The 42,350-nt window shown below is 42.7% G+C and carries 40 protein-coding genes and 2 pseudogenes; 12 read left to right on the top strand and 30 right to left on the bottom strand.

What is annotated here, in order from left to right; genetic code table 11:
* Positions 1-247 precede the first annotated feature (247 nt).
* Both JMW94_RS13315 and JMW94_RS13320 read left to right on the top strand, forming a co-directional pair.
* Positions 248-1,129, top strand: a pseudogene (locus JMW94_RS13315) (IS982 family transposase).
* 259 nt (positions 1,130-1,388) lie between these two features.
* Positions 1,389-2,153 (top strand): sulfite exporter TauE/SafE family protein, encoded by a 765-nt coding sequence (locus tag JMW94_RS13320; protein ID WP_227522957.1) that lies wholly within the window; start codon positions 1,389-1,391, stop codon positions 2,151-2,153.
* A 465-nt stretch (positions 2,154-2,618) separates the two neighbouring features.
* Here the strand turns inward: JMW94_RS13320 and ccmI are convergent, their stop codons facing one another.
* From ccmI to JMW94_RS13420, 21 genes and pseudogenes are all read right to left on the bottom strand, one after another.
* Complete coding sequence (ccmI, locus tag JMW94_RS13325) at positions 2,619-3,899, bottom strand: c-type cytochrome biogenesis protein CcmI (protein WP_201604732.1); 1,281 nt, start codon at positions 3,897-3,899, stop codon at positions 2,619-2,621.
* Positions 3,896-4,459, bottom strand: a complete 564-nt coding sequence (locus tag JMW94_RS13330) for a cytochrome c-type biogenesis protein (protein ID WP_201573832.1) — start codon at positions 4,457-4,459, stop codon at positions 3,896-3,898. Before JMW94_RS13330 ends, ccmI begins: the two co-directional genes overlap by 4 nt.
* The gene (locus tag JMW94_RS13335) at positions 4,456-5,106 is read right to left on the bottom strand and encodes a DsbE family thiol:disulfide interchange protein (RefSeq protein WP_102091629.1); all 651 of its coding nucleotides are present in this window, start codon (positions 5,104-5,106) and stop codon (positions 4,456-4,458) included. Before JMW94_RS13335 ends, JMW94_RS13330 begins: the two co-directional genes overlap by 4 nt.
* The gene (locus JMW94_RS13340; RefSeq protein WP_201573833.1) at positions 5,099-7,153 is read right to left on the bottom strand and encodes a heme lyase CcmF/NrfE family subunit; all 2,055 of its coding nucleotides are present in this window, start codon (positions 7,151-7,153) and stop codon (positions 5,099-5,101) included. The genes JMW94_RS13335 and JMW94_RS13340 overlap by 8 nt, the downstream gene beginning before the upstream one ends.
* A 244-nt stretch (positions 7,154-7,397) precedes the next feature.
* Positions 7,398-8,687, bottom strand: coding sequence for a hypothetical protein (locus JMW94_RS13345; RefSeq protein ID WP_036599449.1), 1,290 nt, complete (start codon positions 8,685-8,687; stop codon positions 7,398-7,400).
* 90 nt (positions 8,688-8,777) lie between these two features.
* Positions 8,778-9,647, bottom strand: a complete 870-nt coding sequence (tatC, locus tag JMW94_RS13350; RefSeq protein ID WP_011959994.1) for a twin-arginine translocase subunit TatC — start codon at positions 9,645-9,647, stop codon at positions 8,778-8,780.
* Positions 9,644-10,030: a Sec-independent protein translocase protein TatB gene (gene tatB, locus JMW94_RS13355; RefSeq protein WP_036599454.1), complete on the bottom strand. Its 387-nt coding sequence runs from the start codon at positions 10,028-10,030 to the stop codon at positions 9,644-9,646. Before tatB ends, tatC begins: the two co-directional genes overlap by 4 nt.
* Positions 10,031-10,085: 55 nt before the next feature.
* A complete protein-coding gene (tatA, locus tag JMW94_RS13360; RefSeq protein ID WP_201604733.1) occupies positions 10,086-10,370 on the bottom strand; it encodes a Sec-independent protein translocase subunit TatA in 285 nt (94 codons plus the stop codon).
* An 80-nt stretch (positions 10,371-10,450) separates the two neighbouring features.
* Positions 10,451-13,060, bottom strand: coding sequence for a copper-transporting P-type ATPase (locus JMW94_RS13365; protein WP_201604734.1), 2,610 nt, complete (start codon positions 13,058-13,060; stop codon positions 10,451-10,453).
* Positions 13,061-13,175: 115 nt separating this feature from the next.
* Positions 13,176-13,331, bottom strand: coding sequence for a hypothetical protein (locus JMW94_RS13370; protein WP_201555241.1), 156 nt, complete (start codon positions 13,329-13,331; stop codon positions 13,176-13,178).
* Between the two features lie 150 nt (positions 13,332-13,481).
* Positions 13,482-13,652 (bottom strand): annotated as a pseudogene (locus JMW94_RS13375) (DUF305 domain-containing protein); the annotation flags it as partial.
* A gap of 78 nt (positions 13,653-13,730) precedes the next feature.
* Positions 13,731-14,003: a DUF5676 family membrane protein gene (locus JMW94_RS15070; protein ID WP_227685533.1), complete on the bottom strand. Its 273-nt coding sequence runs from the start codon at positions 14,001-14,003 to the stop codon at positions 13,731-13,733.
* 112 nt (positions 14,004-14,115) lie between these two features.
* The gene (locus tag JMW94_RS13380) at positions 14,116-14,769 is read right to left on the bottom strand and encodes a methyltransferase family protein (protein ID WP_068037334.1); all 654 of its coding nucleotides are present in this window, start codon (positions 14,767-14,769) and stop codon (positions 14,116-14,118) included.
* 129 nt (positions 14,770-14,898) lie between these two features.
* Complete coding sequence (locus JMW94_RS13385) at positions 14,899-16,242, bottom strand: APC family permease (protein WP_240991030.1); 1,344 nt, start codon at positions 16,240-16,242, stop codon at positions 14,899-14,901.
* Positions 16,243-16,387: 145 nt separating this feature from the next.
* Positions 16,388-16,864: a DUF305 domain-containing protein gene (locus tag JMW94_RS13390; protein ID WP_201604735.1), complete on the bottom strand. Its 477-nt coding sequence runs from the start codon at positions 16,862-16,864 to the stop codon at positions 16,388-16,390.
* A gap of 95 nt (positions 16,865-16,959) precedes the next feature.
* On the bottom strand, positions 16,960-18,087 hold the full coding sequence (locus JMW94_RS13395) for a copper resistance protein B (RefSeq protein WP_201604736.1): 1,128 nt from the start codon (positions 18,085-18,087) through the stop codon (positions 16,960-16,962).
* Positions 18,088-18,112: 25 nt separating this feature from the next.
* Positions 18,113-19,819, bottom strand: a complete 1,707-nt coding sequence (locus tag JMW94_RS13400) for a copper resistance system multicopper oxidase (RefSeq protein WP_201604737.1) — start codon at positions 19,817-19,819, stop codon at positions 18,113-18,115.
* Between the two features lie 94 nt (positions 19,820-19,913).
* A complete protein-coding gene (locus tag JMW94_RS13405) occupies positions 19,914-20,552 on the bottom strand; it encodes a DUF411 domain-containing protein (RefSeq protein ID WP_201604738.1) in 639 nt (212 codons plus the stop codon).
* Between the two features lie 165 nt (positions 20,553-20,717).
* Positions 20,718-21,308: a c-type cytochrome gene (locus JMW94_RS13410; protein WP_201604739.1), complete on the bottom strand. Its 591-nt coding sequence runs from the start codon at positions 21,306-21,308 to the stop codon at positions 20,718-20,720.
* A gap of 61 nt (positions 21,309-21,369) precedes the next feature.
* The gene (locus JMW94_RS13415; protein ID WP_201564644.1) at positions 21,370-21,642 is read right to left on the bottom strand and encodes a hypothetical protein; all 273 of its coding nucleotides are present in this window, start codon (positions 21,640-21,642) and stop codon (positions 21,370-21,372) included.
* 133 nt (positions 21,643-21,775) lie between these two features.
* The gene (locus tag JMW94_RS13420) at positions 21,776-22,102 is read right to left on the bottom strand and encodes a hypothetical protein (protein WP_011959984.1); all 327 of its coding nucleotides are present in this window, start codon (positions 22,100-22,102) and stop codon (positions 21,776-21,778) included.
* Positions 22,103-22,427: 325 nt separating this feature from the next.
* On the opposite strand from JMW94_RS13420, the gene JMW94_RS13425 reads away from it, so the two are divergent.
* The 4 genes from JMW94_RS13425 to JMW94_RS13440 all read left to right on the top strand — a co-directional run bounded on the left by JMW94_RS13425 (position 22,428) and on the right by JMW94_RS13440 (position 27,239).
* Positions 22,428-23,174 (top strand): heavy metal response regulator transcription factor, encoded by a 747-nt coding sequence (locus JMW94_RS13425; RefSeq protein ID WP_201604740.1) that lies wholly within the window; start codon positions 22,428-22,430, stop codon positions 23,172-23,174.
* Positions 23,164-24,636 carry an ATP-binding protein gene (locus JMW94_RS13430; RefSeq protein ID WP_201604741.1) on the top strand — a complete coding sequence of 491 codons (1,473 nt, stop codon included), beginning with the start codon at positions 23,164-23,166 and terminating at the stop codon, positions 24,634-24,636. Before JMW94_RS13425 ends, JMW94_RS13430 begins: the two co-directional genes overlap by 11 nt.
* 183 nt (positions 24,637-24,819) lie before the next feature.
* A complete protein-coding gene (gene lgt / locus JMW94_RS13435) occupies positions 24,820-25,704 on the top strand; it encodes a prolipoprotein diacylglyceryl transferase (protein WP_011959981.1) in 885 nt (294 codons plus the stop codon).
* 812 nt (positions 25,705-26,516) lie between these two features.
* Entirely contained in the window at positions 26,517-27,239 is a 723-nt protein-coding gene (locus JMW94_RS13440; protein ID WP_201604742.1) for a CHAP domain-containing protein, read from the top strand.
* Positions 27,240-28,612: 1,373 nt separating this feature from the next.
* On the opposite strand, the gene JMW94_RS13445 is transcribed toward JMW94_RS13440, so the two are convergent.
* Positions 28,613-29,581, bottom strand: coding sequence for a DNA-binding protein (locus tag JMW94_RS13445; protein WP_025652670.1), 969 nt, complete (start codon positions 29,579-29,581; stop codon positions 28,613-28,615).
* Positions 29,582-30,104: 523 nt separating this feature from the next.
* Between JMW94_RS13445 and JMW94_RS13450 the strand changes: the two genes are divergently transcribed.
* Positions 30,105-31,181 carry an RNA-guided endonuclease InsQ/TnpB family protein gene (locus tag JMW94_RS13450; RefSeq protein WP_101211256.1) on the top strand — a complete coding sequence of 359 codons (1,077 nt, stop codon included), beginning with the start codon at positions 30,105-30,107 and terminating at the stop codon, positions 31,179-31,181.
* A 260-nt stretch (positions 31,182-31,441) separates the two neighbouring features.
* On the opposite strand, the gene JMW94_RS13455 is transcribed toward JMW94_RS13450, so the two are convergent.
* The 6 genes from JMW94_RS13455 to JMW94_RS13480 form a co-directional block, all read right to left on the bottom strand.
* The gene (locus tag JMW94_RS13455) at positions 31,442-31,696 is read right to left on the bottom strand and encodes a Txe/YoeB family addiction module toxin (RefSeq protein ID WP_201604743.1); all 255 of its coding nucleotides are present in this window, start codon (positions 31,694-31,696) and stop codon (positions 31,442-31,444) included.
* Positions 31,693-31,983, bottom strand: a complete 291-nt coding sequence (locus JMW94_RS13460; protein ID WP_025652647.1) for a type II toxin-antitoxin system Phd/YefM family antitoxin — start codon at positions 31,981-31,983, stop codon at positions 31,693-31,695. Before JMW94_RS13460 ends, JMW94_RS13455 begins: the two co-directional genes overlap by 4 nt.
* A gap of 92 nt (positions 31,984-32,075) precedes the next feature.
* Positions 32,076-32,309, bottom strand: coding sequence for a type II toxin-antitoxin system RelB/DinJ family antitoxin (locus JMW94_RS13465; RefSeq protein ID WP_025652648.1), 234 nt, complete (start codon positions 32,307-32,309; stop codon positions 32,076-32,078).
* Between the two features lie 80 nt (positions 32,310-32,389).
* A complete protein-coding gene (locus JMW94_RS13470) occupies positions 32,390-33,346 on the bottom strand; it encodes a replication initiation protein (RefSeq protein WP_025652649.1) in 957 nt (318 codons plus the stop codon).
* 326 nt (positions 33,347-33,672) lie between these two features.
* Positions 33,673-33,843 (bottom strand): hypothetical protein, encoded by a 171-nt coding sequence (locus tag JMW94_RS13475; protein WP_156410067.1) that lies wholly within the window; start codon positions 33,841-33,843, stop codon positions 33,673-33,675.
* A 198-nt stretch (positions 33,844-34,041) separates the two neighbouring features.
* Positions 34,042-34,383, bottom strand: a complete 342-nt coding sequence (locus JMW94_RS13480; protein WP_025652650.1) for a hypothetical protein — start codon at positions 34,381-34,383, stop codon at positions 34,042-34,044.
* A 261-nt stretch (positions 34,384-34,644) separates the two neighbouring features.
* Here JMW94_RS13480 and JMW94_RS13485 point away from each other — a divergent pair, with 261 nt between their 5' ends.
* Together JMW94_RS13485 and JMW94_RS13490 are read left to right on the top strand one after the other, a co-directional pair.
* Positions 34,645-37,293, top strand: coding sequence for a MobA/MobL family protein (locus JMW94_RS13485; protein WP_201604744.1), 2,649 nt, complete (start codon positions 34,645-34,647; stop codon positions 37,291-37,293).
* 25 nt (positions 37,294-37,318) lie between these two features.
* Positions 37,319-38,275: a hypothetical protein gene (locus JMW94_RS13490; protein ID WP_201604745.1), complete on the top strand. Its 957-nt coding sequence runs from the start codon at positions 37,319-37,321 to the stop codon at positions 38,273-38,275.
* A 188-nt stretch (positions 38,276-38,463) separates the two neighbouring features.
* On the opposite strand, the gene JMW94_RS13495 is transcribed toward JMW94_RS13490, so the two are convergent.
* A complete protein-coding gene (locus tag JMW94_RS13495; RefSeq protein ID WP_201604746.1) occupies positions 38,464-38,739 on the bottom strand; it encodes a hypothetical protein in 276 nt (91 codons plus the stop codon).
* A 156-nt stretch (positions 38,740-38,895) separates the two neighbouring features.
* Entirely contained in the window at positions 38,896-39,120 is a 225-nt protein-coding gene (locus tag JMW94_RS13500) for a helix-turn-helix domain-containing protein (protein ID WP_192520660.1), read from the bottom strand.
* Between the two features lie 317 nt (positions 39,121-39,437).
* Between JMW94_RS13500 and parA the strand changes: the two genes are divergently transcribed.
* The 3 genes from parA (at position 39,438) to JMW94_RS13515 (ending at position 42,197) form a co-directional block, all read left to right on the top strand.
* A complete protein-coding gene (gene parA / locus JMW94_RS13505; RefSeq protein ID WP_201604747.1) occupies positions 39,438-40,076 on the top strand; it encodes a ParA family partition ATPase in 639 nt (212 codons plus the stop codon).
* Positions 40,077-40,079: 3 nt separating this feature from the next.
* Positions 40,080-40,289, top strand: a complete 210-nt coding sequence (locus JMW94_RS13510) for a plasmid partition protein ParG (protein WP_144297959.1) — start codon at positions 40,080-40,082, stop codon at positions 40,287-40,289.
* A 318-nt stretch (positions 40,290-40,607) separates the two neighbouring features.
* On the top strand, positions 40,608-42,197 hold the full coding sequence (locus JMW94_RS13515) for a type I restriction-modification system subunit M (RefSeq protein WP_201604748.1): 1,590 nt from the start codon (positions 40,608-40,610) through the stop codon (positions 42,195-42,197).
* Positions 42,198-42,350 lie beyond the last annotated feature (153 nt).

Below are 42,350 nucleotides of genomic sequence, written 5' to 3' on the forward strand. Positions count from 1 at the left end.
TATTTGAGTATTTGAGTATTTGAGTATTTGAGTATTTGAGTATTTGAGTATTTGAGTATTTGAGTATTTGAGTATTTGAGTATTTGAGTATTTGAGTATTTGAGTATTTGAGTATTTGAGTATTACTTCGCTTCTTTAGTTATGATAACCCCAGTTCGGGATAAGCGCTCAAAAAAAAGATAAAAAAGAAGTCCAAAGTTGCTAAAGTAAGTTTACCAAGACCACTTAAGCAAAAAGGACTTCTTACATGGACAACCTAACCGAACTATACTGCCATATTGACGACTTTTATTAGCAATTCAAACCTGAGTTTGACGCTCACTTAATCGCAACGGGCCGTCAACGGCTAAGAGCATGCCAGATAAGTGTAGCAGAGATTATGACCATCTTGGTACTGTTTCATCAACTGCGGTATCGACAGTTTAAGGCGTTTTACTACCATCACATGCTTGGCATGATGAAACGGGAGTTTCCAAATCTGCCGAGCTACTCGCGATTTATAGAGCTTGTGCCGCGCAGTATCATACCACTGTGCAGCTACTTGCAAAGCATGATGGGCGACTGTACAGGTATCAGCTATATTGATTCAACCAAGATAGCAGTTTGTCATAACAAGCGTATCTACCGTCATAAAGTCTTTGAAGGACTTGCAACCCGAGGCAAAAGCAGCATGGGCTGGTTCTATGGCTTTAAGCTACACGCCATTATCAATCATAAGGGCGAGCTTGTATCTGTTAAAGTCACTGCGGGTAATACGGATGACAGAGTGCCTGTTAAGGATATGGCAACACCTGTGTTTGGCAAGGTGTTTGGGGATAGAGGCTATATCAGTAAAGCCCTAAACGAGTGGCTCACAAAACACAGTGATACTAGGCTGATAACGAAACTTAGGCGTAATATGAAACCGCAAGTACTCAAGCCGATAGATGAGGCACTACTCAATCATCGCTCTTTGGTTGAAACGGTGTTTGGAGAGCTTAAAAACTTGTGCCAAATCGAACACTCACGCCATCGTAGTGTCACGGGGTTTATCACAAACTTGCTGTCAGGTTTGATTGCTTATCGCTGGTTTCCCTATAAACCCACCATCAAAAATATGCCTCAGCAGGGACAGGTAGCCACATTGTAAATAGTATCAATGAGTTACAATGTGGCTTATCCCGAACTGGGGTTATGATAGCTATCAGCTTTGGATGTACTAGCTTTGCCCCTGACCCATTCTCTACGTAGAACGCAGCAAGTTTATGACCATGATCAGTAGCAAACTGTATGAGCTCATTTTTGGCACGCTTGGCATCTTGCTCTTCAGGTAACGTTTTATGGTGACTTTAGATAGGATATAGCTCTAAAACAATCTCGTTCCCTTCTGTTAATGTTGGAGCTTAACCGTGCTCGATATTTTACAAGCAATTCCTAATTGGCATCTTGCAGGGCTGTTTTTGGCGGGTATGATTGCTTTTGTGATTTCCACCATATCAGGAGGTGGCGGTGCACTTTTACTTATACCTGTCACCTCTGCGCTGATAGGGATCTCGGCTGCGCCACCCGTGATTAATTTAGGTAATTTCATTAGTCGCCCTTCACGTCTTTATTTATTTTGGCATCATATCGACTGGTCGCTAATAAAGTATTATGCGCCAAGCGCTATCGTTGGTGCGTGGTTAGCTGCATTATTATTTAGCCGTCTTGATGGGAGCTGGATTCAGTTATTAGTGGGTGCATTTTTGATATCTACCGTCTTGCAGTATCGTTTTGGCAAAGTAGAAAAATCTTTTAATATGCCTAAACTGGGGTTTGTGCCTTTAGGTTTTATTACGGCGTTCATTAGCACACTCGTCGGCGGTTTGGGTCCTGTGCTCAATCCTTTCTATATGAATACGGGATTACAAAAAGAAGATTTAATCGCTACTAAAACAGCTAATTCATTCTTTGTAGGATTGGCTCAGATTGGTAGTTATACTTTTTTTGGCGTATTGACTGCCAATCTTTGGATTTATGGCTTTGCTTTAGGGCTTGGTGCTGTGGTTGGCAACATCATTGGTAAGCGCTTTTTAGCAGGTATGAATATCAAGCAGTTTAGAGTGATGCTGATCCTATTAATGGTCATTAGTGGCGTAGTGATGATTGTCCAAAACGTCATGATTCTGTTTTAAATTAAACCAAAGTTATCTGACAGTGAATATATTCATTATCACTGCTAGAGCTAACAATACTGATGTAAAAACAAGCTACGCGGACCATAGCTGAAACGCGGGATACTCAGATAGGGATAGATAACTAAGAATTCATTCGAGGCATGGTTGCCTGTGCGGTACTAATTCTAAATAGTGAGCAGCAAGCAAACCTTTGCCACCGTATTTACTCATGGTCCCACTGTTAAAAAGTCTTTAGTAGAGTTATTAAGCCATATACCTCTTCTGCGGGAAGCTGAAAATGAGCTGTCTGTTATGTTTAATCAAGACTTTCTATAGTCATCCGTCCAATTATTTCACTAGCAAAACACCATAGCCGTTTTTTACTTCTTTACTAATAGGTTATACAGCTATTGATAGCACCACTTTCAAAAGCTGTCCTACATACGGTTCTAGTATTATGAAACTTACTGTAATAATCATTTGTTAAGGGATCTGTTGATTGATTTCAATATTAACTTGAGTCTGTTCAGCGCTAATCACTACTGGGTTACCTGATAGATCACCCGACTCTGCGGACGCAGTCCCACTATGGCTAACACGAGCAACGACTGCTAACTGAGTTTTGTCGCTACGGGCAGATTGTAACGTGCGTTCTGGCATCATCGCATCAAGATCGCTTAAACGGATACTGGCTTTACCTTGCTTGATGATACTAATAGGTAAACGTTTGGCGGCAAACGGAGGGCCCCCTTTCACATCACGTATCGCTACAAACAACACATCATTGGCTTTAACCAATGGTAATAGACTCGCATCAATAGAGACGGTAACTTCGATACCTTGCGCGGCTTGCTGCTCTTGCTCGATGACATTAGCACTTAGCTCATCAAGGCTCGCTAGCGCTTTACTATGGTCACCTGGTTTGGCAGCGATGCTCTCACGTAAACGCTTAATCCAACCTTGTGCCTCCTCAAAGTTATTACTACGCGCCTCGCCCATGGCCATCAGCATTTGCGCGCCTTCGTGGCGTGGGTTTTTGGCCAGCACGTCCTGCAAGACGCGGCGACTGGTGGCGTCTAGTTGGCCTTTATTGGCAAAGAAGCTGATCTGTGCATAGGTCGTCGCAATCTCCTCGTTATCAGGCGATAAGCGATAAGCACGTGACAATGCCTCTAGCGCCGAGTCTGTCGCTTCTAATGACAAAAACAGCTCAGATAAACGCATCCAGCGATTGGGGTCATCAGCATGACGATAGACATTGGTCTGCATCGCGCTGATAAGCTGCTGGCCGTTTTCGATTGCCCATACAGGTGGCTGATCGATTTTGCCAGTCAACAAGTCATCAGCGACTTTTCCGACCTTGTCTTCGGCCGTCCACAGATCAAACACAGGCGTTCGGTCACCCACCATCAGATACGCCAGCGCAGCCAATACAGGCACCCAAACCATGAGGATCAAGCGGCTTTTGATACCAGGGGTGACCATCGGCGTGACTTCACGCTGGGCATCCAATAGTTGCCGCTCAAGCTCAAGCTTTTGGTTTTGGTAGTGAGCATCATCGATGGTGCCACTGTCTTTGTCTGTTTTTAGCTCTGCCAGACGCTCGCGAAACACCGCCACGTTGATATCTAGTAGCTGGTTGTCCACAGAAGTGCCTGATGTACGCGTGGCGCGCAGCCATGGCATGATGGTAATAACAGCAAGGAGTAAGGCAATCAGTAAGCTTAGAGCAATAAATAAGCCAGCAGTAGAGAATATGGTCATTTTTTGTCCTCGGGGCTTGTGGTGTCATGAGCGTCATTATCGGTGCTATTGGCACGCGATAGCAGACGATCAAGTTCGGCTTTTTCGGCGGCAGTCAGCTCCGAGGCGGTATTATCTACCGTCACTCTACTCTGACCGCTCGCTACCAGCTGGCGGCGACGGCTTTGCCAAAACCACCCTATCAATAATACGATCAGTAGCAATGGCGGAAAAAACCATAAAATCCATGTCGATGGACGTACAGGCGGCTTGTAGCTGATAAAGTCGCCATAACGATCCTGCATATAATCCCGGATTTCCGCATCACTACGTCTGTCTTTAATCAAATCATAGACTTTTTGCTTTAAGTCTTGGGCAATCGGCGCATCAGAACCTGCCAAGTTTTGGTTTTGGCATTTCGGGCAACGTAGCTCTTCGATCAATCCTCGGTATTGTGCTTCTTGTTGGACAGAATCAAAATCATAGACGTCAATCGCCGCATAGCTGGTCACACTTAGGAGACAGGCAAGTATTAAGCTCGCTACTTTTATCGTAACGGCCTTTATTGAAAGGGCTATCATTTGCACACCTCTTCAACCTGAATCGCATCTGGACTGACGTTATTATCATTGGCATCATTGAGTACCGTTAAGCAAGGCTCAATACGATCTTGCCAGTTACTCTCGTTAATCTCACCAACAATGTGCTGGCGAATAACGCCTTCACCATCGACAGTGAAAGTCTCAGGCGCACCCGTCAACCCTAAGTCCAAGGCAAACTGGCCGGACAAATCCTGAATAGACATCGAAAAGGGATCACCGCCACGATTTAAATATCCTAGCGCATCACCGATGTCATCTTTGTAATTAACACCAACCAAATTGACACCACGCTCTTCTAGTTGCATCAAAAAAGGATGCTCAATAACGCAAGTTGGGCACCAAGAGCCCCAAATATTCATCAAAAAGGGCTCATCAGGTAAGTTGTCATTGGTCATGATCCGACTGGTATCGGACAACAATGGCAGCTCAAACGCTGGTACTGGGCGTTCAAGCGCGGTATTGGTTACGATTTCAGTCGGCTGCCCCAAACGAAAATAAAGCATAACCATAACAGCAGCAAAGATGATCAGCGGGATCAAAAACCATATTCTAATTTGGCTTTTTTTCATTGTTCGATTACCTTTTGTTTCAGGGGGTTGCTCGGAAAAATGATTAGACTTAGTCATTTTGCTTCTCCCCTATTAGTGTCGTGTTATTAGTAGTGCTTTTAACATCTAAATCAGTAACCGTCGTAAAGCCTGACTTACTCGCTGCAATTTGTGCAGGGGTCTTGGATGTTTTGAGACGATAGCGCCTATCAAGCATACTCAGCAGACCACCCAATGCCATAATAATAGCGCCGAGCCATATCCAACGAATCAATGGCTTCACATAAATACGTACGGCCCATTTATTACTGCCTTCAGCTATAGGTTCACCAAGTGCGACGTACACATCACGCATCAGACTGTCATCAATCGCTGCTTCGGTCATTGGCATCATGCTAATAATGTAATTGCGTTTTTCAGGGTATAACGTAGTCACAGCACGGCTATCTTTACTCACTTCGACCTCAGCTTGGGTCGCATCATAGTTACTGCCTTTGACTTCGCGGAAGCCTTTAACGGTGAAGTCGTAACCTTGGACATGGACCGTTTCGCCAACACTCAATGCCACATCGCGCTCGATACTCAAGGTACTGGTAAAGGCAACACCGATGACCGCTACAATCACACCAATATGTGCCGTTTGCTGACCCCAGTAGCTTAAACGCAGCTTATTTAAGCCTTGCAAAAAGCTTGGTGCATTTTTGGTTTTGTCTTTGAAATCAACCACCATCCAGAACAGTACCCAAAAACTTACTGCTAGTGTTACACCAATATTAAGCATGGCAGATGGACTGACAAAGTAAGTGATGACTGCAGCTAATACTAGACTGCTCGCCGCAATGACCATACCAACGCCTAACAATGGACGCTTATCTTGTTTCCAGCGGATATTGGAGCCCATACCCATGGCAACCAGCAATAGCCATGTTAAAGGCACAAATAGCGCATTAAAGTACGGAGGACCTACCGATACCTGACCCAAGCTAAAGGCGTCGGCAATGATAGGATAGAGGGTACCAAGCAATACCACTAACGTTGCAATCAAAATGATGACGTTGTTAATGACTAAAAATGACTCACGCGAAACCAGTTGATACTGACTTTCAATCGTCAAACGCCAGCCACGCAGCGCAAACATCAGCAAACCACCACCGACGATGATGCCAAGAATCACTAAAATTACCAGACCACGAGTGGGGTCAGCGGCAAACGAATGCACTGAGGTAATAACCCCTGAACGTACAAGGAAAGTACCCAAGAGACTTAAGGCAAAAGCAAAGATAGCCAGCATAATGGTCCATGCTTTAAAGACACCGCGCTTCTCAGTCACTGCCAACGAATGCAGCAAGGCTAAACCGGCAAGCCAAGGCATCAGTGAGGCGTTTTCTACAGGATCCCAAAACCACCAGCCGCCCCAGCCAAGCTCATAATACGCCCACCAAGAGCCAAGAGCGATACCAACGGTCAAAAACCCCCAAGCCGCTAGCGCCCATGGACGCGACCAACGTGTCCATACTGCATCCAAACGCCCTTCCCACAATGCCGCCATACAAAAAGCAAATGGCACCGCTAAGCCCACATAACCCATATACAGCATCGGTGGGTGAACGATCAGCCCAAAATCCTGCAAAAGTGGGTTGAGATCTACCCCATCTACGGGCAGATTGGGCAAGGTACGATCAAATGGCGACGAGGTAAAAATCAGCATCGCTAGCATCATGACCTGCACACCGGCCAATATCACGAGTACCCGCGCGCGCATCGACAACGGTAAGCCACGGCTAAAATAGGAGACCAGCGCGCACCACGTGGCCATGATGGTCATCCACAACAAGAGCGAGCCTTCGTGTCCGCCCCATGTCGCCGAGAGTTTATAGTACCAAGGCAACAAAGTATTAGAGTGCTGCGTGACATAGACGAGACTAAAGTCATTGAAATAAAAGCCTGCCATCAATGCAACAAATGAAAAAATCATGGCAGCAAACTGTGCCCACGCGAGACTGGGCGCGAGACGCTGCCAAGCAACGTGATCGCGCATGACGCCAACGGTTGGTAATACCACCTGCAAAATCGCCAATATAAAGGCGGCCAGCAAGGCAAAATAACCCAATTCTGTGATTAACATACGGTCTAACCTTGTTTACTCTAATATGATTTAAGCTCACTGTAACGGTTGGATTTTTATTATTGGAAACTATTGAAATTTACTGCTATCTCTAGCTCCAATTGTTTTCGAAGTGTTTTGAAAAGCGTGCCGAAAGTAATAGACAATCATAAATATACAACCATCTTTTGTTAGGTAAGAAGAATATTGAATTAGTTAACCGGACTTATAACAGCCTAATGCCATCTAAATAAGACCTAGACGATCACACCTGAAAGACAGGCGCGAATCCACCGCCTGGCGTACGGAAGTTAGTCACCTGACCTTGATACACACGCGCAGCAGGTAGTAACAGTTTTCCGCCATACGTATAAAGACGTATATCTACCTTTCTTGTTGTTACGATGTCATCAATTTTGAGTGATCTCTCTCCTGCAGGGACAAAGGTCTGTGCGATATAATCTTCATCCAGAATGTTTTCGAAGACGCGTCGAGTCAGTTTGCTACCGCGATAAACGCCTTTGCTTCCATGACCAGCAACTGGCTTAAAAAACAGTTGCCGCCGAGTAAGCCACAACTCTGCTGCATCGTCTCTTGATACAATCTTAGTCCTCGGTACAGACCTTTCGAGGCACTCCACTGCAGCCTCATCCAGACCCCAAGAGCGCAATATTTGGGAGTCTGATAGCAATGTCAGGTTTTGCTTATTGGCCAACATAGCATGTACGCGGGGATTGGGTGTCACTACCACAGCACCCTCTAAATAAGCCTGCTTAAGCAATACATGGTCAGGGTCCTCAAATGCAAAGTCGACAAGCCGATTGTAAATCATATCGATTTTCTGGCCATGGGCTGTTAACGTACCGTCGATATACTCGAGTTCAGAGGGATCAAGTATCACAGTATCAATACCTCTAGCTTGGAGCAGTTGACAGGCTAACTCAAACTCTAAGAACATGAACTGACTCTCGGGGTCATTGTCCACAATGGCTATCCGATTGGGCATAGCAACAGCGGACTGTCGCTGCCATTCCTGTTTGAACATGTCAAACACTGCTTCCTCGAACCTATCTAGCATTTGATTGGTTGCAGCGCTTTGCTCTGAGGGGTTGCAACAGCGTTTTTGTGCGCGAGCGAGCAACACATTCAGAAATGCGCCACCGGCATTAGTATTGACCTCGATGAGCTGAGGTCCATCGCTACCCAAGTGAAAGTCATAACCCATGAGGGCCCCTATTGGGCCTGGGTCGAAAGCAGCTATTTCTGGTGCCCACGACAGCACTTGCTCTTGATACAATGGCAGTTCGGCAGCTGACTCGATAGCCCTGACGATTCGCTCCATCGCCTCTATCTCTGTTTTGGGAACGAACACGGGTGTTGCTGAAAAAAGCTTATTAAGCTCGTTCGCTCCTATTGGATTGTTTCTAGTTTCTACCAATTGATCTTGAAGGCTTGTATTAAGCGCTTTACGATCAAGGGTAATGCAGTAGCACTCTTGGTTAAGTCGATTTGCAAGACCGTCATTTTTTTCGTTGTTATTAGTTGGGTGTTCCATTTAGAGTCCGTCGCTAAGTAGAGTACTCACGCTGACATACTCTAGTAAAAAGTAAAAAGTAAAAAAGGTTCTTGGCGTGTTTAAGTAGTGCTAGCTACTTTCTAATGTTTCATTCCCTGAGACTAAATCATTATTTCGTTCATTTTTAATTAATATCTTTGCTAAGAGTAAACCCAGCTCAAATAATAGCCACATAGGAATCGCCAACAACAGCATTGATACACCATCAGGCGGTGTCACTACCGCGGCGATCCCAAAACAGCCGACTATGATATAACGACGCTTATCTTCTAAAATTTGAGTAGAAACGATTCCGGCCATTATCAGCAATAAGGTAACCACTGGAATCTCAAAAGTCAGTCCAAACACCATAAATAGCTTGAGGGCAAAGCTCAGATAACTGTCAATATCGGTCATTGGTATAACGTTCTGCGGAGCGAACATAATAAAAAATTTCAATACCCCTTTGAGTACGACAAAGTAGGAAAAAGCAACACCAGCATAAAATAGAAATATCGAAGATAGCAGTACAGGAATGGCAATTTTCTTCTCTTTTTTATATAAGCCGGAAGCTACAAATGACCAAATTTGATACAGGATATAAGGCATTGCTAAAAATGCGGCGACGAATATCGTTAAGCGAATGGGTGCCATAAAGTTTGACGTTATATCAGTGGCAATCATGGTCGAATTGATGGGTAACTGCGCCACTAATGGGTCTGATAAAAGATTATAAAGCTCGCGTGAAAATCCCACCAATACTAAGAATATAATTAAGACGACCACGCATATTCTTATTAAGTGCGTACGCAGCTCGATTAAATGTCCGGTAATAGGCATATCGCCAAGCGTACCTAACGTATCTCCAGACTCACTATTCTGTGTTGTATCTGTTGGCGCCTCAAACTCTATATCTGTTATTTTTTCTTGTCGACTTTTTTGCCGTTTAAATAGGCTCACTGATCCGCCTCCTGTTTAATGAACGAGGAGGTAGTATTCTGTTGATGGTCTTTATCATAAGGGGTGATTGACTGATGTGAAGCGTCTAGGCTTTGGTTCTGTGACTGCTCAAACTTTTGCATACTGCCACGCATTTCTGCTAATTCGCGCTTCATATCCGACTCGGTCTGACGGATTTTCGCAAGTTCATTTTGCATTTGTTGACGTGTTTCAGCTAGATCAAGCTCAGCTTCTATTTCAGATTGTAGAGTGGATACTGTACGGCGCAGTTTGGCATACCATTGCCCAGCGGTACGTGCGGCTTGCGGCAGTTTTTCTGGGCCCAATACGATTAAAGCAATGACGCCAAACAAGAGTAATTCGGAAAACCCAATATCAAACATAACAGTCACATATATTAATAGACTACTTAGTGCCGCTATTTATAAGCGGCGCGCTTCATACTTTAGGCTGGTCATCAGTGGAAATAGGGCTGATTTCCATATCAACAGCCTGATTACCTACACGCGTATTTAAATCATTACTTGCAGCTGGCGTACTATTTTCATGGCTAAGCACATGATTTTTGCGAGCATTCTCGGGTTCTTCATCTTTGACCGCTTCTTTAAAACCCTTCACCGCACCGCCTAAATCTTTACCTGCATTTTTAAGCTTGGCAGTACCAAATACGACCACCACTACGACCAATAAAATCAGCCAATGTGTAATAGAAAAGCTGCCCATAACGGTATCCTTATATTTTGTGATCTTGTTTAGACCAGTATGTGTCAGTGTGCTTTAGAACACTTTTTACCGTACCAGAATTATAGTTTCAAACGGCGCAATCGCAGCGCGTTAGCAATCACCGAGAATGACGACAAGCTCATCGCTGCCGCTGCTATCATCGGACTGAGCAGAAGCCCAAATATGGGATAGAGCACACCTGCGGCAATAGGAACACCAAGTGCATTGTAGATAAAGGCAAAAAACAGATTCTGTCTGATATTGCGCATGGTGGCGCGGCTAAGCTTATAAGCTTTGGCAATGCCCATTAAATCACCTTTTAGCAGGGTAATGCCCGCACTCTCCATCGCCACATCGGTACCGGTTCCCATAGCGATACCAACATTAGCTTGCGCTAGCGCTGGTGCGTCGTTGATACCATCACCCGCCATAGCGACCAATTTACCGCTGTCTTGCATTTCTTTGACGATACGGTTTTTATCCTCTGGTGAGACATCCGCATGAACTTCATCAATACCTAGTTTATTGGCGACTGCCTGCGCGGTTTTTTCGTTGTCACCGGTTAGCATCACAACTTTTAAACCTGCGTCATGAAGCAGTGAAATAGCCTCTTTAGTGCTTGGTTTAATAGGGTCAGCAACTGAAATAATACCAGCAGCTTTACCGTCTATAGCCACAAACATTACCGTTTCACCGTCTTTTCTACGGACATCTGCTTTAGTGGACAGCTCATTATCAAAACTATTTAGGCTTTCCATAAGCTTAGAGTTACCAATAGCGACTTTCTTACCATCGACCACGGCTTGTACGCCTTCGCCAGTAGTCGAATTAAAGTCAGTAGCTTTAGGAATAATGAGTGATCTTTCTTGAGCTGCTCTAACGATAGCTTCTGCTAAAGGATGCTCGCTAGCGCTTTCTACTGAGGCTACCAATGCGAGGAACTCGTCTTCATCTTGACCTACCTGCGCATCAATTGCGGTAAGCTCGGGCTTACCAGCGGTCAGTGTTCCGGTCTTGTCGACAACAATGGTATCGACTTTTTCCATACTCTCTAACGCTTCAGCATTTTTGATGAGGACGCCGTTTTGCGCGCCTTTGCCGGTACCAACCATAATGGACATCGGCGTCGCTAGACCAAGGGCACAAGGACAAGCAATAATCAGTACCGCAATCGCGTTAACCAAAGCATAGGTCATAGCGGGCTCAGGGCCGAATATTGCCCAGACAATAAAGGTTATGATAGAGGTGACAATAACAATAGGTACGAACCAACCCGCCACTTGATCTACCAATTTCTGTATAGGTGCGCGGCTACGCTGGGCTTCAGCAACCATTTGTACAATTTTAGATAATACTGAATCTGCTCCAACATTGACCGCTTCGACCAATAGCGTTCCGGTGCCATTTACCGTACCACCAGTCACTGTATCTCCTGCTACTTTTGATACAGGGATTGGCTCACCCGTCACCATTGATTCATCAACATTACTATTACCATCGATCACTGTACCATCTACGGGTAGTTTCTCACCTGGTTTAACCCGTAGCTTATCGCCAGTGACGACCTCATCAAGCGAGACTTCGACTTCTTCACCGTTTTCATCGACACGTCTTGCGGTTGGTGGTGCGAGCTCAAGCAAAGCTCTAATCGCACCTGAAGTTTGACTTCTAGCTTTGAGCTCTAATACTTGACCCAGTAGCACCAAGGTCACAATGACCGCTGCCGCTTCATAGTAGACTCCGACTTGACCAGAGGCATCTCTGAAACTGTCTGGGAAAACATCGGGGAAAAAGGTCGCGACAATACTAAAAATATAAGCAGCGCCTACGCCTATCGCAATCAAGGTAAACATATTTAGATTGCGGCTTTTTATAGACTGCCAGCCACGGACGAAAAACGGGGCGGCGCCCCAAAGCACTACAGGGGTCGCGAGCACTAACTCAGCCCATTGTAAGATCTTTGAAGAGATACCATACTGACTAAAGTCAACTCCAAACATACCGCTCATCACATATATTAATAGCGGTACAGTCAACACGGTACATATCCAAAAACGACGAGTCATGTCGTCAAGCTCTGAGGTGTCCTCTTCACCGATAGTAAGCGTTTCGGGCTCAAGCGCCATACCACATATCGGACAACCGCTATTTCTAACGTCTCTCACTTCAGGATGCATAGGACAGGTATATACCGTGCCATCGTAATCAGCAGGTACTTTATCGTATTTACCGCCTTTAACAGATTTTACTCCGCTACTATCAGTATCCTTTCCATGACAGCTAGCGTGACTATCATCTTTAGCAACTTCGTCTTCAGGTTTAAGAAACATGCCACATATTGGGCAGTCACTTTTTTCAACATCTCTTACTTCTGGATGCATAGGACAAATATAAATCGTGCCGTTATAATTTTCTGGTATCTTGTCGTACTTATTGCCTTCGACAGACTTTAACTCAGTACTATTATTAGCATCCGCTTTATGACAATGCGCATGACTGCCCTCATTACTGTTGGATTCAGCAACCTCGTCTTCAGGTTTGAGAAACATGCCGCATATCGGACAATCGCTCTTCTCAGTATCTCTAACCTCAGGATGCATCGGGCAGATATAAACCGTACCACTATAGTTTTCTGGCACTTTATCGTACTGACCACCTTTGATAGATTTTTCATCGGCAATATGTTTCATAAAATCACTCCTTGAAGACAATAAATAAAGCTTTTAAAGCACAATCATCAACCTTTAATTGCTATTCATCTAATTACTAATCTAGATATCTCGAAAATTAAGTTTCAATTGGAACTTAATCTTTATTACGCAAATATTTGAGTAAGGCCATAATAGTCAATATCAGTACCGCAAAAACCAGTACTGTAAACAATAAGGAGACAATAGATTCTCCCCAACCCATACCGTGCATCGATCCATTCATCATGCCGTGCATAGTCCCGTTCATCATACCGTGCATCATAATAACCATTACAAGGACTCCTTATTTGTTATTTCCTTAGTATAAGTAATGATATAGTGCTAGTGTGTGAACGTACACCTCTCAATAGTCTGCTTACTTAATAACACCTAATACAAAGTGCTCAAAATTTGTGACTGCCTATTCCAACTCATCAATAAGCGCTTGCATCTCACCGATTTCACGCTTTTGTGCTTCGATAATGTCATCAGCAAGCTGGCGTACACGTGGATCTTCGATATCAGCACGCGAACTGGTCAAAATAGCAATCGAGTGATGCGGTATCATCGCCTGCATCCAATCCACTTGATTCTACTAATAAATACTAGCGCAATCGATTTACTCAAATTGAAAAGGTTTGCTGACTATTAATACACTAATACCTTCGACCTATTTTGCGAACCAACGATATAGTGGCACGAACAAGATGGCGAAATACCAACCGTAAAGATATGATTCTACAAGTCCAATTAGAAAACCTGTCCATGTTAACCACTCAAAGCCAGGTAGTAGAGGTGCCCAAGCTTCGTGCATCGCTATCTGTTCGGGTGCGAGTAAACCAAACCCTATGCATAATAGATAACTAATAAGTAGAAACAACGATACACTATTGCCAACAGGGGCAATCCTTAAAGTACTTGTTGTTAAGTTTGATTTGACCATCTTAGTAATCCTCACTATTGTATGATGTGGTTCAAGCTCAAGATAACCAATCGTATCTAACCATGCTAACTCTAAGGATTTGTATGAATTAAAGCTTTATCCTGTATTGATATTACTTTTTAACTCGTGCGGCGGCGGCAAGTTGACGCCATTGACCCCATTGAGGAATAAACATTGGCACTTGCTGTTTGTAAGCAAGGTAGTCTTTACCAAACTCTTCAAACATATGCCGTTCCTCACGTCGAGCTAACCATGTGTATACAAGCACAATCACTGGAAACAGACCGATTGAAAACAGAGTTGGCCAATGCACCACACCCTCACCGAACAGTGCAATAAACAACCCGGTGTACTGAGGATGACGTACGTAGGCATAGAGTCCATCAGTTACTAAACGATTTTCCCCTCGTGCTTTGTGGACTTGGCGCCAACCTTGAGCAAAAAGACCGACTCCTAAAAATGCAATAGCATAGCCGAGTAGCATTGAGATCATCATGCCTGTCTCACCTAAACCAACAAGGGTCGACCATAAGCTAGCGCTGACATATTGGCTGTCCAAACCAAAAAACCGTACTAATAAATATATAGTGAGCGGAAAGCCATACATTTCTGCGTAAAGTGCAATAATGAAAGCCTGAACTACACCAGCACCCGCCCATTCACGCCAGTTCTTTGGTGCGAAATAACGGTAAAAGAACCAAGAAATAAGAACAATAACAATTAGTGCGAGACCCCAAGTTCCAGCGTGATTAAATGACTCATTCATAGCTTACTTTCCCTGTTGTCTTTATGAATATCGTATTGCATGAAATCAATTCTTGAAGATAGTAAGCAGACGCTTAAATCTATGCAATTTTTAACCAAACAATTTTCTGTAAACTCTTTGATGTTACTGTCAATGATGGTCTGCAAGCGTATCTTTTTCGATAGCTTTTTTCCTCGCTGAAGATTTCAGGTAAACCTGCTCAGCCACAGCAATCACTACAATAGTGACGACTGCTACGCCAAGTACGAATGGATCTGAGTTTAGTTTAATCCAGACAAAACCGCCGAGAACCAACAGGTCAAGAAGTATGGCCACTATAGGCACCCACATCACCGCCTTTATATCCTGACGAAGGTATCGCAAAACACCCCAATGAATGGCGATATCCATAATTAGATAGAAAACAATGCCAAGCGCTGCAATTCGTGATAAGTCAAATAACGTCGTAAAAGCTAAACCCAACACCACAGTATAGACCAACGTATGTTTTTGAACGCTTCCCGGCATTCCCAAATGACGATGAGGCACCAGCTTCATCTCAGTCAACATAGCAAGCATACGAGAGACTGCGAAGATGCTAGCAAGGAGGCCGCCAGCGGTAGCTACCATTGCGATTGCAACTGTGAACCATAGACCATAGTCGCCAAGTGCTGGGCGTGCGGCGGCAGCCAAGGAGTAATCTTTAGTTTCGATGATTTCGGCAAGAGATAGATTACTAGACACCGCGAAACCGACTAGAGTGTAAATAACTACGCATATTGCGATTGATATTACAATGGCACGGCCGACGTTGCGATGAGGATTTTTTACTTCCGAGCCACTGTTGGTAATCGTGGTAAAGCCTTTAAATGCCAGTATGCCTAGCGCCGTTGCGCCAAGAAAGTCACCAATAGTATTAGTGTCATCTAATGTAGAAGAATCAACTGCAAAGCTATCAGCTAGCCAGATACCAACCAACCCGAATATAAGAATACCGACAATTTTTATAATACCGATAACCGATGCAACCCCCTGAATCCAACGATTACCAAGTAAATTGATAAAGAACGCAGCAAGAATAAGCGCGGCGCCAAGGATGGATACCATGCGACCGCTGTCATCGCCACCGAATAACTGCATAGTGTATGACCCGAACGTCCGGGCCAAAAAGCTCTGCGCTATAACCATGGAGAAATACATCAGCAGGGCATTAAATCCAGTCGGTAAACGATCTCCGTATGCCTGATGCAGGTACATTGCAACACCGCCAGCCGACGGGTAAGCGTTAGAGATTTTGATATAAGAATAGGCACTAAAAGAAACAACGATTGCGGCGGCTAGAAAAGCAAGTGGGAAAAGCGAACCCGTCATCTGAGCCATCTGACCGGTCAGAGCGAAAATACCAGCACCGATCATGACACCGGTACCTAGCATAACTGTTCCTGATAATGTCAAACTATCCTTCTGATAGCGAGTCGTTCTATCTTGCTTCATACTTATTCGACCTTAATCTATTTCTTCGTAGAACTTCAGTTTTACAGGTTATTTTTGAAGTAAGGAGTAGGTATAGTTAGAATTAAAAGACGCGATATAGTAAATAGTTTTTAAAGAAGAGCTTACTTATTGGTATCATAATATATTATTCCAACTCTTCAATAAGCGCTTGCATCTCAGCGATTTCACGCTTTTGTGCTTCGATAATGTCATCAGCAAGCTGACGTACACGTGGATCTTCGATATCAGCACGCGAACTGGTCAAAATAGCAATCGAGTGATGCGGTATCATCGCCTGCATCCAATCCACTTGATCGACCGTTTGCTGAGAGCGTACGCCCCAAAGACCAAAGGCAAATAAAACTACGCTAACCCCATAAACCATCAAGTTTATCTTGGTTTTTTTATACATATTGGTCATAAAGGCGAGCATGATAATTGCCATTACCGCGCCCATATACAGCGCCATATAAGCTCGGGTTTCACTAAAGTAAACGTGATCCCATTGATAAGTATTAAAATACATCATGATAAACATCACGACTGTCGATGTTAAAATCATGATTGTGAACTTTACATAAGGGTTCATTTGCTTCTGTTTATTATCCATATGGTTATTCATATTCTTGTCCTTAATTTAGTAAAAAGGCACCTAAATAAAGAGGTGCCTTTTTTTAGAGCTAGTGTTATAAACTGTTGTTACTTACATGGTTAACACTAGAACCAAAACATCACACCAGCAGTCAGACTATTAGAATCAACGTCTTCGTCCTCTTGACGACGTAAGTCTCGCGCATCACCCAAGGCGCTCTCGTAGCTGAAACCAACATAAGGCGCGAGCTGACGACTGAATGTCTCATAAGCCAGCCTAACTTCAGCTTCAAACTCATTAAATCCTTTAGTAATACCGTTATCGGTATCATCTTTACTAAAGGCAGTCAGCTCCAGCTCTGGTCTGACCACCCAACGCTGATCTAAGCGCCACTCGTACGCTGCCCCAAGATCAAGCTGGACTTGACCATCAGTATATAGATAAGCTCTTGCGTCAGTCTCAACGAAGTACGGCGCCGTACCAGCAATGCCTGCCATGATTGCGGACTTATCGTTTTCAGTATTATAAGCAATACCCGCTTCTCCATTCCAGAAGATACCGAGCGGCTTCCAATAAGCGAGTGAGCTTAGACTATCGATCTCTTTATCATCGTTAGTTTGAGCACTACCTTCACTGCGTAGAGTGACACGATTACTATCAGTACCGTACCACGTATCAAACTCAAAATCGATTTGGTCATTCTCAAACTGATAGCCCAAAGTTTCTACTGACACACCCCATAACGGTAAGCTACCCATCATCACAGGCTTACCAAAGCGACCATAGGGAACACCGTTCGAGTAGTCAGGGCTTCGAGCATCGGCTGGTGCTTCGCCACCTTGCATTCCTGACATGTCCATACTGCCATGATCCATGCCCGACATATCCATGCCACTATGATCCATACCTGACATATCGCCCGACATATCCATGCCACTGTGATCCATATCTGACATGTCACCTGACATATCCATACCACTGTGATCCATATCCGACATATCGCCTGACATATCCATACCACTATGATCCATATCCGACATATCGCCTGACATATCCATGCCACTATGGTCCATATCTGACATATTGCCCGACATATCCATGCTGCTGTGATCCATATCTGACATATCCATACCAGACATGTCCATACTGCCATGATCCATGTTCGACATCTCAGCAGCGTTTGCTAAAGGTGACATTAGTAGCATCAAAGATGACATGCCAATAAACGGTAGACCTACTTTATATATTTTCATAATAAGGCTCATATTCGAAGGTTTATTAAACAACGGCAACTTCTCTAAACATCCCTGCTTCCATGTGATAGAGCAAGTGGCAATGCCATGCCCATCTGCCAGCTTCTCCGGTGACATCAAAGCTTATCTTTTGTGCAGGCTGTACCATTATCGTATGCTTACGTACTTGAAACTCACCTGAAGGCATCCGCAGATCGCTCCACATACCATGCAAATGCATGGGATGATTCATCATGGTGTCATTGACTAAGGTAATACGTACGCGCTCGCCCGGCTTAATATTGACCGGTGCGGCATCTTTGAACATAACCCCGTCTAGAGCCCAAATATAGCGCTCCATGTTTCCCGTCAGATGTATTTCAATCTCTCTGGTGGGTTTGCGCTGCTCTGCCATTATCTCATCGCCGACAGAGCGCAACTGACTATAATTCAAAACCTTTCTATCAATGTTACGTAGATTAATACCAGGGTCATCAAGGTTCATACGCGGACTATCAACGCGCATATCGGACTTAAAGTCATATTCTGTTTTGGCATGTTTAGCGTTATAGCCATTCGATCCCATGGCGCCCATCATGTCGGCCATCGTCAGCCATTCGATTTTGTCCATAGCAGGTATCGCAGGACGAGCACCTTTTTTGGTAGCAAGCGTTGTCGCAACATAGCCTGACCGATCTATGTTTTGAGCAAATATGGTATGCGCGTCTTTAGTGGGCGTCACGATGACATCATAAGTCTCGGCCACCCCAATACGGAAATCATCGATATCGACGGGACTGACATCAATCCCATCCGTCGCGACGACTTTCATTTTTAGGCCGGGGATGCGTACATCAAATATCGTCTGCGCTGAACCATTAATAAAACGTAGTTTGACAGGCTGTCCAGCCTTGACAAGTTGCGTCCAGTTAGCCGCTGTGGTTTTACCATTCATCAGATAGGTAAAGGTTTTTTCACCAGACAGATCAGTAAAGTCTGTCGGCATCATCCGCATCTGATTCCACGTTTTGCGCTTATCAAAAGCAGCTTTTAGATCTGTTGCGGCAATATCGGACAGTAGCTTTTTAAAATCTGGTAAATGATAATTATCAAAGTCTGCGCGTTGCTTTAATAGTTTAACCAAGTTGTGCGGGTCACGGTGCGTCCAATCACTGAGCAAAATGACATGGTCTTCCTCGATAGGATGACGTTCGCGCCCTTTCGGCTCAATGACGATGGCCCCGCGCATACCGGTTTGTTCTTGGAATCCAGTGTGCGAGTGATACCAATAAGTGCCAGATTGTTTCAGCGTAAATTTATACGTAAAGGTGCTATTTGCTGGTATACCATCAAAACTAATGCCGGGCACGCCATCCATCTCAAACGGTACTAGTAGACCATGCCAATGAATAGAGGTCGACTCATTCATTTGGTTATGGACGCGTATCACTACCGTATCGCCCTCGCGCATTTTTAGCGTTGGCGCTGGTAATGAGTCATTAATGAGCGTCGCCGTGCTTGACTTGCCATCAACAATGATGGGTTTTTTGCTGACATAAAGATCAAACTCTTTGCCTGTCAGTATGGGTACTTTATGATCGGGTTTATCACTGTTAATAGTAGCGCCCTGACTGCCTGAGCGACTCGATTGTCCCAATGCGCTACTAGCAATAGTCGGCATCAATGAAGCACCAAGGACAGCAGAGGATCCGGTTAAAAAACGTCGGCGGTTCAGTATGTTCTGTTTATTCATAATGATGACCTAATTTAATTTGAGAGATGGTGGTTAAGCTTATAGTTATAATATTTTCGATATTTAACAGAATCTATTCACATCTAAGCCAACACTACAGCTGCTGCTGAGGAGACTCAATAGCAGCATAGACTTCTGTGGTGCCGTCTTTATTAAGCTGCATTACCTTATAAGGCATGAATTTACCTTCATACTCCATACCGGGGCTACCAACCGGCATACTCGGTACGGCAAGTCCAATAGCTTGTGCAGGAGGATTTGCTAAGAATTCAGCCATGTGTTTAGCAGGAACGTGACCTTCAAAAACATAACCATTAGTAGTGACGGTGGTATGACAAGAGCGCATTTGCTGCGGGACACCGTAACGCTCTTTAAATAAGGATAGATCTTCCACATCGTGCGTGGTTGCACTTAATCCATTGTTTTTTGCATAGCCTACCCATTCTTTACAGCAGCCGCAGTTGGCATCTTTGTAAACCGTGGCTGAGACGTTTTTGAGTAATGATGACGAGCTGTTAACGGGAGCATTTGTAGGAGCAGAACTTTCATTTTGTACTTGTGCATTCTGGGTAGCAGACTGTTCAACCTTTACTGGTTGAGAATCAGAGCCACTGGTATTAGATTGGCTGCAAGCGGCTAGCGTTAACGAGAGTGACGATGTCACCACCAATAAAAGGACACGACCGGATAACCAGCTATGTCCATTAGAAAGCACATGTGTGTAATGTCTCATTAAATTACTCCTAAACGTCTATTATTATGCTCGATATTCTAAAAACTTACACCCTATATTTGAATTCTTATGTACTTAACTAAAAACATTAAATGCAGCACTGTTCAGTACTGCATTATTAATAGCGACAACCGTGAGTTAGGAGGCTTTCATATCTAGAAAGTATTAATGCTGCATTCCAGATCCATCATCCGACATATTCATATCACCGTCAAATGACATGTCCATCATATCACCATCTATCCTAGTGGTTAGCATCGTGTACTGAGCTTCATCTAATTCAGGTAGTGATCTAATAAAAGCGACCATTGCCCACATTCTATCGTCGTCATGAGAAGCACCCCATGCTGGCATTCCAGATGCCATAATACCGTGCTTGATTGCCCAAAAGCCTTGCTTTGCACCGTCTTCTGTTTGATAACGTTTGACAATATCAGCCTTGGTAAAGTTGGGCGGCTTTGGATATAAGCTCTCACTAAAGTCAGTTTGTGCCACTCCCGGAGACAAGTGACAGCCTGCACACATATCCTTATAGTCCGCGCCCCCAGAGCTGATATCGACCTTCTCTAAGTCTGGTACCACAATATCTTTACTGGCATTTGCTATGGAACGATTGCGAGCGGTTTCCAAAAAGCTAAACATCATTGGGCTATGCTCTTGGTCAGCTCCCACATTGACAACGCCACTAGTAACAACCGCAAACACGCCAACGATTGCCACAAATACGGTAAAGAGCGCACCCAATAAAAATTTCATATGTTTTCCTAACAATTTATTTCCGTTAAGTGTTGACTGCTATTTAACAGAGCTAAAATTTTTAAGATTTACTGTCGTTAGTAACGCAGTGTTTTTGGTACATTTGCTTCATTTTACCCATGTTAGCCATCATTGCTTTCATAGCAGGATCGCTCATGTCCATCTTGCTATGATCCATTTTTTGCATCATTTGCATATGCTTTTGCATTTTTTCACAGTTCATTTGATCTTTTTCAGCATGCATTTTAGGGTCATGCGCCATAGCTGAGGTCGATACGACAAGAGCGATGGCCGTCATTGCGATTGATTTAGACAGTAATTTAAATTGTGACATGATTAATTCCTATTGTTTGGATTAAAGGTTATTGAGTTCAATAGCTGTTAAACCAGCCTAAATGATACATTAATTATTCTGACTGGTAGATGACGTTAAGATTACAATTCTGTCATTCTCACCGCTTTAGATTTTAATGCGCGATATATTCATTTAATATGGCTTCAGCATTTCTATCACGATCGCTACCATATTTTTTTACAAAATACTTTTCAGACTGCAAATGTTGATCTTGATGTTGAACCTGACAAGCCACTCTGGCGTCGACATAACTTTTCTTTTGCTCTTTGGACATTTGTGCATCATTATGATCTGCGTTTCTTGCAAAACTAGTGAGCGCATCACAATTACCGAGAACAGAAGCATCTAAGTTTGTGGTATGCGCATTGGCCGCTGACATGCCCACTAACATCGATACTGAAAGCAAAGCTGCTTTTTTTAATGAACTATAATTTTTCATATAAGACCCTTTAAAGATAAATAACAAACTGTTTAAGTAGGATAATTGCTTTACTCGTAGAGGCAGTCTGTATCAGAGACAAGCCAATATGCGGCGTTGATTTAGAATACTAAATGGTGGCTGACAGCTAGATGACACGGATATTACATGTTCGTTAGGAACAGCATAATATTGTCATCTTCTTGTCATTAAAACCAAATACCAGCATCTGTCTCTATCCAAAGAACACTGTTATAACAAGGGTTCCTGATAAATATATGGCTGATAAGCTAACAATGTTAGTGATACGCTGTTGACAACTATAATGATATAAAGGTAAGCAACGATGAAAGTACTGTTAGTAGAAGATGAGAAAAACCTTGGAGAATATATTAAGAAAGGCTTAACTGAGGCCGGTTTCATCGTGGATCATCACATGACAGGTTTAGATGGCTATCATGCGTTAATGACTGAAGATTTTAGTGTGGTTTTGATGGATGTCATGCTACCTGACGTCAGTGGCTTTGAGTTGGTACAGCGCTACCGAGCTGCTGGAAAGCATACGCCAGTTTTATTTTTAACGGCTAAAGATGATTTAAGCGATCGGATCAAAGGTATTGAAATTGGTGGCGATGATTATCTGACCAAGCCTTTTGCTTTTGCTGAACTGATTGTTAGAATAAAAAGCCTATTGCGGCGTGCCAATCAATCAGACTATAAAAGCTCTGTCATACATATGGCTGACCTAAAAATGGATATTGCTAAACGCACTGTATATAGAGGCGATACCAACATAAAATTGACTGCTAAAGAATTTGCTTTATTACAACTTTTCTTAGAACGTCAAGGTGACGTACTGCCACGCACTGTGATTGCCTCACAAGTATGGGACATAAATTTTGACAGTGATACAAATGTCATTGACGTGGCTATAAGGCGCTTGCGGGTAAAAATTGATGATGGATTTGATATAAAGCTGATTCATACGGTACGCGGAATGGGCTACAAGTTAGAGCCACTGGCTGTCGACGTGGATAGTGGCATGGGCGACGATAGTATTAATAAAGACAGTCTGACATCAAATGAGACATAAATCTAAGAATCGGCGTTGGTCACTGTTATGGCGAACTGTTTTTTTACTGACAATATTTGTTGTTATCTCTCAAGTTATTATTTATATATGGGTTCAGCGCTCTGTTAACGAGCACTTTGAGCAAATGGACTCAGAAATCCTTACTCATGCAGCTTTTAACCTGCGCAAACGTATGGTTAGTTTGGAAGATCACATAGAACCATTCACAGTATCAAAGTCGCAAGCGCTAATTGATGCCAATCATCTACATTCTTCTTGGCTGGATTATGATTTAAAAACCTTAGTATCAGATAAAAATGGCAAATTATTATCCAGCGATCCCAGTAATTTCATCAATGATCTACCGGCAGATTTTAGCTTGTTACAACTATTGCAGGACTATCGCGATCAGCAGTTTATGATCAAGATAAATAATAGGCATTACCGAGCCATTATCATTACACATCAAGAGGTTTTGGCATTTATTGCTCTACCTATCGATGTGCATCATCAATATCTTATCCAGTTTAATCGCCAGCTGAGCTTGATACTTATCGCCATTACCTTATTATTGGTTTCAGTAGCAGCACTAAGTGTACACTGGGGTTTTGCTCCCCTAGCTACTATCGTACAAAAGATGAAAGGCATTAATCTTCAAAGGTTAGATGAAAGAATTGTGGTTGGCGATATGCCGTTAGAATTACGTCCACTAACGGAGTCTTATAATTCTATGATGGTCAAGCTTGAAAGTAACTTTGAATCATTATCACGGTTTTCAGACAATATCGCCCATGAGCTACGTACGCCAATAGCGACGCTGAGTACGCAAACGCAAGTCATGTTAACTAAGCCAAGAGAAAGCGACGAATACATTGAGCAATTGCATCATCAGCATGATACGTTAAAGCAGTTATCCGCCATGATTAACGATATGTTATTACTGGCAAAAACTCAAAAAGAGCTGAGTGCTTCGCAAATCAGTCATGTCGATATAGAGAGCTTGATCACAAAGCTTATAGATTATTATGAGATGATTGCTGAGGATCGTGAGATAATCTTTGAAAAATCGGGTGATTTTAAAACAGTACTAGGTGATAAAGGCTTATTGCAACGGCTGTTTGCCAACCTGATGTCAAATGCGATTTATTATGCGGCTAGTAATAGCACTATTATGATATCCGCTACTGTCCTCACTTCAAGCACCTCGCTTAATGCGCCAAAAGACGATATTCAATCCCCAGAGCAGCTCTGGTTAAGAATAACTATGACCAACCGTCTAGACAAACCATTAAATCAGATTGAAGCCGATAAACTGTTTGAGCGATTCTATCGTCATGATAAAACGAATACGATGCATTCAGGAACAGGCTTAGGCTTATCTATTGTGCAAGCTATCGCCAATGCTCATAATGGCAAAGTTAGTATTACTATCAAAGATGAGTGTCTTTTTGAGGTTGCTGTAAAGTTGTTGATTGCCAGGTAGTAAATACCTTCATACTGTCTATGAACCGCTCAGATTAGATCGAAGGCGAGTTTACTTGGAAGGTCTCTCTATCCATAAGATGAGATTCTGACTTGCGATAGTTGTACTTTTCAATTGTTGGACAAAAAATTTCTTATATAAGCCTATTTCATACATTCTATTACCAATAATTATGGTGCCTTTATGATGATTCATCCTCAGTATGATCCCGTAGCGCTTTCCTTGGGTCCATTGGAAGTGCACTGGTATGGGCTAATGTATTTGCTAGCCTTTGCTGCCGCTTACGGTTTGGCTTGGTATCGCAGTACCAAACGCGACAATTGGACCACCGACATGGTCTCTGACTTAGTCTTTTATGGCGCGCTTGGTGTCATCTTAGGCGGTCGTATTGGCTATGTGCTGTTTTATCAGTTCGGTGAATTACTCCAAAACCCTGCCTATATATTAAAAGTCTGGGAAGGCGGTATGTCTTTCCACGGCGGCTTTATCGGCGTCATGCTAGGTATGTGGTTCTTTGCCCGTAAATATAAAAAGACTACCTTTCAAGTATTCGATTTTATCGTTCCTTGTGTACCAACCGGCTTACTGTTTGGGCGTATCGGCAACTATATCAATGGCGAATTATGGGGTCGCGTCTCAGACGGTGGCTATAACTGGCTGACCTACTTTCCGCAAGCCGCGGCGTTTGATATGGAGCAATTACAGAGCAATCCACAATTGCAAGAATTGATGATTGAAGTCAATGGTCAATACATATTGCCTCGTCATCCATCACAGCTATATGAAGCCTTTGCCGAAGGTCTGCTGCTATTTATATTCTTATGGTGGTATTCATCAAAACCACGTCCACGTATGGCCGCCTCCGCTGTATTCTTACTAGGCTATGGCATCAGCCGCTTTATCATTGAATTCTTCCGCCAGCCAGATGCTGACCAAGGATTCATATTATTAGGTTGGATGACCAAAGGGCAAATCTTAAGCGCGCCGATGATTATCGCCGGCTTAATCATGCTGATTTATGCTTACAAACGCGGTATTTATGATTGGGGTAAGCAGTCTGCATATTAGAAATAAGTGTCGAGGTGCATGAACAAATAAATATAAATGCAGTTCTAACAAGATACATTCCATTTGCAGAATTAATACCTATGTTAGTACAAGGATTTTTATTCCTAAACCTAATTTTTTCATCAGATAGTGGAACTTCAAAAGCTAAAAATAAATTTGGATATGTAACTTTTTATGTCAATGTAACCTATTTTAGATGTTATCTGTCTTTAAAATAACCAATTTCTTAGAAATTAATACAAGGAACTACATGATGTATCGCAACAATTACGTAAGATTACATAGTTCCTTAGCGAATTAAAATTCATATTGACACTATAAATTAGTATATTATTTTAATAATTGGTTAAACCCTATATAGCATAATTACTTCACCCACTAAAAAAACGTTTGAGGATTAAATCTAAATTAAGGATTTAATCCTCAAACGTTTTTTTCTGCTTATCAAACAGGAGATATTGTTGTCAGGTTGGTCAGCTATATTCTATAAATGTTACACGAAATTACATTATAAAATAGGTATTTTTTATCATTTTATAAGCTTAAAAAGAGCTTTTATCAGATTTTTATTAGTGATGACATGCTTTACAGCCTATGCTAAAGTCCGATTTGTGTTTTGGCTAACAGTTTGATTTCCAATAAATTTATAAGGTTTTAGCGAAATCGTTGATAATGCCGGCCGCCTATGGAATAAGGGTTTGCAGCATAATTATTAGTCACCACAATGTGTATATTCTTGAGTTGTTGAGATTTAATTGACTGCTCTGTTATGGGCAACAGACCATTTTGAATTAACCGTAGGTATTAGATTTATGAAACAGGCCTTATTGATTTTGTCAGTACTGGGTATGGGCATAGCACAAACGAGTACTGCTGCTGTAACGACCTTTCAAACAAGTAATAATATAACCAATATTTCTGCGGCATCAAACTACAGTTCGTCAAAAAATATTTATAGCACCAAAAGTGGTGCTTATGTTTCTAGCAATGATGAAATCAGTCAAGCAATTAGCAAATTAAGTGCGCAGGCTCAACAAAAAGAGAAACAGCTTTCGTTATCAAGTAGCCGCTTATATGCTGAAAGACAACAGCAGCAAGTCAATACTATCCCTGATAGCAATTCAGCACCCGCTATCGCTGCTGCTCGCGCTTCACGAGTGGCTCTATCTAGCAGCTCTGGATACTGTGCCCGTTACGTACGTAAAGCACTACAATCAGCTGGTTATGAGTTCACTCCAAATCCTTCAGCCTATCAGTACGCTACTCGTGGCACACTTGAGAAAGCAGGTTTCAGCAAAATCAGCAATGATATGCCAACCCAAGTAGGTGATGTTATTGTCTATGATCGCTCATCAAAGCGTCCACATGGCCATATTCAAATTTTCGATGGTACAAATTGGATTTCTGACTTCCGTCAGAACAGTATCAGCCCATACAGTGGTGTCTATGCTTATACGACATGGCGTGATTCAAAATATGTGGATGACGCATCCGCATCAGATCGTAATATCTACCTTGCTATGAATGATAAATAAGACCTGAGAAGTCAGCACAACATATTTATTGCTTTTCTCCAACCCAGTAGTGATCTTACTATCATTGCTGGTTTTTTTTGTGCTTAACATCAGGGTGTATTTAACCTTTCATGATTTGATCAGTCAGAAATAGACACTACTGATATCATTACTCATTACAAGAATTATCGGCAAGCGCGTTTAAGATGCCACATGATACCGCTTGTGCACTACCTGCACATTTCTGGCGCAAAACTGAGAAATTTTTGGATTGCTAGCATTACAAGACAAATTACGAAACGACGCTCATGAAGATGTGGCTTAGCTCAAAGCGTATGGGTAAACCACCCCGAGTTCGTCGTACTCTCTAAGACTGTTTAGTCTCCGAAAACCTGAGGCGGTTCAGATGGTTTTTTGAGAGATTATGACACTCTCAAAGCGATTTGAAGTACTTGAGAAAGTTGATTATGATAGCACCTAAAGATTTACCAGAGTCATATCGAAAGACTAAACAAAAAAATGCCTCTGGGAGTTGACTCCCAGAGGCATTTAGTTTTAAATATAGATAACGGTTACAGCGTGTTGACGCACCCTGTAACGAACAAATAAGCACACAGACTGCGTTATTTGAACAGCATTAAATGCCCGTTTAGGGTCATTTTATCCAAAAACTGCTTTCATATCAACCTTATTCACTATACATTTTAAAAACTGCTTGTTCGCTCGTTACATCCTTGTGCTGCTCTCTTTGTACCCGTTACCCGTCAAATGGGTGGCAGGCCTTGGCGACGACTGCGTTTGACACAGGGGTAAGCTCTCGACAGGGGGTTCTAGACATATTGAGCAACGCAATGAGTGGTTACTCGTGCATATCGTAGCGGTATATTGGGTTTATGCCCTTGCTAGCGTATGACAGCACAGTAGCGGTTAAGAGCGTGTCTAGGCGGTGCTATCAGCCGTAATCTTAACAACCGTAGCTTGATACAGTGATACGGTCTTGATGACGCGATGGGCGATGAAGTCGGCATGACTAATCACATCACATCAAATCCAAGGAATGCACTAAAGCGATTGTGAGTATTTTATCTACTCATAATCGCTTTAGGGTGAGTGTTCCTTGAAATCTGCTCAAGGCTCCAAAATCAGCATAAATTCACTTAGGCTAATTTAAGTAGTATATAGCCCACTCGGCTATATACTATAAGAGTCCAGAGAAAAATTTAGAATAGTTATTATACAGCAGTCACTTATTCAGTGAGTCGATATTGTCATGGTTGATTCATAAGCTTAGTGTGAATAGAACGAGATCTATGCCTTGGGTAAACTACCTCCCAAACTTATAACTGTTCTTTATCTTGAAATCCTAATTAAACTGAAACCTCGAATACTTTTATTTAGTCAGCATCCAAAGTATTATCTTTGTTTTGAATAAGTATTAGAGCATCTTGTGCTTTCTTAAGTTGATCTTGTAACAGAGTCACTTGTTCCTGCTTTGATAAATGACGGCTTGATAGCTCGCTATATTGTTTATTCAATACGCTATGCTCGGCTTCAAGCTTAGCCTGAGTTTGAGTCAGCTGATTATTAAGTCCTGATAGCTTGTCACGTTCAGCGGTGACTGCCTTTAACTCTCCTTTGATCTCTGCGGTAGCCGTTTGTATATCATTCCGCTCAGTGGTGACTGCCTTTAGCTCTGACTTAGTATTTTTAAGTTCAATCTTTAAACGTGCAATCTCTGCCTTATCACTATCAGCTGTGGCTTTAAGCGTGGCTACCTCACCAAGACTGCTAGTCAGCTCTATAGATTGCTTATCTAATGCATTACTCACCTCTGCAAGCTGTGATTGCGCGGTCTTAGCCTTAGTGCGTTCAAGCTCTAATTCATGCCTAGTATCTAATAGCGTCTGTTTGGTAGCGTCATGGTCAGCTGTGGCTTGCTGTGCGCTTTTAGTTGCTGTTTCCGCAGTGCCGGTCACCTCGTCCAGTTGCTGTAGTAAATCCGCTTGTTCCCCCTCCAAGGTCTTAACCGCTTCTTGCGCTTCGTCCATCTCTGCTTGTGCCTTGATCTTAACCACCTCTAAAGCTTCACGCTCTTTAGACAATCTATCATTAGCCATATCAATAGCCGTCTGCCACATATCAGCCCCAAGCGTGTGCAAGCGTTCTGTGATACCACTAGGTAAGTCTACTTGCTGTAGCTCTTGCTCTTCTTGCTGTTCTCGCTTCCAGCTTTGCATAGCATCACTGATAGTCGTGAATGATCCACCGCCTAGCGCCTTACGCACCTCTGCCAGTGTCGGCTTAACCCCTTGCTCTTGTAATTGGTCTGCTGCTGCATGAATATCTTGTATCGTGAGTGCCATGATTTTGTATCCCTTAATAGTATATTGTAGTATGTTGTATATAATATACTACAATATACAACATACTACAATATAGAATGTAAAAAAACCCCAAGTAATCTTGAGGTCATGTGCTTGTTATTTAATGCCTAGTGATCGGTTAGGTATTCTTCTAGGGCATCGTTGATCATGTCTTGATAGTTACTGCCTGTTTGCTTAGCTCTGTCCTTGAATTTGGTAAGGATACTTGGGCTAATGACACTGGTTTCCGTAGACAACGCTTGAGATTTGATACTGCCACGGATCGCGCCTGACCAGTCGGTGACTTCTGGAATGTCCGATAAATCAATGTCGTCATCGCTAAGCGTGGCTAGATGCTCTGAGTCTGCTTGCTGCTTAGCAGTTAGTGGCGGTAATTCGTCTATTTTATCATCTAACGCCGTAAAACCATGTCCTTCTAGGGCGTGGATATCAGGCGTCAGTCGTTGTCGCCCAGTATGGCGAACCCCTTGATACCCAACTGCATTGAGATCATAATTACTCCATGAAAACGCTCAAACTACGCATCAAAGACAAACACGCCACTCAGCTCAATATCTTAGCTGGGGCAGTCAACTTTGTCTGGAACTACGTCAATGAGCTAAGTTTTAAACATTTACAGCGCACGGGCAAATTCTTTTCAGCCTATGACTTGGCCGCTTATACTAAAGGGGCGGGTGAATACCTGAATCTGCACAGTCAAACCTTGCAAGCGATCAGTGAGGTTCACGCTAAATCCCGTAAACAGTTTAAAAAAGCCAAACTCAACTGGCGTACCAATAACCCAAAAGCCAAGAGAAGAAGCTTGGGCTGGATTCCGTTTAAAAAGACCGCCATTAAGCACCTAACAACCCGTCAGTCAGGCAAGAAAAGCCTTAAATCTACTATTCAGCTAAGCCTCGCTAAAGGCAAAAAGCTGATCATTGATTTGTGGGATAGCTATAACCTCTCGCTCTATACCATCAATACTTGTGAGCTGGTACAAGATGCACGAGGTCACTGGTACGCCTGTATCACCGTCAAAGAATTTCCAAAAACAGTTTGTGGTACGGGCCAAGTCGGTATTGATTTAGGCTGTAAAGATGCCGCAGTCAGTAGTGAGGGTGATCAGCTACAAATCAAAGTCACCCATCAATACGCAGAAAAACTGGCCATCGCTCAACGTGCCAAAAACAAAAAACGGGTTAAGGTCATTCATGCCAAGATTAAAAACACCCGCCAAGATCTGATTCATAAATTCACATCAAAGCTTGTCAAAGCCAACAGCTTAATCGTTGTTGGTAAAATCAAATCAAACTCATTCACTTCATCCAAACTGGCCAAATCCGTCTATGATGCTGGTTGGTTTGAGATTAAGCGGCAACTGGATTATAAATGCGCGAACGCAGGTTGCCACTATATCGAAGTCAATGAAGCGTACACCACCCAAACCTGCTCGTGTTGCGGCTCTCGCCAAGACAGTCCGAAAGGTAGAGAAGGTCTTGGTATAAGAGCATGGTTTTGTCGTTCTTGTAAAACGACCCATAACAGAGATGTTAATGGAGCAAAAAACATTCTCGCGGTCGGGCTTGGCCGTCTTTAGTAGGAATCCCCGTTCCTTTAGGTCGGGGAGGAAGTCAATCTGTGGTAACGTGATCAGAGGTATAGTCATTATTAGCAATTATATGGCGTCGTATGACCACATAAGGTTTGTTATCGAATGTTTAGGTCGAAATACTAACCAATATATTTAGACGTCTCTACAGAGCTTTCTCGTTCGTTTTAGGACACATAGCCAGAATGGAAAATAAAAAAGTGCCTGATTCTTAGGATCAAGCACTTTTGTGAACTAACACTGTTTACTTAATAATGATATCGGCACTGAACGATGATAATGGCATCATCTTGAACCTCATAAACCAGTCTATGCTCTTGATCAATGCGACGCGACCAATAGCCTGCCAGATCGTGTTTGAGTGGTTCAGGTTTACCAATACCCTCAAATGGGTCACGTTTGAGGGCTTTAATCAGCTTACTTATTTGCTTGACCTTCTCTTTGCTGGTTTTTTGCCAGTATTCGTAGTCCTCCCACGCATCCTGTGTCCAAGATAAGATCAAGCGTCCACCTCATCATCACAAGTCAATAATGCGTCATCCGTATTGATGTCATGCTCGATTAAACGACCCGCCTTAGCATCGGCTATAGAGCGTCTGAGGCGCTTGGCATTAGTGGGGCTTTTTAGCAGATGAAGCGTTTCCTCATATGAATTAAACTCTTCTAAACTCATGAGTACCGCAGGTTTGGCGTTTTGTCTAGTAATCACGATCGGCGATTTGTCGGTATCTACCTTATCGATATATTTGGCTAGGCCCTTTCTAAAATCAGTGTAGTTCACAACATCCATAACGATTACTCCGTGTTTGGTCATCTTTATTTGTATGACTGATATTATATACCATATCTGTACTTATATCTGTACAGATATTTTACACTGATTTATTTATGGCGCTGGCCGCTCAATCCGTAATCACCCGCAGAAGTTTGTGGCGGCGTATTAAGATTAGAGGGTTTTTGATAATCAAAGGATAACGGCACGGTATTGGTTTGCGCCACTTGAGTTAAGAACAATTTGATTGCTTGAGACGGCGTTAATCCATAGCTTTCAAACACGGCAAAGGCGCTATCCTTGAGCTCTTGATCGAGCCTGATATTATAATTGGTTGTCGTCATGGCATTACAAATGGCTTATATATGTACGTACAATATAAACCATTTGTAATGCCAAAACTACTAAGCATGCTTTTTTCATATTATGATTTCTGCTTAGGGAACGTATAGCCTATCGCCAGTAAGTGCTTTTTGTGGGTCTTTAAAAAAGCTTCATCTCTTAATTGAGTGTGTAACCAGCTGATCACTTCTTGGGTACTTTTTCCTGAAGGCGCATAGCTACCAAATGGGGCATAGTTAGCCAATAGAGGCGCAAAACGGTCGATCTGTTTGACGGTTAAGGATGGTATATCTCTATTCTCATTATTCTGATTTAAGTCCTCCAGACTTTTTTTCTTGGTGGGCTTAGCTTTGACATTAAATTTTAGTCCTGTGACGGTACGACCACGTTTAACGTTTTCATAGGTGATTTTAATATCTGACTTTTCTGTTATTTCTTCAACGCTTGGGTTGATGACTCGACTTTTTAGGTTGTTAATACGTTCGTAAGATTTAGAAAGAGCTAGCTCCTCTCTAATTTCTTCAAGTGACATTGTCCACGAGCTCATTGCCTCATGTTTTTTGGCCAGATGGTATATATCTATTGAATATTCACCCTTCAGTTTAAGTACATCTTCTTTTTTATATTTAGTGAATGGATTATTTTCATCAAAAACCTTCAACATCAGTAGCACTTCATCTGTAAAACATAGAGACACATAGCCATCTTCATATATTGATCTGATGACCCACTGTACATTGACACGGCTACCGCGTTCATTTCTATAGCTAAAAAATCGCCTCATCATCGTTTCACTAGCATCTTTTAATTGAGTATAAGCAGAATCCACTTGAATGTTGCAAGCCTCTGCAAATGCTTTCGCGGTTATCTCTATAGTGTCTTTTTCAGTGGCATCTATCAAACGCACTACTGAACTAGCAAGCAACAGCAACCGTTTTTCATCAAGTGTCATTTCATAAAACGCTTGTAGAATACGATTTTGCATAACAACCCAATTTGCAGGGTATTTCTTCTCATATAAACCAACTTGGTTAGTCATATCTACGCCTTAATGCTCAAATCTATCTAATTGTAGCATAATACCTGCTGATTGTAGCTTTTAACCTAGCTGATTGTAGCATTAACCTAGCTGATTGTAGCATTAACCTAGCTGATTGTAGCTTTATAGATCTTGAAGCCCTTAATTGGTAAGGTCTGAGAGCGTCCTAAAAGTCTTTAAAAGTCTTTAAAAGTAAAAAATATGTTTTTATATTAAATAATAGGAAAAAAACCAAAAAACCGACGGATTTAAGATGATAATTTGATCGACCAATCACTTATAAAACTTATCAGTAGCTCAGAATGCAATTGTCCATTTACTTGATGTTAATCCTCGTTCACATAGTTCGGATCAAGCTTGGATCTTTGAAAATCTTCAAAAGCATGGTCAAAGATATTTTGAATATCTTCATCTGTCATTCTGGACAACCCTGTTTTCACATTCTCAATATCAGTCTCATTTTTTGTAGATAGTTTGTCTTCATTTTCAGTAGCCATTATCGACACATCTGTAAACACTTATCAAACCGTTGCTAAAAAGCCTAGAAACCACTCTTATATACGTTTTACGCTCTGTCCGATACGATGGTAGCTAAAGCTATTCTAAAACGCTTAAAACAGCCGATAACCGTCTCCTAACCTTTCGCTAATTAGTAGACGATCCAGCTGTACCTTCAATTAGGCGATTTCGAGTAGCTACTGTGATGATGAATAAATATCAAGCAATGAACCGTGGTCACTGTCCTGACTGTTTTTAGGTGGTGTAAAGCTGCTTGGTACCACCTCAGCTTTACTTTGTATTTTATTGGCAATTGCTTTCAAAAATTCACGGTGCTTTTTCAAACGAGCATATTTTTCATTATCGTGTGCGTCTAAAAAAATAGCTTGCAGTTCATGATTATCATCATCGTCTAATGCGTTGGCCAACCACTCCCCCAATATTTTATGTGCTTCAAGCCTGTCCTGATCAATCTCTTTTTTAAGAGCCTGTAATTGCTTAATCTTATTTGCGAATAAATCATCTGATATTACTGACATTACCTCATCCTTTTTTTAGCCAACTATGATAGAGTTGATCCTAGCAGTACATACATAGGTATGCAAGGTAGTAAAATACACAAGACCACATCGTTTCGTGGGCGCAGTAGTATTTTAACCCTCTGTTAAGAGCGAACTTAGGAGTTTGTGTAAAAAAGACCCACAAGGGGTACTATTTTTTACATAAACTCCGTCGTTCGGCAGGGGGCGAACCCCCTACAACCCCCAAAAAATCATCTCTCAATATTGGGTTTTTTTGCTATGAATAATAAAGGGTTTCATCTGTCGGTTAGCGCCGTTAGTAAGGCGAAAAATCATAGCGTGGTGGCAAAGTCGGCTTATAATTCTGGCTCAAAACTGGTTGATGAGCAGTCAGGAGTCGTCCACGATTACACCAGTAAAGCTAAAGACAAAATCTTAAATTTAGTAGACAGTGATGGTACTAAATACACGCAAGTTCTTGAGAAAAATGTGATGCATACGGCGTTGATAACGCCAACTCTTGCTGGGGATCTAGCAGTGACACGTGAGGGTTTTTGGAATGATATCGAACGCATTGAGACTCGTAAAAACGCGCAATTGGGTACTGAGATTGACGTGATGTTTCCTGATGGGATCACCGCGGATCAGCGTATAGTTCTGGCCGAGCGCTACGCTCAAACCTTATCTGATCGCTATAACGTGCTTGTCGATGTGGCCATTCATCGGCCCCACAGTCACGAGAAACATGTGGGGGAGGTTGAAGTGGTTGAGCTGACCAGTCGTAACTTTCATGCCCATATTTTACTCTCAAGCCGTGAGATAGTAGCGGATGTTGAGGGTTATGCTTTATCAGCACGCAAGAATTGGTTGCAGTGGTCAACGGAGGAGCGGTTATCTAAGGGGTTAAACGGACGCGGCGATGAGCTTAAATATCAACGCACCCTTTGGGCGGATATGGCCAATGAGCTACTGCCTAAGAATAAAACCATTAGTGAGAAATCCTACCGTGAGCTGGGCATCAATCGTTTGCCAAAAATGAAACTGGGTAAATCACTATATAAGGATATTCTCAAAGGCAATCGTTCAGTGATTCACGAGTACAACGAGACGATTGATGAGATCAATGCTTACATTGAAAAAAATGGTTTAGTAATTGAGTACGACGACAAGGGACGTATTGACCTAGAAAGCAATGAACAAGAGGTTAACGGCGTCACAATACATTATAAAAAGCGTAAACCCTTTGCGCGAATTGAGCTCAGTAATATCCGCTTTGTAGATCCTGCCGCTGAACTTGAACCCGCTATCCCTAAAAGTAACAGTCAGACGCATAGTGATGCGGCCAATGATCACGTACTTGATGAGCTTTTAGCAATCTCAGCCGACTTTGTGAGTCAAAAAAAGATGGTACGCAGCGCCTTATTTTCAACCATTGATGCGCTGCATGAAGAGTTAGCGCACCAGTCTAAACAGATTATTACCATTGATAAAAACATTAAGAGTACCCAGCGGTTCACCGAGGAGGTGGGACAGGATTTTAGTGACCCCCGCCAAAAAATGATTGAGCTTGCTAGGCAGATAAGCACAAAAGAGCAAAGTGAGGCACTAAAGGCGGCTTTAGCGTTGGTTGAGGAGTTTAGACAAGATGATACCCTACAAACAGGCCGCGCTGTTAGCCGTCTTGAAGAGCAGCTGTCACAGATTGATAAAACGGTGCTGAACAATAAAACGGTTTTAAAAAAGCTGATCCCGCTTAATAATGAAGTCATTGCTGACTACAAAGGGTTGAAGGCCACGCTAAAACCCTTTGCCGCAAAGCTGAATAAACTGGCGACTGGCTTTAAAGCTCTTGATGAGATTGATATTGAAAAATCCGACTTATCCTTACAGTGGGATCAAGCGTTTTCGGATCTACAAGATATAGACGTCACCAATAACATGGACACTTATCATAAGTTTGCCGCATTTGCAGATCTGGATGTTGAGCGCTTTAAATATCTTCAAAAAGAGCGTGAGGTGCTCAGTACGTTAAAAGCGGTAGAGATAAACGCGGATGCTGATACTCGTTTGACGGCATTGGCCGCTGATGTTAAAGCGTTTAAGACCACCAATAATGAAGACATCAAACAGTTAAAGCAGCAAATTAATACCAGTAAAAAGACTTATCAGCGCTTATCACCGTTTTATGAGCAGCGTATCGCCTTACTGGATCAAAGTGAGGCGGTGATCGTGCAAGATGATGATTTATACGATGAAATCATAAGTACCAAGACTACTCAGTTGAATGCAGATCGGCTTGAGGACTGGCGCAGCCGTACTATGGCGCTGCAATATCAGCTCAACAAAGCGCATGAGCAAGCAAAGCTTAAGAAAGAGGCTGAGCGCGCACGAGAGGAGGCTTTGATCAGGCGGCGAGAAACCTTAAAACAGAGGCGGCAGCAGGCATCTCTTAAGCGTCAGCGAATCAATGAGACCAAAGCATATCGAGATCGATTTGACAATTTAGTGGTACGGGTGCGTAACCGCGTTAATACCCTTGATTTTAAGGCCGTTGATGCACCGATCGAAGTGATCAACGCGGCTGAGGCGGTTGCCGCACAAGCATTTATATTCACTACTCTAAAACACACTGACAGCTTTACGACACTACAAAAAAGTTTACGAGACACCGATGCCAAAAAAATTGCAACGCAGGTGCAGAAGGCAGCAACGACGCTATGGCAACAGCTTGAGCGCTTGCCTGACAATCAAGATAAGGTCGAGGTGTTAACGAAAATCAATGAGCGCTTTGAGCACGTTCCTGCTATCACCATAGATGGGGCAACGCTCACACAAACTGTGACAGATCACCTGCAAAAAACGAAGAACGCCATCCAAGCGCATGAACAAGCACAAACACGCCGCTACTCCTCACCACGCCCATTTTAGGCGGCATTATAATAATGAGTACCCCATGAATAAAGACAATAGCAATGAGCAAGACATACACGATCAACTTGTTAACCTAGTGACTTCATTGACTCCGGTCATTGGGGCCTTGCGTGAGCTGATTAAGCGAGCCGATGATGCGGTAGCGAGGCGGCTTGAGCGTTCGCTTAGCGGTATTGATAGCAAGGTGAATGAGGTGTCTTCTGCCATTGAAGAATTAGGTAGTAGCGCAAGCACGACTTCGCAGGCATTGAGCCAGTATCAAGAACTCGTGTTAAAGCAGCTTCAAGCAGCAATGACGGCTTTCACTGACAATGAGATGCCGCGTCGTTATGATGACAAAATAGCGGGCATCATCACCGATATGAAGCAGCAGATTGATACGGCTGTAGAGTCGGTCGTTACTGCTAAAAACGACAGCATAGAGGTACAAATCAGTACCATGCAAGGAGTTGCTGATAAACTTAGCGCAAGCGCTGACAATCTAGCCCTATTCACCAATCAGTACCAAGCTGGTCATAAGCAGATTATTGAAGATATTGAGACCTTTGAGACCACCACCAAAACGCGGATTGAGCAGGTCGAGGCTAGAGCTAGTAAAGACTTGGACAAAATTCATAAGTCCATTGAGACTATGAGTATTAAAAGGATTGCAGCCGCTGTCGCAGCGGGTACGATGGCTGTGATAATAAGTTTGGTGGCCCTGGTATTTTGGTATGTGCCAAGCTTTGATGAGATTGCAGAAATGAGACAGCAGCAAGCAGAGCTACAGCGCGGCATCGATGAGCTTGAAACGGGTTGGAAACAGGCCTTTAATAATGCTCAAAGTGCGCAGTTTATTTTGGCTTGTGATGTTAATAAAGAGCAGCCTGATGCAATCAGCTGGTGCGTTAGAGCAGACAGTAAGAGTGTTTTGAGAGATGAGAGAGGCTTTGTTTATTATAAAATAGCTGGGGTGCCGCGTGCAAAGCCGACTGAGTAAAGACGTATGGCAATAGTGAGCTATATTGCCCAAAAGTGCGTCTTCTGAAACATATAAGACTGAAAAAAGGCTTGTTTGATTGTCGTTATCTTTGTCTATATTAAAAAGCCAGATAATGACACTTTATCTGGCTTTAAGGGTTATTGTTTCTTGTTAAACAAGAAGTCTGTAAATATAAGCTAAAGTGACTAGGCTGCTTGGTCAGTGTGAGCTGTGACCAACTCTATAAAAGCAGTTTCAAGGATGCTTAAAGTGTAGTCGTCAACGATAAGACCATCATCCAGCTGTCGTTGTACCCAGACATACACCGCTTCATCATTATAAAGAATGGCGTCAACACCCAGTAATGATGCCAGCTGTATGCCTTGCTGTATTTGTAAGCTTGATAACAGCTCAGAAGCTAAGGCTTTAGTCTGTTCACTAAACCATGTGCAGCTGTTGAGCCGCGATAGATTGTTATTCATTAGTATTCTCCTGCAGATTATTGTGTGTAAATAATGGATAAAATGACTTTCTACAGGTCAAATTATACCTATGTTTTAATCTATTGCAAGAGAAAATGACCTTCTATAGGACTTTTTGTACGTTTGAGGGTTATAATGTCTTATCAAAGAGTGTGTTTACTCAGGCGACTCACTGCTGTTCTCATTTATGATTTCATATAAATCACCAACATTGATTCTAAGATACGTGCATAAAGACTCGATGACATCTAGGTCAACTCGGGTGGCTTCTTCATGATACATGCGAGTAATGGTGCCACGATTGATGCCAGTATCCCTTGCGACATCGGCAATTTTAAGGCGTCTTTCGCCCATGATGGTCGATAAGTGACACTTCACCATAGTGGTTTCCTCATTAACGATTGGTGGTTTTTGATTGGTGAGCGGATTATAACGAATATGAGCGGCTAAAGTATTGCTTTTAGTAGCTCAAATTGATATCTAATAGCGACAATTTATCTAGTAGTAGGCAGTTTATGATGCTGTCTTTGATACAGGACGTCCATCATGATGGATATACGCTCGTTAGAAAAGGCGATGCTATTTTTACTATAAGATATTGCTATTAGTAATGATGTGACGTACATTTTTAGTTATACTTATATACTTATATACTTATATACTTATATACTTAATGCATACTACAGGGATCTGTATTTATGAAGGTAATTGCGGTATTGAATCAGAAGGGCGGCAGCGGTAAGACCACCATTGCAACGCATTTAGCACGGGGACTACAGCTAAAAGGTCATAGTGTGCTGCTGGTAGATAGCGACCAACAGGGCAGTGCGCGTGACTGGAGAGCAGTTGATGAAGACAATCCAGTACCAGTGATCGGGCTCGACAGACCAACGCTTGATAAAGATTTAAAAAGCGTCTCTGATAAAGATTATGTGGTGATCGATGGGTCACCGCAAGCCACCAGTTTGGCCATTTCAGCTATTAAAGCCGCTGATTTTATATTGATTCCGGTGCAGCCGAGCCCCTACGATATTTGGGCGACCAGCGATTTGGTTGATTTAGTGCAGCAGCGTATTGAAATGATGGATGGCAAACTAAAGGCGGCGTTTGTCGTGTCACGTGCTATTCAAAACACCAATATAGGTAAGGAAGTAGCGACAGCACTACTCGATTATAACCTTCCAGTGTTAGAGACCAGAGTGATGCAGCGTGTTGCTTATCCTAACAGTGCTGCCCTTGGTAAAACAGTATTTGATACCGAATCGCCTAATAGCAATGCGATACAAGAGATAACCGCATTGGTCAGTGAGATTCAAACATTTTTTGGTGAGGAATAAGTTATGAGTTTATCAGCAGGTCGTCCTAGTAAGAACGTTAAGGATCAGTTAGCGCTATCAGATGTGACGGATAGTTCCAAAAAGACGGTACGAGTGAATTTCAATCTAGATGAAGATAAGCATGTTGCACTCAAACGGTATGCGCTTGAGAGCCGCAAAACGGTTACTGAGCTGTTGACTGAGATGATTGAGGAAAAGTTGGTTGAGCGATAAGCATAAGACATAAAATCTATATCGGTTATAGGATTTTAGAGCTGATTTTTTCAACACCCACTCAGCCAGTATTTTTTTAGCGACAGACTAATGATGACTATTTTTATTGTTGATCTGTTACTGTTAAGCTATCTATGCGCTATTTAGAAACCATCTTTTACTACCTAACCTGTAGAAGGATTGTACTTTTTACAGGTTAGATTTGTTTTAGTCCGATATTTCTACAGGTTAGCTTTATAAATACCTATTAAAACAACTGGCTAACTGAATTTAAACTTTAACTAATACTACCCCTCAGAACATAGAGAACAAAAAAACATGGCTAAAACACCTGCAAACAAAAAAGATAAAACAGACAATGGCAATTTTGAAGAAGCTCTTTGGGATGCTGCTAACAAGCTTCGCGGTAGCGTCGAATCATCAGAATATAAGCATATCGTTCTTAGCCTGATTTTCTTAAAATTCATCAGTGATACTTTTGAGCAGCAGCGCCAAAAGCTGATCAATACAGGCTATGAAAAGCATATCGACATGGTGCAAGCCTATACCAAAGATAACGTGTTCTATTTGCCAGAGGAGAGCCGTTGGCGTTTTATTCAGCAGAATGCCAAGCAAGAAGACATCGCGCTTAAAATCGACACAGCGCTCAGTACCATTGAAAAGACCAATCAATCATTGAAAGGCGCATTGCCTGATAATTACTTCTCGCGTCTGGGCTTAACGGCAAGTAAGCTTGCCGCATTGATTGATGTGGTCAATAACATCGACACTATTGGTAATCCAGAAGAAGACACGGTAGGGCGCGTGTACGAGTATTTCTTGGGTAAGTTTGCCGCGACTGAAGGCAAGGGCGGTGGTGAGTTCTATACGCCTAAGTCTGTGGTTAATCTAATTGCTGAAATGGTTGAGCCGTATCAAGGCAAAATCTATGATCCCTGCTGCGGTTCAGGCGGTATGTTCGTCCAGTCCATCAAGTTTATCGAGAGTCACCACGGTAATACCAAAGACGTGTCTATCTATGGGCAAGAGTACACCAGCACGACCTATAAACTCGCTAAGATGAACCTTGCCATTCGTGGTATCTCTAGCAACTTGGGCGATGTGGCTGCCGATACTTTCTTTAAAGATCAGCACGAAGACCTCAAAGCGGACTTCATCATGGCAAACCCACCTTTTAACCAAAAGGATTGGCGCGCCTCTGACGAGCTGGTCGATGATCCACGCTGGGCAGGGTATCCGACACCGCCGACAGGCAATGCCAACTATGCTTGGATATTACACATGATATCTAAGCTCTCTGAGCACGGTACAGCAGGTTTCGTACTGGCCAATGGTTCGATGTCTACTACTACCAGTGGTGAGGGTGATATACGCGAGCAAATCATCAAAAACGATCTTGTCGATTGTATGATTGCGCTACCAGGTCAGCTGTTTTATACCACGCAGATTCCGGTGTGCTTATGGTTCATCAGTAAAGACAAAGCCGCCACCTCCGCTGATAGTAAAGCAAAAGGGCTGCGTAATCGTAGCGGTGAGACGCTATTCATCGATGCTCGTAATATCGGTGCGATGATAGATCGGACGCATAAAGAATTTTCTACTGATGATATCGAAGCGATAGCTAAGACCTATCATGCGTGGCGCGGTGAAGCGGAGGCGGGCGGTTATGAAGCCTATGCGGACGAAGCAGGCTACTGTAAATCAGCCACACTTGATGACATTAAAGCCAATGATTATGTACTCACTCCTGGGCGTTATGTTGGTGCTGCTGCTATCGAAGATGACGGCATCCCGTTTGAGACTAAGATGCTAGAGTTAAGCCAAACGCTATATGCACAGATGCAAGAATCTAAAAAGCTAGATGCGACCATTCGTCGGAATTTGGAGGTGTTGGGTTATGGCGAGTGATTGGAAAGAAGTGATTTTAGATGACGTATAGTCAGTCTTTTATAAATAAGATACAATACTTTTAAAATAAGCGACACGGCAGAAGAATACATGACCTATTCAGCAGACTTTCGAGCGCAAGTGATCAAAAGTGTCCAAAACAAAGACATGAGT

Origin of the sequence: Psychrobacter immobilis, assembly GCF_904846185.1 — a bacterium.
In the GTDB taxonomy this organism is placed as follows: domain Bacteria; phylum Pseudomonadota; class Gammaproteobacteria; order Pseudomonadales; family Moraxellaceae; genus Psychrobacter; species Psychrobacter immobilis_B.

Coding starts and splice junctions, on each gene's coding strand:
- ccmI (WP_201604732.1), bottom strand. CDS start 3,899: ATGACCATATTCTCTACTGCTGGCTTATTTATTGCTCTAAGCTTACTG.
- JMW94_RS13330 (WP_201573832.1), bottom strand. CDS start 4,459: ATGATAGCCCTTTCAATAAAGGCCGTTACGATAAAAGTAGCGAGCTTA.
- JMW94_RS13335 (WP_102091629.1), bottom strand. CDS start 5,106: ATGACTAAGTCTAATCATTTTTCCGAGCAACCCCCTGAAACAAAAGGT.
- JMW94_RS13340 (WP_201573833.1), bottom strand. CDS start 7,153: ATGTTAATCACAGAATTGGGTTATTTTGCCTTGCTGGCCGCCTTTATA.
- JMW94_RS13345 (WP_036599449.1), bottom strand. CDS start 8,687: ATGGAACACCCAACTAATAACAACGAAAAAAATGACGGTCTTGCAAAT.
- tatB (WP_036599454.1), bottom strand. CDS start 10,030: ATGTTTGATATTGGGTTTTCCGAATTACTCTTGTTTGGCGTCATTGCT.
- tatA (WP_201604733.1), bottom strand. CDS start 10,370: ATGGGCAGCTTTTCTATTACACATTGGCTGATTTTATTGGTCGTAGTG.
- JMW94_RS13365 (WP_201604734.1), bottom strand. CDS start 13,060: ATGAAACATATTGCCGATGAAAAATCTATCAAAGGTGGTCAGTACGAT.
- JMW94_RS13370 (WP_201555241.1), bottom strand. CDS start 13,331: ATGATGAACGGGACTATGCACGGCATGATGAATGGATCGATGCACGGT.
- JMW94_RS15070 (WP_227685533.1), bottom strand. CDS start 14,003: ATGGTCAAATCAAACTTAACAACAAGTACTTTAAGGATTGCCCCTGTT.
- JMW94_RS13380 (WP_068037334.1), bottom strand. CDS start 14,769: ATGAATGAGTCATTTAATCACGCTGGAACTTGGGGTCTCGCACTAATT.
- JMW94_RS13385 (WP_240991030.1), bottom strand. CDS start 16,242: ATGAAGCAAGATAGAACGACTCGCTATCAGAAGGATAGTTTGACATTA.
- JMW94_RS13390 (WP_201604735.1), bottom strand. CDS start 16,864: ATGAATAACCATATGGATAATAAACAGAAGCAAATGAACCCTTATGTA.
- JMW94_RS13395 (WP_201604736.1), bottom strand. CDS start 18,087: ATGAAAATATATAAAGTAGGTCTACCGTTTATTGGCATGTCATCTTTG.
- JMW94_RS13400 (WP_201604737.1), bottom strand. CDS start 19,819: ATGAATAAACAGAACATACTGAACCGCCGACGTTTTTTAACCGGATCC.
- JMW94_RS13405 (WP_201604738.1), bottom strand. CDS start 20,552: ATGAGACATTACACACATGTGCTTTCTAATGGACATAGCTGGTTATCC.
- JMW94_RS13410 (WP_201604739.1), bottom strand. CDS start 21,308: ATGAAATTTTTATTGGGTGCGCTCTTTACCGTATTTGTGGCAATCGTT.
- JMW94_RS13415 (WP_201564644.1), bottom strand. CDS start 21,642: ATGTCACAATTTAAATTACTGTCTAAATCAATCGCAATGACGGCCATC.
- JMW94_RS13420 (WP_011959984.1), bottom strand. CDS start 22,102: ATGAAAAATTATAGTTCATTAAAAAAAGCAGCTTTGCTTTCAGTATCG.
- JMW94_RS13425 (WP_201604740.1), top strand. CDS start 22,428: ATGAAAGTACTGTTAGTAGAAGATGAGAAAAACCTTGGAGAATATATT.
- JMW94_RS13430 (WP_201604741.1), top strand. CDS start 23,164: ATGAGACATAAATCTAAGAATCGGCGTTGGTCACTGTTATGGCGAACT.
- lgt (WP_011959981.1), top strand. CDS start 24,820: ATGATGATTCATCCTCAGTATGATCCCGTAGCGCTTTCCTTGGGTCCA.
- JMW94_RS13440 (WP_201604742.1), top strand. CDS start 26,517: ATGAAACAGGCCTTATTGATTTTGTCAGTACTGGGTATGGGCATAGCA.
- JMW94_RS13445 (WP_025652670.1), bottom strand. CDS start 29,581: ATGGCACTCACGATACAAGATATTCATGCAGCAGCAGACCAATTACAA.
- JMW94_RS13450 (WP_101211256.1), top strand. CDS start 30,105: ATGAAAACGCTCAAACTACGCATCAAAGACAAACACGCCACTCAGCTC.
- JMW94_RS13460 (WP_025652647.1), bottom strand. CDS start 31,983: ATGGATGTTGTGAACTACACTGATTTTAGAAAGGGCCTAGCCAAATAT.
- JMW94_RS13465 (WP_025652648.1), bottom strand. CDS start 32,309: ATGACGACAACCAATTATAATATCAGGCTCGATCAAGAGCTCAAGGAT.
- JMW94_RS13470 (WP_025652649.1), bottom strand. CDS start 33,346: ATGACTAACCAAGTTGGTTTATATGAGAAGAAATACCCTGCAAATTGG.
- JMW94_RS13475 (WP_156410067.1), bottom strand. CDS start 33,843: ATGGCTACTGAAAATGAAGACAAACTATCTACAAAAAATGAGACTGAT.
- JMW94_RS13480 (WP_025652650.1), bottom strand. CDS start 34,383: ATGTCAGTAATATCAGATGATTTATTCGCAAATAAGATTAAGCAATTA.
- JMW94_RS13485 (WP_201604744.1), top strand. CDS start 34,645: ATGAATAATAAAGGGTTTCATCTGTCGGTTAGCGCCGTTAGTAAGGCG.
- JMW94_RS13490 (WP_201604745.1), top strand. CDS start 37,319: ATGAATAAAGACAATAGCAATGAGCAAGACATACACGATCAACTTGTT.
- JMW94_RS13495 (WP_201604746.1), bottom strand. CDS start 38,739: ATGAATAACAATCTATCGCGGCTCAACAGCTGCACATGGTTTAGTGAA.
- JMW94_RS13500 (WP_192520660.1), bottom strand. CDS start 39,120: ATGGTGAAGTGTCACTTATCGACCATCATGGGCGAAAGACGCCTTAAA.
- parA (WP_201604747.1), top strand. CDS start 39,438: ATGAAGGTAATTGCGGTATTGAATCAGAAGGGCGGCAGCGGTAAGACC.
- JMW94_RS13510 (WP_144297959.1), top strand. CDS start 40,080: ATGAGTTTATCAGCAGGTCGTCCTAGTAAGAACGTTAAGGATCAGTTA.
- JMW94_RS13515 (WP_201604748.1), top strand. CDS start 40,608: ATGGCTAAAACACCTGCAAACAAAAAAGATAAAACAGACAATGGCAAT.